Here is a 56,423-nt window from a genome sequence, read left to right as displayed (position 1 = left end):
GGCGGCGGGCGCGCTGGGCGCGGCCCTGGTGGGCTGGGTGGCCATCCGCCAGCGCGGCACCTACTTCGTGATGCTGACGCTCGCGTTCGCGCAGATGTTCTATTTCCTGGCCTATTCCCTGCCCAGCCTCACGGGCGGGGACAACGGCCTGATGGACATTCCGCGCCCCTCGCTGGCCGTGGGCGGGTTCACGCTGTGGCCACTGCAGTCGCCCTGGCAGTACTACGGCTTCGTGGCGGTGGTGTTCCTGCTGGCCTTCTGGCTGCTGCAGAAGGTGTCGGCGTCGATCTTCGGGCGCACCTTGCTGGCCGTGCGCGACAACGAGGAGCGCGCGGGCGCCATCGGCTACAACCTGCGGCTGCTCAAGCTGCAGGCGTTCGTGATCTCGGGCGCGGTAACGGGCCTGGCCGGCGCGCTGCACGCCATGATGACCGGCATCGCCCCGCTGGCGAGTGCCGAGTACCACACGAGCGAGATGATCCTGGTGATGACGGTGATCGGCGGCACCGGCAACCTGCTGGCCTCGCTGCTGGGATCGGCCTTCTACCTCATCGTGGGCGACTGGCTCTCCACCTTGTGGCCGCGCTGGCTGCTGCTGCTGGGCGTGGTGCTGATGGCGGTGAGCCTGGGCATGCAGCGCGGGCTTTGGGGCCTGCTGGAATCCGCATGGGGGCGCCTGCGCGGCCTCCAGGGCGGCGCGAACGCCACCGCCGCCGGCACGGGAGACAAAGCATGACCGCCGCACCCATCCTGCTGGAAGCCATCGGCGTGGAAAAGCGCTACGACAAGTTCGCCGCGCTCTCGGGCGTGGACCTGAAGGTGCGCGCGAACACCGTGCATTCGGTGATCGGCCCCAACGGCGCGGGCAAGACCACGCTGTTCCACATGCTCACCGGCACTAAGGGCGTGAGCGGTGGGCGCATCGTGTTCGACGGCCACGACGTGACGCGCGAGCCCGACCACCGGCGCGTGCAGCGCGGCATGGCCCGCTCGTTCCAGGTCACCAGCCTGTTCCTCACCCTGCCCGTGCGCGAGAACCTGCGCCTGGCCGCGCAGGGCACCGCGCCCGCGCAGGCCCTCAACTGCTGGAGCGCGCCCGTGGGCCCTCGCTCCCGCGCCGACGTGGTGGCCAGCGTGCTGGCACGCCTCGGCCTGGAGCGCCATGCGGACACGCCGGTCGGCAACCTCTCGCACGGGCAGCAGCGGCGGCTGGAGGTGGGCATGGCACTGGCGGCGGGGCCGAAAGCCATCTTCCTGGACGAGCCCACCTCGGGCATGGGCATCGACGACCTGGACGACATGAAGCGGCTGATCCAGGGCCTCAAGGACGAGCACACCGTGGTGCTCATCGAGCACAACATGAACATCGTGATGGACATCTCCGACACCGTCACCGTGATGCAGCAGGGCCGCGTGCTGGCCGAGGGGCACCCGCACGCCATCCGCAGCGACGAGCGGGTGCGCAGCGCCTATCTGGGCAACATGATCACCGGGGGCAAGGCATGACGATCCTGCAGATCGAAGGGCTGCACGCCCACTACGGCAAGAGCCATGTGCTGCAGGGCGTGGACCTGCACGTGAACGATGGCGAACTGGTCACGCTGCTCGGGCGCAACGGCGCGGGCAAGACCACCACGCTCAAGGCCATCTGCGGCGTGGTGCCGCCCAGCCAGGGGCGCGTGCGCTTCATGGGCGACGACGTGCAGGGCCTGCCCGCGCACCGCATCGCCCAGCGCGGCGTGTGCCTGGTGCCGGAGCACCGGGGCATCTTCCGGCTGCTGACGGTGGAGGAGAACCTGCTGCTGGGCCTGCGCAAGCAGTCGCCCTGGCAACTGGCCGATATCTACCGCATCTTTCCGCGCCTCAAGGAGCGGCGCCGCAACGGCGGCGGGCAGCTGTCGGGCGGCGAGCAGCAGATGCTGGCCATCGGCCGCGCGCTGATGAACGCGCCGCGCCTGCTCATGCTCGACGAGCCCGTCGAGGGCCTGGCCCCCGTGATCGTCGAGGAGATCGTGGCCCAGCTCCAAGCCATCAAGGCCGCTGGCGTGGCCATCCTGCTGGTGGAGCAGAACCTGGAGGTCTGCACCCAACTGGCCGACCGCCACTACATCATCGAGCAGGGCGCCATCGTGCACGAGGCCGGCAACGCCGCGTTCTTGGCCGACGAGGCCACCAAGGACCGCTACCTGGGCGTGGGCCTGGCCTGAGCCTGCCCGTTCGAAACCGGCTTTCTGCTTCTGCTTTCTCTTTCAGGATCACCACCGTGGACATGAAGACCCTTTCTCCTGCCCTGCAGCCCCGTGTGAACGGCGCGCGCCTGTGGCAATCGCTGATGGACCTGGCGCGCATCGGCGCCACCCCCAAGGGCGGCGTGTGCCGGCTGGCGCTCACGGCGCTGGACGGCGAAGGCCGTGACCTCTTCGTGCGCTGGGCGCGCGAGGCCGGCTGCAGCGTTCGCATCGACGCCATCGGCAATCTCTTCGCGCACCGCGCGGGCCGCAACGATGCCCTGCCCCCGGTGATGACCGGCAGCCACATCGACACGCAGCCCACGGGGGGCAAGTTCGATGGCAACTACGGCGTGCTGGCCGGCCTGGAGGTGGTGCGCAGCCTCAACGATGCGGGCATCGACACCGAGGCACCCATCGAGGTGGCGGTGTGGACCAATGAGGAAGGCTCGCGCTTCGTGCCCGTGATGATGGGCTCGGGCGTGTTCGCCGGGGCCTTCACGCTCGAGCATGCGCTAGCCCAGCGCGATGCGCAGGGCACCAGCGTGGCCGAGGCGCTGGCCGCCATCGGGTACGCCGGCACGCCGGCTCCCACGCCCGCGGTGGGTGCGTATTTCGAGGCGCACATCGAGCAGGGGCCGGTGCTTGAGGCCAACGACTGCGTGATCGGCGTGGTGCAGGGTGCGCTGGGCCAGCGCTGGTACGACGTGACCGTGCAGGGCATGGAGGCCCACGCCGGTCCCACGCCGATGGAGCTGCGCCGCGACGCGCTGCTGGCGGCGAGCCGCCTGGTGGCCGAGGTCAATCGCATCGCCCTCGACCACGCCCCGCATGCGCGCGGCACGGTGGGCGTGCTGGACGTCTTCCCCAGCTCGCGCAACGTCATCCCCGGCAGCGTGCGCATGACCGTGGACCTGCGCGCCGCCGACGACGCGGTGCTGCTGCAGATGGACGCGGCCCTGCGCGCTGCCTGCGAGCGCATCAGCGCGGCCCACCGCACGCCGGTGGCCGTGGAGCAGGTCGTGTACTTTCCGCCGCAGCCCTTCGCTCCGGCGCTGGTCGAGGGCGTGCGCGCCGACGCCCAGGCCCTGGGCTACACCGCCATGGACGTGGTGAGCGGCGCCGGGCACGACGCCGTGTACCTGGCGCGCCTGGCGCCCACCGCCATGGTTTTCGTGCCGTGCGCGGACGGCATCAGCCACAACGAGATCGAAGACGCCCGGCCCGAGCACCTGGAGGCCGGCTGCAACGTGCTGCTGCAGGCCATGCTGCGCAGCGCGGGGGTGGCGGAATGAAGATCCTGATCGCGCGGCTCAACCACGAGACCAACACCTTCTCGCCCGTGCCCACGCCGCTGGAGGCCTTTTCGCCCGCCTATGGCGCGCAGGCGCTGCAGGAGAACGAGGGCATGCGCACGGCCATGGCGGCGTTCATCGATCTGGCCAAGGGGCTGGGCGCCACGCTGGTCACGCCCGTGTCGGCCATGGCCAACCCCAGCGGGCCGGTGCATGCCGCAGCCTACGACGAACTGACCCGCCGCATCGTGGACGCCGCCCCGGGCTGCGATGCCATCCTGCTGGACCTGCACGGCGCCATGGTGGCCGAGAACAGCCCCGACGGCGAAGGCGACCTGCTGGAGCGCGTGCGGGCCGCCGCACCGGGCGTGCCCGTCGGCGTGGCGCTGGACCTGCACGGCAACATCACACCCAAGATGGTCGCCAATGCCGACGTGATGGTGGGCTTCAAGACCTACCCGCACATCGACATGTACGAAACCGGCGAACACGCCGGGCGCCTGCTGCTGGCCATGCTGCACGGCCAGGCGCACTACACCGTGCGCTGGCACCCGCTGCCCATGATGGGCCACACGCTGCGCAGCACCACGCTGCAGGGTGCCATGCTGCGCGCGGTGGACGCGGCCCGCGCGGCCGAGGCGGGCGGCATTCCGGCGGTGACGGTGTTCGCCGGCTTTTCGCTCGCCGATATCGAGGCGCCGTGCATGAGCGTGGTGGTCACGGCCCCGGCCGACGATCCCGAGCCGGCCCAGGCGGCCGCCGACCGCATCGCTGCTGCCATCTGGAGCGAGCGCGCCGAGTTCGTCTACGACAGCGAGCCGCTAGATCAGTCCCTGCAGCGCGCGCAGGCCCTGGCCGTGGGCGCGGACCGCCCCGTGCTGCTGCTGGACCACAGCGACAACTGCATGTCCGGCGGCACCTGCGATGCCATGGATGTGCTGCAGGCGGCGCTCGCCAACGGGCTGGAAGACATCGCCGTGGGCCCACTGTGCGATCCCGAGGCGGTCGCCGCTCTGGTGGCGGCCGGCGTCGGCGCGCGCGTCGCCGTGCCGCTGGGCAACAAGGTGCCGCTCACGCAGCTCGGCGTGGCCAAGACGCCCGTGGCGGTCGAGGGCACGGTGGTGGCCGTCAGCGACGGCGAATACACGGTGACCGGCCCCATCTACACCGGCCAGCGCTGCGCCATGGGACGCACGGTGCTGTTCGATACCGGCGCGGCGCGCATCGTGGTGACCGAGCGCACGCACGAGCCGTGGGACCTGGGCGTGTTCTCCTGCGTTGGCCTGGACCCCACGGCCCACCGCTTCGTGCTGCTCAAGTCGCGCATGTACTGCCGCCCGGTGTTCGTGCCGCTGTCGCACGCGCTGGTCGAGTGCGACAGCCCCACGGGGGTGACGAGCTCCAACTACGCGCTGTTCCCGTTCAGGAACGTGCGCCGGCCGGTGTTCCCGCTCGATCCGGCCTGAGCGGCGCGCTGCGTTTGGGGACGGGCGGCGGGGCGGCGCAGGTCACGGGTGTTTCACCCGGATTAAGCACAATTGCGTACCAGGGTCTGGATGGCAGGCTGACTACAATCGCACACCCTAAGAACCTACAACCGCCCCGAAGCGCCCTGGCGGCGCGGCCTGGCACTCTTCCCAGAGCTGGAGACCTTGATGTCCGAGACCCCACCGGTGAACCCGACGCCCGACAAACGTGCTTTGCTGCGGCGTGCCGCCCTCGAGTACCACGAGTTTCCCAAGCCCGGCAAGATCGCGATCGCCGCCACCAAGCAGATGGTCAACCAGCACGACCTGGCCCTGGCCTACTCGCCCGGCGTCGCCGCCCCCTGCGAGGAGATCGTCAAGGACCCCAACGCCGCCTTCAGGTACACGAGCCGCGGCAATCTGGTGGGTGTGGTCACCAACGGCACGGCGGTTCTCGGACTGGGCGACATCGGCGCGCTGGCTTCCAAGCCCGTCATGGAAGGCAAGGGCGTCCTGTTCAAGAAGTTCGCCGGCGTGGACGTGTTCGACATCGAGATCAACGAGAAGGACCCGGTCAAGCTCGTCGAGGTCATCGCCGCGCTGGAGCCGACCTTCGGCGCCATCAACCTGGAAGACATCAAGGCGCCCGAGTGCTTCTACGTGGAGCGCGAGTTGCGCAAGCGGCTGAACATCCCTGTCTTCCACGACGACCAGCACGGCACCGCCATCACGGTGGCCGCCGCCATGCTCAACGCCCTGAAGGTGGTGAACAAGGACATCGGTTCCGTGCGCCTCGTCACCTCGGGCGCGGGTGCCGCAGCACTCGCCTGCCTGAACCTGCTGCTGAAGGTGGGCCTGAAGCGCGAGAACGTTTTCGTCACCGACCTGGCCGGCGTGGTCTACGAGGGCCGCACCGAGCTGATGGACGAGGACAAGATCCTGTTCGCCCAGAAGACCGAAGCCCGCAGCCTGTCCGAAGTCATTGAGGGCGCCGACGTGTTCCTGGGCCTCTCCGCTGGCGGCGTGCTCAAGCCTGCCATGGTGGCCAAGATGGCCGCGCGCCCGGTCATCTTCGCGCTGGCCAACCCCAACCCCGAGATCACGCCCGAAGACGCCCACGCCGTGCGCGGCGACGTCGTGATGGCGACCGGCCGCACGGACTACCCGAACCAGGTCAACAACGTCCTGTGCTTCCCTTACATCTTCCGCGGCGCGCTGGACTGCGGCGCGACGACGATCACGCTGGAGATGGAAATCGCCGCCGTGCACGCCATCGCCGAGCTGGCCCAGGCCGAGCAGAGCGAGGTGGTGGCCGCCGCGTACGTGGGCGAGCCGCTGGCCTTCGGCCCCGAATACCTGATCCCCAAGCCGTTCGACCCGCGGCTGATGATGAAGATCGCCCCGGCCGTGGCCCAGGCCGCCGCCGACAGCGGCGTGGCCCTGCGCCCGATCACCGACATGGACGCGTACCGCGACCATCTGCAGACCTTCGTGTATGCCTCCGGCACCACGATGAAGCCCATCTTCACCGCCGCCAAGACGGCTGCCAAGAAGCGCGTGGCCTATGCCGAGGGCGAGGAAGAACGCGTGCTGCGCGCCGCGCAGATCGTGGTGGACGAGAAGATCGCACGGCCCACGCTCATCGGGCGCCCGTCCATCATCGCGCAGCGCATCGAGAAGTTCGGCCTGCGCCTGAAGGAAGGCGTGGACTACGACGTGGTCAACGTCGAGAACGACCACCGCTACCGCGACTTCTGGCAGACATACCACCGCATGACCGAGCGCAAGGGCATCACCGTGCCCATCGCCAAGATCGAGATGCGCCGCCGCCTGGCGCTGATCGGCTCCATGCTGCTGCACAAGGGCGAGGTCGATGGCCTCATCGTCGGCACCTGGGGCCACACGGCGCTGCACCTGAACTACATCGACCAGGTGATCGGCAAGCGCGCCGGCGTGAACACCTACGCCTGCATGAACGGCCTGCTTCTGCCCGACCGGCAGGTGTTCCTGGTGGACACGCACGTCAACTACGACCCGACGGCCGAGCAACTGGCCGAGATCACCGTCATGGCGGCCGAAGAGATGATGCGCTTCGGCATCAAGCCCAAGGCCGCGCTGCTGTCGCACTCCAACTTCGGCAGCAGCAACCAGCCGAGCGCCGTCAAGATGCGCCAAACCCTCGACCTGCTGCGCATCCAGGCGCCGTGGCTCGAAGTGGATGGCGAGATGCACGGCGATGTCGCCCTGGATGCGGCCCAGCGCGCCATGGTCATGCCCCACAGCACGCTCGCCGGCAGTGCCAACCTGCTGGTCCTGCCCAACATCGATGCGGCCAACATTTCCTACAACCTGCTCAAGACGGCGGCCGGCGGCGGCATCGCCATCGGCCCCGTGCTGCTGGGCGCGGCGGAACCGGTGCACATCCTGACAGCCAGCGCCACCGTGCGCCGCATCGTCAACATGACGGCACTCACGGTGGCTGATGCAAATGCCTCCCGGTAGAGCGGTGATGACGTAGCAAGCGCTAACTTTTAGACGCGTTTGGCCTTGAAAGCGCCTGCCCATTTATTGGGCAGGCGCTTGCTTTTTGGGGGCGATTAAGTCAAACTAACGGCTCGAAATTTCGGGTAAACCCGTAGTTTCTGAAAGGTGTAGTTGATGCTGAAGGCTATCGCCATCCAGGCGTACAAGACAGGTCTTGCGTGCGTACTGGGTGCCGCGTTCGTTCTGGTCCCGACCACGGGACAGGCCCGAAAACCCCCGTCTTCCGACGGAGTGACCACCATCGCACTGGCCGAGTTGCCCCCGCAAGGGCGGGCAACCTACGGGCTTATCCGCGAAGGTGGACCATTTCCTTACGACAAGGATGGTTCGGTGTTCGGCAATCGCGAACGGTTGCTGCCTCCGGAAAAACGGGGCTATTACCGCGAATACACCGTCAGAACGCCGGGTGCGAAGAACCGTGGTGCCCGGCGCATCGTGTGCGGAGGAGCGCCCCGCGTTCCCGATGCCTGCTACTACACCGGCGACCACTACGCGAGCTTTCGAAAAATTGTTGAATGACGCTGGACGCCAAAAGCGCTCGCCGGCATTGCCGCGATCGGTTGCCCGCCTGTCGGCCCCCCGCCTTGGTGGCGGGCCGCTGGACCGAACTTCCGGATATTCCTCATTGGTGACTACATAAAGAAAGAGCAGCGGAGATGGAAATGCCACTTCGTAACGATCAGGAAAACCCATTGCGTGGCGTGCGCCCCAACATCGTGCAGTCTATTCGCGCTTTTCGCGTGCAAGACCTGCAAGAGTCGGCCAAGGCGCTCGGCCAACACTTCCTGTACGCCAACCTTGCACACGCACAAACCAAACAGGACGTGCTGGACCTGATCGCAGGCCAGTTCATGTTCCCGGCGCACTTCGGAAAGAATTTCGACGCGCTGTACGACTGCATGACGGACCCATTGCATAAATCGGGCCCGCAACCGGGCTTCATCGTGGTGCTGGAGCAGATCCCGACCACGGTGAAGTTCGACAAGGAAGCACGCGAGCAGTTGCTCGACATCTTCCGGGAAGCGGCGGACTACTGGAGCGATCGAAAGATACCGTTCCGGTGTTTCTATTCTTTTCTGTAGCCCGTTCTGCATCCACCAGCCAGGCAGAACGGGCGAACGAGGCTAACGAGACCGCCGCAGCGCAGCCCATTGAAATCGCAGTCGATCCTTCCGCGGAAAAAATGCCGACCGACAAGCTCGTCGACGTATCGCCCCTGGCGCTGCGCATGAGCAGCCCGTTCAACGCGGGTTATTGGCTTGCCGCCGCCTGATCCCAGGCGGTAGTGCGCAGCAGGCGAGGCCCTCAGGCCAATGCTTGCCGCGCTTGATTCTTTTCAGTGCAGGGGGCCGGGTGGCCCGGTCCCCGCATTGCACCGCCTGCGCTCAGGCAGGGTGCAGTGACTGAGCCAGGGCCACGTACTCGTGCACCGGCACTTCCTCGGCCCGGCGCTGGGTATCGAAGGTGCCCGGGAAGGCGCGCTCCTGCAGCCAGCGGCCCAGCGTGTGCCGCAGCAGCTTGCGGCGTTGGCTGAAGGCCACCTGCACCAGTTCCGACAGCAGCGCCGGCGATACGGCGGCCGGCGAGGCATGGGGCACCATGCGCACGACGGCGCTGTCCACGCGCGGCGGCGGATCGAAGCTCTCCGGCGGCACGAACAGCACATCCTCCATCGCATAGCGCCACTGCAGCATGACCGACAGCCGCCCGTAGTCGCCGGTCGAGGGGCTCGCCACCATGCGGTCGATCACTTCCTTTTGCAGCATGAAATGCTGGTCCTGAATGACGTCGACCTGCTCCAGCAGATGGAACAGGATGGGCGTGGAGATGTTGTACGGCAGGTTGCCGACCACGCGCACCTTGGACGCGTTCAGCGACTGGGCGACCTGAGCGAAGTCCACCTTCAGCACGTCGGATTCGATCACGTCCAGCTGGCCGTGCAGGCGCAGCCGCGCTGCCAGGTCGCGGTCCAGCTCGATCACGGTGAGGCGCCCCAGGCGCTCGACCAGCGGCTGCGTGAGGGCCGCCAGGCCGGGACCGATCTCCACCATGGGCTGGCCCGGCTCGGGGCCGATGGCGCGCACGATGGCATCGATGATGCCGTGGTCCGACAGGAAATGCTGGCCGAAGCGCTTGCGGGGGATGTGCTTCATGGCGCTGCGCGGCGAAGGCGCGTGGGCAGGCGGCGCGTCATTGCGGCGGATCGCGGTATTCCACATACGCGCGGGCCCGGGCTTCCTGTGCCCAGGTGGCGTAGGCCTCGTCCAGCTTCTTTTCGCGCACCACGTCGCGCACCATGTCGCGCTGTTCGCGCTGGGTGAGCTTGGCCTCGCGGCGCTCCAGCAACTGGATCAGGTGCACGCCGAACCGCGTGACGATGGGCTCGCTGATCTCGCCGGGCTTGAGCGCATTGAGCGCTTCCTCGAACTCGGGCACGTAGCGGCCCGGGCTGGCCCATCCGAGGTCGCCGCCCTGCTTGGAGCTGCCGTCCTGCGAGTTCTCGCGCGCGAGCGTGGCGAAGTCTGCCTGGCCCGCCAGGATGCGCCGGCGGTAGTCGGCCAGCCGTGCGGCCGCCGCGGTCTCGGTCAGCTGCGGATTGGCACGCAGCAAGATGTGCCGCGCATGGCTTTGCACCGCCACGGTGGGGGCTGCGGCATTGGTCTTTTCCACCACTTTCAGCACGTGGAACCCGGCCGGCGACCGCACGGGGCCGACGATGCCGCCCACGGGCGTCTGCTGGGTCGAGCGCACGAAGAGCTCGGGGTAGCGATCGGCGGGGCGCAGGCCCAGCAGGCCGCCGGAGGCGCCTTCGGCCGCATCGGAGAACTCGCGCGCCACCTGGCCGAAATCGTCGCCGGCGCGCACCTTGTCGGCCGCCTGCTGCGCGCGCAGCCGGCGCTGCTCCACGACCTCGGGGCTGGCGTTCTCGGGCACGAGCACCAGGATGTGGCCCAGGTTGAGTTCGACCTTGGCCGGATCGGAAGCGGACTGCTGCTCGCGCAGGTACTGGTCGACGTCCAGGTCGCTCACGCGCACCCGGGCTTCGACGTCGCGCTCGCGCAGGCGCTGCACCAGCAGCTGGTTGCGCAGTTCTTCGCGGAAGCGGTCCTTGCTGATGCCGTCGATCGCGAGGCGGCGGTGCATTTCCTCCAGGCTCACGTTGTTCTGGCGCGCCACCGACTGCTCGGCCTGGGAGACGGCGATGTCGTCCACCTTGATGCCGCTCTCGTTGGCCATCTGCACCTGGATCTTTTCATTGATCACGCGTTCGAGCACTTCGCGCGCCACCACGTCCCGGGGCGGGCGCTCGCCGCCCTGGGCGGCCAGCTGCTGCTCGACGCGGGCCACGCGGGTCTGCACCTCGTTGTTGGTGATGGGGGCGGTGTTGACCACGGCCACGATGTAGTCCGCCTGGCGGATGCCGCTGCGGTCTGCGCCGGTGCGGGCGTCGGGCACGGTGACGGGCGGCAGGGCGCGCGAGGACAGCCCGGTACCGCCGGTGCCGCTGGCAGCGTCCGAGGCGCGCAGTCCTTGCGCGGAGGCGCCCGCGGGTGCGAGGGAGGCCAGGGTGGCCAGGCACACCAGGCCCAGGGTGAAAGCGCGATGGTTCATGTGGTTGGCAGGTGTCGGGTTAGTCGTAATTGGTGAAGCGGCTGGGCGTGCTGGTCTGCTCGCGCAGGTACTGGTAGCGCGGAATGTTCTGCTTCAGGCTGGTGAGGGGGTTGGAGCCGAGCGAGAGACGGGAAAAGCCCACGAACTCGATCTGGAACAGCAGCCGGGTGTTGGCCGTGGTCACGCTGCTTTGCAGGCGCTCGAGCACCACGCGGCCGACCCAGCAGCAGCTGTCGTATTCGAAGCCCACCACGGTGTCCACCAGCTTGCGGTCCTGCATGCTGTAGTTCAGGCGGCCCACGGTGTACCAGCGGCCAGGGCCCTGCCCACGGCCCGGGCCGAGGTCCTGGCCCTTGTCGCCCCACAGGTCGTTGATGGGCCATTGCCAGCCCACGTCGATCTGCTCGCTGGTGCCGCGCTGCAGGCGGTAGGCGGCGCTGATGACGCGGTAGGCGCTGGGGTTGTAGCGCGCGCCCACGGTGGAGCGGATGGAGCGGCCCGTCTTGGGGTTGTATTGCACCGTGGAGTCGAAGCCCCACTGCTTCGTCCAGTTCAGGCCCGCGCCCAGCAGCACGTCCGACAGCCGTTCGCTGACGGTGGACTCGCCGGGCAGCACGACCTTCTGGTCGGAGAACCGCACCCGCTGGGCGATGCCGAAGCGGGCCGCCTCGGCGCCGTCGTCCGGGTCCAGCAGCCGCGTGGTCACGCCCAGGGTGAGCAGGTTGTTGTCGGCCAGGCGGTCGTTGCCGCCGTAGCCGTTCTCGGTGTAGATGGTGGCGAAGTTGAAGTCGTTCGCCGCCGTGTCGTACACCGGCAGCAGGCTCTGGTCGCGGTAGGGCGTGTAGGTGTAGAAGGCGCGCGGCTCCAGCGTCTGCAGGAAGTTGCGGCCGAAGTAGCGCGCATCGCGCTCGAACACCAGGCCGCTGTCCAGGCTGAACGTGGGCAGCGTGCGCTGCGCGTTGCGCTGGCCGTTGGCCAGCGGGCTGTCGAACTGGTATTGCGTGGCGTGCAACTGCACGCGCGGTGTGATGAAGCCGGCGGGCGCGAGGAATGGCCGGCTGATCTGCGCCATGGCGTAGCTGCGCTGGGCGTTGGGCTGGCCGGTGAGGGCGCGGTCCGCATGGAAGCTGGTGTAGTCGGCCTCCACGCTGGCATCCAGGCCGTAAGGCAGCATGGTGGGGTTGTAGCCCCAGCGCAGCTGCGGCATGCGGTCGTAGGGCGGCACGATGGGCGCGCTCACGTCCTGCAGCGTCTGCCACTTGAGGGTGCGCAGGCTGAGCGACATGTCGTCCTTGCCCCAGGACAGCGTGGCGTCGCCGGGCAGCAGGCGCTGGGTGAGCTGGGTCATGCCGGTCACGTTGCGCGTGAAGTCGCGCCAGTAGTTGTCGTCGCTGACCCGGCTCACGTCCATGTTGAAGTTCAAGCCGCCCAGCGGCGTGTCGAACGTGCCGCTGTGCTTGAGGCCGTAGCCCCAGCGGTCGCGGTCGCGCAGCTTGTCGTTCGGCATGTAATCGCCGCGCAGTTCGCCCCGGTAGGTGGGCTCCAGGTAGCGGAATTCGCCGCCCAGGTTCACGCCGCGCTTGGACATGACGGTGGGCGTGATGGTGGCGTCGCGGTTGGGCGCGATGTTCCAGTAGTAGGGCTGCGCGTACTCGACGCCGCTCACGTTGTCGATGGCCACGGTGGGCGGCAGCAGCCCCGACTTGCGGCGGTCGGACAGCGGGAACGTGATGTGCGGGATGGGCAGGATGGGCAGGCCCTTGAACTCCAGCACCGCGCCGTCGGCCGTGCCCACCTGCTCTTCGTTGTCGATGCGGATCGACCGCGCGCGCAGCACCCAGTCGGGCTGCCAGGTGGCTTCGTCGTTCTTCTGGCAGGTGGTGTAGGTGGCGTTGTGCACCACCGAGCGGTCGCGGTCGATGAAGTCCACGCGGCTGGCCTCGCCGTGGGCGCCGTTCATCAGGAAGCGGTAGTTGGCGGCATCGAAATAGCCCGAGAAGGCGTCGACCCGCAGTTCCAGCTCCGAGCCTTCGTACACGTTGCCCGCGCGGTTGATGCGCACCTGGCCGCGCGCCTTGGCGAGGTCGTCGGGCACCGCGTATTCCAGCCGGTCGGCGTGGATGATGGTGTCGCCGCGGCGCAGTTCGGCATTGCCTTCGACGACGGCGTTGATGTCCGGCTGGCCGGTCACGCTGTCGCCTTTCACGAAGATCGGCAGCTGCGGGCGCACGGCTTCGGGGATCTTTTCCTGCAGCAGGGGGCTGGCGCGCAGGGCGGGCGCCGCTTCGGGCACGGCCGGCGCGCCGGGCTCCGCCTCCGACTGGGCGAGCGCTGCCAGGGGCGCGCCGCACAGCATCCAGGCGATCAGGCGGGCCACCGCGCGGCGCTCGAACGCGGGCGCCGAGGGACGGCGGGCCGCAGCGCCGCGGCGGGCGGGCAGGAAGGGGGGCGTCGGTCGGAACGGATCGGGCAAGGAAGGGATGTCCATGGAATCAGCCGGTCGGCGGCGCGGAGCAGGCACCGCAGGCCACCCGGTCCGGGCAGGCCGGGTTTGTAAAATCGGATTATCCATGAGCCACCCTCCTTCCCCCATCGTGGCCGATCCGGCCCCGGCCGGCGCTGCGGCTGCCGCTCCCGCCTTTCCCGCCGTCGCCTGGCCCGACGCCGCCCGCCGCACCGCGTTCGAGGCCTGGCTGGCGCCGCTGGCCGCCACGCACGGCCTGCGCCCCGCGAGCGTGCGCCCCGCCTCGGCGGACGCGAGCTTTCGCCGCTACCTGCGCATCGACGCCGCCGACGGCACCAGCCGCATCGTGATGGACGCCCCGCCGGACAAGGAGGACTGCCGCCCCTTCGCCCACGTGCAGCGCCTGATGGCCGACGCGGGCCTGCACGTGCCCGAGGTGCTGGCCTGGGACGAGGCCCACGGCTTCATGCTGCTGTCCGACCTGGGCGCGCAGACGGTCATCGAGCGGCTCGACCCCGCGGCGCCCGAGGCAGCGCACGCCTGGTACCTGCAGGCCAGCGACGTGCTGCTGCAATGGCAGCAGGCCTCGCGCCCCGGCGTGCTGCCGCCCTACGACGAGGCCCTGCTGCGGCGCGAACTGGCCCTTTTTCCCGACTGGTACCTGGCGCGCCACCGCGGTTTGGCGCTCACAGAGGCGCAGCAGGGCGTGCTCGCCAAGACCTTCGACGTGCTGGTCGCCAACAATCTGGAAGCCCCCAGCGTGTTCGTGCACCGCGACTTCATGATGCGTAACCTCATGGCGCCCCCCGCGGGCGGTCCGCTGGGCGTGCTGGATTTTCAGGATGCGGTGCACGGCCCCATCACCTACGACATCGCCAGCCTGCTGCGCGATGCGTTCATCAGCTGGGAAGAGGATTTCGTCATCGACATTACCGTGCGTTACTGGGAAAAAGCGCGAAAGTCGGGATTGGTCGGTGCGGCGAGTGCCAGCGGCTGGGGCGCGGACTTCGGCGAGTTCTACCGCGCGGTCGAATGGATGGGCCTGCAGCGGCACCTGAAGGTGGCTGGCATCTTCGCGCGGATCACGCTGCGCGACGGCAAGCCCAAGTACCTGGCGGACACGCCGCGTTTCATCGGCTACATCCGCTCGACGGCCAGCCGCTACCGCGAGCTCAAGCCGCTGCTGCGGCTGGTGGACGAGATCGAAGGCACGCAGGAAGCCACCGGCTTCGCTTTCGGAAGAGTTTGAGTCAAAACCGCTACCGCCGCAATCAGTACTAGGGCGTGTAGCTATAAAAATAGTAGCAAATGCCCCGTTTCCATTGCCCCTTGCCCCTGGCGGGCGGCGCCGCGCTGGCGCTGCCGCCCTCGGCCGCGCGCCACGTGCAGGTGCTGCGCCTGCAGCCCGGCGACGCGATCACGCTGTTCGACGGGCGCGGGGGCGAATACGCCGCCACCATCACCCGCATGGGCCGCTCCGATGTGGACGTGGAGGTTGGCGCGCACGACCCCGTGGAGCGCGAGGTCGCACGCGCCGTGCACCTGGTGGTGGGCATGCCGGCCAACGAGCGCATGGACTGGCTCGTGGAGAAGGCCGCCGAACTGGGCGCGGCCAGCATCCAGCCGGTGGCCGCCGCGCGCAGCGTGCTGAAACTGTCGGGCGAGCGCGCGCAAAAGCGCCAGGCCCACTGGCAGGCGATCGCCGTGGCGGCCTGCGAGCAGTGCGGGCGCAACCGGGTGCCCGAGGTGCATGCCCCGCTGGCCCTGGCCGACTGGCTGCGCGCGCAGGCGGCCCAGGTCCATACGGCGGAGGGCGGCCTGGCGCGCCTCGTGCTGTCGCTGCGGGACGGCTCCCGCCCGCTGCGCGAGGCGGTCGGCAGTGCCAGCCGCTTGCAGGTGCTGCACGGCCCCGAAGGCGGGCTGACCGCGCAGGAGGAAGACCTGGCGCTGGCCCACGGTTTTGCGCCGGCCAGCCTGGGGGCGCGCGTGCTGCGGGCCGAGACCGCTTCGGTCGCCGCGCTGGCGCAGCTGGCCTTCGAATGACGACGGAACACTGAACAGGACGGCATGGAGAGCACTGTGTTGGCGGCCGAGGCGCCGTGGCCTGGAGGGGCGGAGAACGAGGGCGGGCTGTTCGACTTTTTCCGGGATGCCGATGCGGCGGGCGATTCGGCCCTGCTGTGGCGCATTGCGCGCGAGCAGGCCGTCACCCAGGCGCTGAGCGGGCTGTTCCACGGCCCGGCGGCGCTGGTGCAACTGCGGCTGTGGGCCTTCCTGCAGCTGGCGCGCCAGGGCGAGGCCACGCTGGCGCGCGAGCGCATCGACGAGATCTTCCACGCCCTGCGCCCGGAGGCGCTGGACACCGTGCTCAAGCGCTTTCGCGACGTGGGCCTGCTGGCCTGGGACGACAGCGCCCGCACCTACGCGCTGCCGCCGCTCGCGCAGCGCGTGGCCGGCCTGCTGGCGCCCCTGGCCAGCGACGGCGGCGGGGACGAGGATGGCGGCGAGCTGGCCGCGCTGCTCGGCCAGGTGGTGGGCGCCAACCAGCTCGGCGCGCTCGATGCGGGCCAGGTGCAGCTGCTGCAGGCGCAGCTCACCCGGCTGCACGGCGAATTCGCCGACGCCATCGCCAGCGGGTCGGAGTTCCGCCTGCGCGCCGCGCGCCAGCGCTACGACCGCGCGGCGGTGCTGATCGACCGCGCCTCCGAGGCCATCACCGCCATCATCGGCCACGCGCACGGCCACATCGCGCTGGAGCGCGCCGCGCGCGGGCTGGGGCAGGCCCAGTCGCGGCTGCTGGCCATGGCCAGCCAGTTCAACCGCGCGCTGCAGCAGGTGGACCGCCAGCGCGTGACCCTGGGCACCACCGGTATCACCAGCACCGACGTCAAGCGCTGGCTGCAGACCGTGCGCTCGCCCCATGCGCTGCTGGACGGCGCCCTGGGCGTGCCCGCGGGCCTGTCGGCCCTGGCCCCGCACGAGCTGCTGGACGTGACCGAGGCCGAGTTCGAACGCGACCGCCCCGTCGCCGGACCGGCCGAGGAACTGCCCGGCGCGCAGCCGGCGCCCGCCGGCAACCTCACCGCCGTGGCGCTGCCGAGCGAGCTGGGCGACCTGTCGGCCCTGCTGCAGGCCTGGTCGATCGAAGGGGATGGCGAGGCAGCGCCGCACGGCGTGGCCGCGGCGCTGCTGGGCGCCACGCCCGCCGATGCCCGTTACGCCCAGGTGGCCTACAAGGCCCAGCTGCTGCCCCTGCTGGGCGACCCCCAGGCCGGCGTGCTGCCGGGCGCCACGGGCGCGCTGGCGCGCCTGCCCTGGCGCGTGCAGTGGGAGGCCGCCACCGAGGCCATCGACCATCCCCAGGTGGAGCTGCTGAGCCAGGGCCGCATGGTGCCCGCCACCGCCGTGCCGGCCGACGCATCGGCCAAGGCTGCCACCGCGCCCGATCCTTTGCCGAACCCCGGCCCCGAGACCCTTTGAAGACCCCCATGGACGATGCCGCCCTGCTGATTGCCGAACTCCTCACGCGCCGCTGGCTGCCGCGCAGCCACCCGCGCGTCAAGCGCGCGCTGGTCGATGCCGAACTCTTCGCCCTGGTCGAGCAGCGCCTGGCCCAGGTGGGCCTGCGCTTCATGGACAGCATCTACGCCGACCACGTGAGCGTGGCCCTGCTGCCGCCCGCGCAGACCGCCGTGCTGGGCGAGGCCGGCGTCAACGCCAACAACAACCTCGACCTGCCGCGCGACGCGCAGGCGCTGCTGGTGGTGCTGTGGGCGCTGATCGTTTTACCCAAACGCGAGCGCCAGACCAGCCGCGTGGAGCAGGCCGACGAGGGCCAGAACGACATGTTCCCCGGCGCCAAGCCGCTGCCGTCCGCGCGGCTGGTGAGCCCCGTGCTGTCGTACAAGACCCTGCTGGAGGACTACGGCAACCAGTTGGGCAAGAAGATGCGGCTCGATGCCAACCTCAAGCTGCTGGAACGCCACGGCTTCATCCTGCGCCGCCAGGACGAGATCGCCGAAGGCCCGCTGCTGGACGTGCTGCTCGATTACGACGTGATGGCCCCGCGCATCCTCGACGGCGCCCTGGCCGACGTGCTGGCGCGCGAGCGCAGCGAGGCCGCTGCCGCCACGCCGGGTGCTGCCGCGCCCGCCACGGACCCCACCCCGGCGCCCGCCGCCTGACCGACGACGAACCCCGCGCCCCCATGTTCCACCTGCAAACCCTCGAACTCGTCCACTGGGACTACTGCCAGCGCGTGGCCCTGCCGCTCGATGCGTCCATCATCACCATCGCCGGGCCCAACGGCTCGGGCAAGACCACGCTGCTCGATGCCATGCGCACCCTGCTGGGCCTGCGCTGCTCGGCCCCGCGCGACTACCGCACCTACGCGCGCCACGCCGGCGCGCAGACCGCCTGGCTGCGCGCCGTGGTGGACAACCGGCCCCAGGGCCGCCAGACCTCCAGCCGCCCGTTCGCGCGGCGCCTGCTGTACGGCGACCAGGTCACGCTGGCCTGCCGCATCGACCGCAACGGCGGCGACTGGCAGCGCCGCTACTGCCTGCTCGACGGCGACGTGGGCATCGAACAACTGCGCGACACGCCCGAGAAAGACCTCGGGTTCATGGGCGTGGAGGCCTGGGGCCGCGTGCTGGGCGCGGCGGGCCTGTCGCCCGCCATCGCCCGCGTGCTCTCGCTGGAGCAGGGCCAGACCGACCGCCTGTGCGAATTCAGCCCGCGCGAGCTGCTGCGCCTGGTGTTCGATGTGTTCGGCGACCAGCAGGTGCTCGATGCCTACGACCAGGCGCGCGAGCACCAGCAGCAGCTCGTGCGCGAGATGGCCCAGGCCGAGCGCGAGCTCGACCACGGCCGCGCGCAACTGGCCGAGCTGCAAAACCGCGTGGCCAGCTATCAGAGCTGGCAGTTCAAGGTGGCCGAGCGCGAGCGCCTGGCCACCGAGGTGCTGCCCGTGCTGGCCTGGCACGGTGAGCGCGAGGCCCTGGCCAGGCAGGCGCGCGAACTGCGCCGCCAAAAGACCCAGCACCGCAGCGCCCTGGCCGACCAGGCCGTGCAGAACAAGCGCCTGCTCACGCTGATCGAGGAAAGCGCCCGCGCCCAGTCCGACGCCACCCGGCTGCTGGCCGAGCGCGACGAGGCCCGCACCGCGCTGGACGACGCCACGCGCCACGAATCGCCCCTGGAGCAACTCGCCAAGCGCGAACAGGAGCTGCTGGCGCTGGTGGACAAGGGCAGCAACGCCGACGAACTGCAGGCCCACCTGGCCCGGCTGCAGGCCGAAGAGGCCGAGGCGCAGGACGAGCGATCGGCCCTGCAGCAGCGGCGCAAGCTCGCGCAGCAGGCCCTCCAGGCCCTGGAAGGCCAGCACCTGCCGCCGCTGCCGCACGAGGTGCAGCAGTTCCGCAAGCGCCTGGTGGCCCAGGGCATCGGCCACCGGTTCGTGGCCGAGGTGGTCGAGGTGGCCGACGAGCAATGGCGCGCCGCCATCGAAGGCGTGCTGCGCGGCCACCGCTGGGTGGTGCTGCTGGACAAGGACAGCGACCTGGCCGAGGCCTACGAGATCGGCGAGCGCGAGCGCTACCGCCACTACCTCGTCGGCCCGGGCGAGAAGGCCCTGAAGGGCGATCCCGGCACGCTGCTGTCCCACGTGCGATTCACCGCGCCCGTGCCGCGCTGGCTGGTGCAGCAGATGCAGCAGCTGCGCTGCGTGGCCGATCCGCGCGAGGGCAAGCGCCTGGGCGGCACCTGGATCACGCCGCAGGCCTACATGCACGACGGGCGCGGCGCCCGTTCCATGTGGGTGGAACCGCGCGAGCACCAGTTCGGCGCCGCGGCCGTGCATGCCCGCCGCGCCGCCGCCGAGCGCGACGCGGCCCAGATCGATGCGCAGCTCGCGCCCGTGCTGGACCGCGTGCTGGCACTCAAGCGGCAGATCACCGACACCCGCCGCGCGCTCGAAGGCCACAGCGCCGCCGAAGAGCTGGCGCGCCGCAGCGACGAGTTCGCCCAGGCGCGCGAGGTGCTGCCCGCGGCCAGGCAGGCACGCATCGCCGCCGCCCAGCGCTGGCAGCGCCTGGACACCGAGGCCACCCGCGCCCACGACCGCCACCGCGCCTTCGCCGACGAGCACCAGCGGCTGGAGCAGCAACTGCAGCGCGCCCGCAGCGACAGCGACCGCGCCGCGCACGAATGGACCGCCCGCCGGCGCAACCACGTGGCCGCGGCCGGGCACAGCCAGCGCCAGCGCCACGGCTTTCCGCCGCGCTGGATCGCTCCGGCCACGCGCGAGGCCCTGGTGGACGAATACGTCAACGACACCCAGGCCCGCCTGCGGCTGCAGTCCGTGGAGCAGGAGCTGGAGCACAACACCTGGGAGCAGGACGCCACGGTGGAGGAGCGCCACCGCCGCATGGAGACCACCGTGCGCGAGCAGACCCTGAGCCTGTCGGACCACCAGGCCAAGAATGCCCAGGCCGGCACCGCCGTGCACAACGCGCGCGAGAGCTACATCGAGGTGCTGCGCAGCACCGTGCGGCGCTACCGCAAGAACATCCAGGAACTGGGCGCGCTGGCCGGCGTGGAGGTCGCGGCCGACCTGCCGCTGCTGGAGAACGACGACACCGTGCTCGCGCAGGCGGGCCTCAAGGTGCACTTCGCGTTCGACGGCAAGGGCAGCATCGGCATGAACGACGGCGAGGCCTCGGGCGGCCAGCAGGTCATCAAGTCGCTCATCCTGCTCGTGGGCCTGCTCAAGGACGAGGAAAGCGGCTCGGGCGGCTTCGTGTTCATCGACGAGCCCTTCGCCCACCTGGACGTGCGCAACATCCAGCTGGTCGGCCACTTTCTGCGCTCCACCCAGGCGCAATACGTGCTGACCACGCCCATCACCCACAACCTGGAAGTCTTCGAGCCCGCCGAGATCACCCTGGTGACCAGCAAGAAGCCCCAGGGCTCGCGCTGGGCCCCGCCCATCGCGGTGGCCAAGCGCCGCGGCGTGCCGGTGCTGGAGCCGGTGCCGGCATGAAAGGTGCCATTGCCATGACCCAAGACCCCGACGCTGCCCTGCAAATCCGGAGGCTTTTGCCTGCGCAGTGGAAGGACGCCCATCCGGTGATGGCGCAGCTGCGCGCGCTGGACGAGGCCGAGTTCCTGCGGCGTGTGCGCCAGCAGTCGTGCACCGGCTATGAACTCGTGGGCGCCTACCAGGGCGGCGCCTTGGTCGGGGTCATGGGAATGCGGCCCGTGCAGACCCTGGCGCGCGGTGCCTACCTGCATGTCGATGACCTCGTGGTGGATGCCGCGGTGCGGGGCAGCGGCGCCGGCCGGGCGCTGATGGCCTACGCCGAAGCCGATGCGCAGGCGCGCGCCATGGCCGTGGTGTTCCTGGACGCACGGCCCGAGGCCATCGCGTTCTACGAGCGCGGGGGCTACGCGCTCCACCCGGCACCGTCGATGAAGAAACGGCTCGCGGCCGTCCCCTGACAGCGACAGGGCGGGGGCGGCGTTGCAAGGCTGAGCAAGAAGGATGGGTGTAAACCCGCATCGCGTGCCTCGGCGCGGGCGCGCGGGCGACAGGACTCCTAGAATCCCGCAGGCACCATCGGTGCTGGCCCACCCGGCGGCGCCGTGGGCCGCCCGATGGCCGGCCTGGCCTGCGACCCACTCCGAGGAGACCCCTTGCCGCCACGGCTTGCGAGATGGCGCGACCGCGCCCTGTTCCCGACCCCGTCCCGCGTGCTCGATGGGCTGCTGGGCACGGAACGGCGCCTGCGCGTGCGCTCGGCCATGGCGGGGTTGGCGGGGCTGCTCATGCTGTGCTGCGTGTTGGCGATGCACATCGTGGCGCGGGCGGGCATCGCGGATGCGCAATGGGTCCGCTGGTGGATTCTGTTTTGCATCTCGGGCCTGATCGGGGTGTTCGCGCTGATCCGCAGCGGGGTGTCGCGGCGCTTTCGCGACCCTTCGCTCACGCTGTTCCAGATGCTCTATGCCGTGGCCTGCAACGCCGCGGCCTTCGTGATCGCGGGGCCGGCGCGGGGCATCACGCTGCCGATCCTGGCGGTGATCCTGATGTTCGGGATCTTCGGTCTGTCCACGCGGCAGATGGTGGGCGTGCTGTTCTATTCGCTCGCGGCGTTCGGGGCCGGGGGCGTGCTGCTGGAACTGCGCGAGGACCTGCACCAGGGCCCCGCGATGGCGGCCGCCTACGCGATCATGATCCTCGTGGTGCTGGTGGGCAGCACCTTCCTCACCACGCGGGTGCAGGCCACGCGCCAGCAGCTGCGCCAGCAAAAGCACGATCTGGCCGAGGCGCTGGAGCACATCCGCGAGCTGGCCACGCACGACGAACTGACCGGGCTGCTCAACCGCCGCCACATGATCGAGCTGATGCGGCTGGAGCAGCGCCGCACCGCGCGCAGCGGGCATTCGCTGGTGCTGGTGCAGCTGGACCTGGACCATTTCAAGGCCATCAACGACACCCACGGCCATGCGGCGGGCGACCGCGCGCTGCAGGCCTTCGCCCGCTCGGTGAAAGCCAGCGTGCGCGACTCCGACGTGCTCTCGCGCTGGGGCGGCGAGGAGTTCGTGCTGATGCTGTGCAACACCCAGCCGGCCGATGCCAGCGCGCTGCTGGAGCGGGTGCGCAGCACCGTCTCGGCGCTGCGGCTCACGCATCCGGGGTCGGCGCCGATCCACCTGACCGTCTCCATCGGCCTGGCGCAGCACGTGGTGGGCGAGTCGATCGAGCAGACGCTGGAGCGGGCGGACCGCGCGCTCTATGCGGCCAAGGCGCAGGGGCGCGACCGGGCGGTCTGGGCTGCCCCGTGCGAGGAAGGGGCGGGGGCGGCCGGGGCCGCAGGTACGATCCCCGGATGACCACGCGCTACGAGACCCTGCCCCTGCCCGAAACCTACCGCGAGGCCTTCGGCGTGGAGCCGCCGGACACGCGCGGCGAACGCTACGTGAAGCCCCGCAAGCCCGGCTTCTTCATCCGCGCCGTGGCGCCCCCGCTGGGCACGCCCGGGTCGGAGCCCACCGATGTCCCGCCGGGCGATGCTGAATCGATTGCCGGGGCAGACCCGGATGTAGGCCCCGATGCCGCTCCCGATGCGGAAGGGGTGCCCCGGCTGGCGCGCGAACTGGTGCACGCCCAGTGGGGGCTGGTGCCGCACTGGGTGAAATCGGCCTCCGACGGGCGGCTGCGCGCCCCCAAGCTGGTGAACGCGCGCTCCGAGACGGTTTCCACCGCCACGCCGTTCCGCGAGGCGTGGCTGAAAGGCCAGCGCTGCATCGTGCCCATGGCGGCGTTTTTCGAGGACGACTGGCGCAGCGGCAAGGCCGTGCCCACGCGCATCGCGCGCGTCGATGGCCTGCCGATGGGCGCGGCGGGGCTGTGGGCCCGCTGGACCGGCCCCGAGGGCGAGGAGCTGGTCAGCTACACCGTGCTCACCGTGAACGCCAACAGCCATGCGCTGATCCACCGCTACCAGCCGCCCGGCAGCGAAAAGCGCATGCCGGCCCTGCTCAACGAGGGCGCCTACGGCGCCTGGCTGTCGGCCCGGCCGGAGAAGGCGCGGGAGTTCATGCGCCAGTACCCGGCCAACTGGCTGCTGGCCAACCCGGTGGAAAGCAAGGCCGACAAGGGGCCTCCCGCTTTCCTGTGACCCGGACCGGCGCAATGCCTGCAGGTTGCTATTAAAAATATAGCAATATGCCCTAGTGGTTATTGTGCTGGAGCCCGATTTTGTTCCAGGCCGCTGGCGCGGGGGCAGCGGGCGTCCAGCCATTGCTGCAAGGCCGCGAACACCGGCGCGGCGTGCTCCGGGCTTTCCTTGAACAGCTCGTGGTACGCCAGGGCGAACTCCTGCGCGTGCACCACGCCCGGTGGGGCGGCGCGGGCGAAGGCCCGGCTGCCGGCGGGGTTGACCAGCCGGTCGGCGCCTGCCCACATCAGCAGCGTGGGCACGCTCCATTGCGCGGCGCGGGCCACGACGGCCGGGCCGGTGTAGGCGATGAAGCGCGCGAGCCCGGCGCCGATGCGGTCGTGGCAGCGCGGGTCGGCGCGGTAGGCCGCGACGACGGCGGGGTCGTGGGACAGGTGGGCGGGGTCGATCCCGGTGGCCAGGCGCAGGTTCGGCAGCAGGCGGGGCAGGGTGGCCACCAGGAACTTCTGCGTCCAGCTCAGGTCCGGGTCCAGCGCGGGGGAGGACAGCACCAGCGCGTCCACGGGGCGCAGCGCCTGCGCCACGAAGTCCGCCGCCACCAGCCCGCCCAGGCTGTGGCCCAGCAGCACCAGCGGCTGGCCGGGCGGCATCCGGGCCCGCGTCGCATCGACGATGTCGGCCAGGTCCACCATCAGCCGGTTCGGCGGCGTGAGGGCGCCGCGCAGCCCGCCGGATTCGCCATGGCCGTACTGGTCGTAGCCGCGCACGGCAAAACCCCAGGCGTTCAGCCGCCGGGCGAGCCGGTTGTACCGGCCCACGTGTTCGCCCAGGCCGTGCACCAGCAGCACGGTGGCGCGCGCGTCGGCGTGGGGCAGCGGCCAGTCCTGCAGGGCGAGGTTTTCGCCATCGGCGGCGGTGAAGGGGCTGAGGGTGGAGGGGGCGTCGGGATCGACCATGCGATGGGGCGGGGGCTTGTCGGAAAAGGCGCGCCATGGTGGCGCGCGCGGGAAAGGGGGTGGGCGCGGCCGGTGTCAGCCCGTGCGCCCCGCGCCGGGGCGCGGGCGGGTTCTGGCGATGGCCGCGGCCACGGTGGCGGTGGGCAGCGGCTTCAGGCGGCCGCGGCCGTGCTGTCCTGCGCGCCGGCGGGCGGCAGGCTGGCGATGACCTGCGCCACGGCGGCGGTGAGCTTCTTGGCGTAGGGCACTTGCAGGAACTCGTTGGGGCCGTGCGCGTTGCTCTTGGGGCCCAGCACGCCGCAGACCATCATCTGCGCCTTCGGAAAGCCCTGGCTCAGCATGTTCATGAGCGGGATGGTGCCGCCCTGGCCGATGTAGCCGCACGGCGCGCCGAAGTGGGCCTGGCTGGCGGCGTTGAGCGCGCCCTCGAACCACGGTGCGGTGTCGGGCGCGTTCCAGCCGCTGGCCGCGCCGCCGCCCTCGAAGGTGACCTTGGCCTGGTAGGGCGCGTTGTCCTCCAGCAGCGCCTTCATCTCCTGCACGCACTGCGCGGCGTCCACCAGCGGGGGCAGGCGCAGGCTGAGCTTGAAGGCGGTGTAGGGGCGCAGCACGTTGCCCGCGTCCTTCAGGGCCGGAAAGCCCTCGGCGCCGGTCACGCTGAGCGTGGGCTCCCAGGTGCGCTTGAGCAGGGCCTGCACCGGGTCGGTGGTGGTGGGCAGCGCGAAGGTGGTGGAGCCGCCGCAGTCGTAGTGCGCCCAGGGAAAGCGCTTGTACACCTCTTCGCCCAGGATGCCGGCGGTGGCGCGGGCCTGCGCCAGGCGGTCGGTGGGCACTTCACAGTGGAAGCTGGCGGGCAGCAGGCGGCCGGTGGCACTGTCCTCGAGCCGGTCCAGCACCTGACGCATGATGCGGAACGACGAGGGCACGAGGCCTGACGAATCGCCCGAGTGGATGCCCTCGGTGAGGATCTCCACCTTGAGCGTGCCGCTGGCCATGCCGCGCAGGCTGGTGGTGAGCCACAGCTGGTCGTAGTTGCCGGCGCCGCTATCGAGGCAGATCACCAGGGCCACGCTTCCCAAGCGGGTGCGCAGCAGGTCGATGTAGGGCAGCAGGTCGCCCGAGCCGCTTTCCTCGCAGGTCTCGATCAGGCCGACGATGCGCGGGTGCGGCACGTTCTGGCGCTTGAGCTCCTGCACGGCGGCGATGCTGGCATACACCGCGTAGCCGTCGTCGGCGCCGCCGCGGCCGTAGAGCTTGCCGTCCTCGTACTTGGGAGTCCAGGGCCCCAGGTCCTTGCGCCAGCCCTCGAACTCGGGCTGCTTGTCCAGGTGGCCGTACATCAGCACGGTCTGGCCCGACTGGGGCTGCGTGGCGGCCACCTCGAAGAACAGCACCGGCGTGCGGCCGGGCAGGCGCACGATCTCGAGCGTGAGGCCCGCCACCTTCTGCGCTTCGACCCAGTTCGCGGCATTGCGCAGCACGCGGTCCAGGTATCCAAGCTGCTCCCAGTCGGGGGCGAAGCCGGGCGACTTGGCGGGGATCTCGATGTATTCGGTGAGCTGGCGCAGGATGTCGCCGTCCCATTGGCGGCTGACGTGGGCCAGGGCTTCGGCGGGTTGCAGGAGGTCGGGGGCGGTGCGGGCGTTCATGGCGGTTCCTCGGGGGGCGTTCCAGGAAAAGAGCCTGCCACCGGCCGCGGCATCCGGCGGGCGCGCCGGTGCGTTGCAGTTCACCGCTCCGGTGGAGGAAGGGTTTCCGGATTGTCGTGCAGTGCGGAGGCGGGCACCACCCCGCGCAGATCGCCCGCGACGGCAACGCGGTTGCGGCCGCTGCGCTTGGCCTCGTACATGGCGCGGTCGGCGGCGGCGATCAGCATGTCCCAGCTGTCGCCCTCCTCGATGCGCCCGCCGAACACGCCGATGCTCAGGGTGACCGGCACGGTGTGCCCGCCCAGGTCGAAGCGCGTCTGCTCGATCGCCCGGCACAGCTGGATCGCCAGCTGCCGCGCGCCGTGCAGCGGCGTGTCGGGCAGCACCACGAGAAACTCCTCGCCCCCATAGCGCCCGATCATGTCCTGCGCCCGCAGGCGCTCGCCCATGGCATCGACCACGCGGCACAGCACCTGGTCGCCCACGAGGTGGCCCAGCCCGTCGTTGATGCGCTTGAAGTGGTCGATGTCCACCATCATGAGCGAGAGCGGCTCGCGCGTGCGGATGGCCCGGGCGATGTCGCGGTCCAGCGCGGCGATGGCCGCGCGGCGGTTGGCCACGCCCGTGAGCGGGTCGCGCGCGGCCATGCGGCGGTTGGTGTCGTCGGCGCGGTCGCGCGCCATGAAGATGAAGCCGAACGACGAGGCCTGCACGGCGATGAAGGTGGACAGGAACGTGGCGTGCTGCAGCCAGCCGCCCTGCAGCAGCCCGTTCAGCGGCATGGCGCCTGTCGCCGCGGCCACGGCGCGCACCACCAGCACCGACATCTGCAGCACGATGCCCAGCGCCACCAGGCCGGCGCCGCGCCCGGGCGATGGAAAGCGCCACAGCGTCCACAGCACCAGGGCCAGCTGCGCGGGAAAGACCACGCCCGCCAGCACCAGGCGCATTTCGTAGTCCTGCAGGAACGCCAGGAAGAGCGCCAGCGTGAGCACGACCGGCCCGATCAGCCGCCCCCAGGGCAGCGGGCGGCGGTGGAACTGGCACACGGCCGCCAGCAGGCAGGCGAACACGCTGGACAGCAGGCCGTTGGCGACCACGATGGAGAGCATGTCCGGCACGCGGCCGCGCAGGGCCAGCAGCACGTAGGCCAGCGACTGCAGCACCAGGGCGGCGGCCCACAGGCCCAGGCCGTCGCGGCGGCGCTCGTGGCCTACCAGCACCAGGCAGGCGGCCATGACGACGGAACCGATGACGGTCATCGCCAGCAGCGTGGGCAGATCGATGGCAAAAGTGGGCATGTCGGGTGCGGTGGGGCGTGCCGGCCAGGGCAGCTCGGGGGCCGCAGCATATACCACCGCACCGGCCGGCCGGTTGGCGCGGGTGGGGTGGATGGGCGCGGCGGCGCAGCGCGAGCGGCGCCGCCGTTGGTGCGCCGCTTGGCGCGGGGGTGTGTTCCGCTCAGCCCGCGGTGAGGGCGGGGCGCGCGGGCCGGGCGAGCGGCGTGGCCTGCGCCGTGGTCAGGCGGAACACCTGCACGGCATCCGCCAGCTGCGACGCCTGGTCGCGCAGGCTTTGTGCCGCCGCGGCCGATTCCTCCACCAGCGCGGCGTTCTGCTGCGTCATCTGGTCGAGCTGGTTGACGGCCGTGTTGACCGTGACGATGCCGTCCGACTGCTCGGACGCGGCGGCGGTGATCTCCCCGATGATGTCGCCCACCCGCTGCACCGAGCCCACGATCTCGCCCATGGTGCGCCCGGCGTCCTCCACCAGCCGCGTGCCGGCCTCCACCCGGGCCACCGAGTTGCCGATGAGCGCCTTGATCTCGCGCGCCGCCTCGGCGCTGCGCCCGGCCAGCGAGCGCACCTCGCTCGCCACGACGGCGAAGCCCCGGCCCTGCTCGCCCGCACGGGCCGCCTCCACGGCCGCGTTCAGCGCGAGGATGTTGGTCTGGAAGGCGATGCCGTCGATCACGCCGATGATGTCCGCGATCTTGCGCGAGCTGGCATCGATGTCGGCCATGGTGGACACCACCTCGCCCACCACGCGCCCGCCGCGCTGGGCCACCTCGGCGGCCGATCCGGCCAGCTGGTTGGCCTGCCGCGCCGCATCGGCCGACTGGCGCACCGTGCCCGTGAGTTGCTCCATGCTCTGCGCCGTCTGGGCGATGCTGCTGGCGGCGTTCTCGGTGCGCGCCGACAGGTCCTGGTTGCCGGTGGCGATCTCGGCGCTGGCGGTGGTGATGCTGTCCACCGCCGTGCGCACCTGCTGCAGCACCTGCAGGTAGCGCTGGCGCATGCCTTCCACCTCGCGCACCAGGGCGCCCATCTCGTCGGCGCGGCGCGTCTCGAACGCCTGGGTGAGGTCGCCCTGCGCTACCAGCGTCACGGCGCCGGTCAGCTCGCGCAGCGGCTCGCTCACGCCGCGGCGCACCATCGCGAAGATGCCCGCGCCCACCACCGCCAGGGCGACGGCCATCACCAGCCACACCGCCCCCATCGCGCGCCGCTGGCTGGCCAGCGCCTCGTGGTCGGACACCTCGGCCACCACCTGCCAGCCCGAGCCGGTCCGCAGGCTCATGGCCCACGGGTCCGCGCCCTGGGCGGGCAGCAGCGCGGCGGCCTGCGGCACGAAGCCGTCGGCGCTGGTGTTCAGGGCGGCGAGGAAATCGGCCGCGCCCGGATAGGCCTCCAGCACCTTCTTGCCGCGCGCCGTGGGGTGCGCGACGAACACCGCATCCTGCGGGCCCTTGCGCGGATCGATCACGTACATGCCGCCGTGCTCGTAGAACTGCATGCTGGCCACCTGCTTTTGCATCTGCTCCTGGAAGGCCGACAGGTCGTTGCCCACGAACAGGATGGCGATCACCTTGCCCGCCGCATCCTTCACCGGCGCGTAGTGCGCCATGTAGGGCTTGCCGAACAGCATGGTGCGGCCCGTGTAGGGCTGGCCCGCGAGCATGGGCGGGTAGGCGGGGCTGGCGCGGTCGAGCAGCGTGCCCTGGGCGCGCTCGCCCTTTTCGTTCTTCACCGAGGTGGTGATGCGGATGAAGTCCTCACCCTTCCTCGCGAACACCGTGGCCACGCCGCCCGTGTCCTGGCTGAACTTGTCCACCGTGCCGTAGTCGGCGTTCACCGCGATGCCGAAGCTCGTCAGCTGCCCGCTGGCTTCGTCCAGCTGCATGCTGGGGTCGAAGCCGCGCTGGAACGCCTGGGCCGAGCGGCGCACCAGCTCGCGGTTGGCCTCGTCCACCGCGTTGAGCGACTGGCCCACGGCATCGACCGCATCGCGCACGCCTTCGGTGATCTGGGTGCGTGCGGCTTTCGTCGTGATGACCGAGATCGCGATGCTCACCGCGATCAGGGCGAGGGCGACGAGCGCCAGCGCCAGCAGGGTGACGCGGCGGGCAACCGATCGGGTGCGGACAGATGGGGTCATGGCGGTTTTTTTCGGTTCGGTCGCAGGGGTGGGAGCAGGGGTGGGAGCAGGGGCGGATACGCTGCGGAAGACGCCGGCCCCATCGTAAGCAACCGTAACTTTGGCAGGATGAAGGCATTCCTTTAAGGGAAAACCCTATGTATTGAAGGATTTAGCCTGCTTGGCAGTAGCGCTTTCGTCCGCGAAAAATGCCTTTAGCGCATGTTCTTCTAGGGCATATTGCTATGCAAATAATAGCGATCGGGTTTTCGTGCGTTTTGTAGCACTTGTGACACTTCTGCGGTGTCGGCGACCCGGTGCAGGGAAGCCTCGGGCACATGGGACACCGCCCGACGCAGCCCCGTGCCTCGGCAAGTCGCCCGCCGGGCCGCAGCCCCGCGCCCGTCAGGCGTGCTCGAAGTGGAACACCGCCGTGCCCGCCAGGGCGTTCGGCAGAAAACGCACCTCGCGGCCGTCCTGCAGGCCGAAGGCGTCGATCACGCGCAGGGCGTTCTTGTGCGCAAGCACCTCGAAATCCTTGAACGTGCCCACGCGGATGTTGGGCGTGTCGTACCACTGGTAGGGCAGCCGGCGCGTGACGGGCATGCGCCCGCGCAGCACCGACAGCCGGTTGGGCCAGTGCGCGAAATTGGGAAACGCCACCACGCCCGCGCGGCCCACGCGGGCCGTCTCGCGCAGCATCACCTCGGTGTTGCGCAGGTGCTGCAGCGTGTCGATCTGCAGCACCAGGTCGAACGAGTTGTCGCCGAACATCGCCAGCCCTTCCTCCAGGTTGAGCTGCACCACGTTGACCCCGCGGCGCACGCAGGCGAGCACGTTGGCGTCGTCGATCTCGATGCCGTAGCCCGTGCAGCCGCGCTCGCGTTGCAGGTACGACAGCATCGCGCCGTCGCCGCAGCCCAGGTCCAGCACCCGCGCGCCGTGCGGCACCAGCCGGGAAATCGCATGCATGGTGGCTTTCTCGGTCATGCGAACTCCTTGGCGATGCTGTCGAAGTACGAGCCGACGACGCCCATGTAGCGGGCGTCGTCGAGCAGGAAGGCGTCGTGGCCGTGCGGCGCGTCGATCTCGGCGTAGCTCACGTCGCGGCGGTTGTCGAGCAGCGCCTTCACGATCTCGCGGCTGCGCGCGGGCGAAAAGCGCCAGTCGGTGGTGAAGCTCACCAGCAGGAACCGGGCCGTCGCGCGCGCCAGCGCCAGCGTGAGGTTGCCGCCGTGGGCGAGCGCGGGGTCGAAGTAATCGAGCGCGCGGGTGATCAGCAGGTAGGTGTTGGCGTCGAAATACTCGCTGAACTTGTCGCCCTGGTAGCGCAGGTAGCTCTCGATCTGGAACTCGATGTCCTGCGTGCTGTAGCGGTAGCCCGGCCCCGCGCCGGGCGTGCCTGGGGCGGCCGGTGCACCGCCGGCGGTGCCTGCCGGCAGCGTCTCCTCCATCACCGTCTGGCGCAGCTGGCGGCCGAATTTCTCGTTCATCACGTCGTCCGACAGGTACGTGATGTGGCCGATCATCCGCGCGATGCGCAGGCCGCGCTGCGGGATCGCCCCGTGCCGGTAGAAGTGCCCGCCATGGAAGTCCGGGTCGGTCACGATGGCCCGGCGCGCCACCTCGTTGAAGGCGATGTTCTCCGCCGTGAGATTGGGGGCGCTGGCCACCACCACCGCATGGCGCACGCGCTCGGGGTACTGCAGCGTCCACGACAGCGCCTGCATGCCGCCCAGGCTGCCGCCCAGCACCGCCGCGAGCTGCTGCACGCCGATGCGGTCCAGCAGGCGGGCCTGCGCGTTCACCCAGTCCTCCACCGTCACCACGGGGAAGTCGGCGCCGTACACCTCGCCGGTGTCCGGGTGCGTGTCCATCGGGCCGGTCGATCCGAAGCACGAGCCCAGGTTGTTGATGCCGATCACGAAGAAGCGGTTCGTGTCCACCGGCTTGCCGGGGCCGATCATGTTGTTCCACCAGCCCTCGCTCTTGGGCTGGCCTTCGTACACGCCCGCCACGTGGTGCGAGGCGTTCAGCGCATGGCACACCAGCACCGCGTTGGAGCGGTCGGCGTTGAGCGTGCCGTAGGTCTCGAAGGCGAGGGTGTAGTCGCGGATGGCACCGCCGCCCTGCAGCGGCAGCGCGTCGGCGAAATGCAGGGACTGGGGCGTGGCAATGAAGGACATGAAAAAACCCGGCGTCGCTAAAAACGAGGCCGGGTCGGTGTGTCTGTCACTTGGCGGACGGGTCTTTAGCGGTATTTATAAAGCGCCCGCAAGCTATGCAAATCGGCGCGAGAGGCACTATACCAAAGCCCGGGCCCGCCGGCCATGGGCCCGTGCGCGTTCAGGCCGCGGGTGCGAAAAGCGCGATCAGCCCCAGCGCGAGGAAGATCACCGCCGACACCATGTGCACCGCGCGGATCGGCACCCGCCGCGTAATGCGCTCGCGCAGCCACACCACGGGCGCGTTGGCCAGCATCATGCCCAGCGTCGTGCCGGCCACCACCCACCAGTAGGCGCTGTAGCGCGCGGCCAGCATCACCGTGGCGACCTGGGTCTTGTCGCCCATCTCGGCCAGGAAGAACGCGATCAGCGTGGTGCCGAACACGCCAAAGCGCGGCGCGCCGCCCGATGCGTCGTCGTCCAGCCGGTCGGGGATGAGCATCCACACCGCCATCGCGATGAACGACAGCCCGAGACCCCAGCGCAACACCTGCGGCCCCACGACGGTCGTCACCCAGGCGCCCACGGCGCCGGCCAGCGCGTGGTTGGCCAGCGTGGCGACCAGGATGCCAAGCACGATCGGCCAGGGCTTGCGAAAACGCGCCGCGAGAACGAGGGAAAGGAGTTGGGTCTTGTCGCCCATCTCCGCGAGGGCGACGATGGCGGTCGAAACGAAAAAGGCTTCCATGGGGGCAGGGGATTGTCCGGCCGGACAGGTCGCAGAACATTGACTGCACCCCGACGCCGGCCTTTGGGATCGGTGTGCAGTCAATGGTCTCGCCCAGTTCCGATGGAACCGCATGCACCACAGGCCGCGCAGGCCCGAGTTTGTTGATGCATGCCCCCGTGCGGTCTGTGCGCCGGGCGGGCTACTCCCCAAAGACGGGCCGATTGTAACGATGCGCTTCCAGCCTTCGGGTAAATACCCAACGAAAACGTTGCAGACGCGCCAATTTTCGCGCTTGGACCCCGAATAGATGGTTAATAATGGGCCTTGCCTTTCTGCCAAGCAGGAACGCAAGTAGCGGTGATTGGTCGGTTTCGCGTCTTTGAAGTCGTCACAGGTTTGTTGATTGCGTCGGGCTCCATCGCGTTTTCTTGTTTTTTTAGGAGTCCTTCATGGGCAACAAACTCTACGTGGGCAACCTGCCCTATTCTTTCCGCGACGACGACCTGCAACAAACGTTCAGCCAGTACGGCGCCGTGCAAAGCGCCAAGGTCATGATGGAACGTGACACCGGCCGCTCCAAGGGTTTCGGCTTCGTCGAAATGGGCAGCGATGCCGAAGCGCAAGCCGCCATCCAAGGCGCGCATGGTCAAAACTTCGGCGGCCGTGACCTCGTGGTCAACGAAGCCCGTCCGATGGAACCCCGTCCCCCCCGCAGCGGTGGCGGCGGCTTCGGTGGCGGCAACGGCGGTGGCGGCGGCTACGGCGGTGGTGGCGGCCGCAGCGGTGGTTTCGGCGGCGGTGGTGGCGGTGGTGGCTACGGCGGTGGCCGCAGCAGCTACTAAGCTCACGCTGACAGCATTTCAAAAAAGGGTCCTTCGGGGCCCTTTTTTCATGGCTGAGCCAGCGCGTTTGGCCCGTGTCCGGCACCTTGCTTTTTTGCGGAATTTATGGCCCATAATGCATTGGCGAGATATTTTTCGCGTCGACGTTTGCGGGGATCCGTCAGTTTCGCGCATGGGACATCTTTGTGATTCACTGGCTGCGTTTTCGGGACTCCATCGCTTTATCAATGTGTTTTTGAGGAGTCCCGTAATGGGCAACAAACTGTACGTCGGCAATTTGCCGTACTCGGTGCGTGACAGTGACCTGGAGCAGGCCTTCGGCCAATTCGGAGCCGTGACGAGCGCCAAAGTCATGATGGAGCGCGACACGGGCCGCTCGAAGGGCTTTGGCTTCGTCGAGATGGGCAGCGACCCTGAAGCGCAAGCCGCCATCCAGGGCATGAACGGCCAGCCTCTGGGCGGCCGCAGCATCGTGGTGAACGAGGCGCGCCCCATGGAACCCCGTCCCCCCCGCAGCGGCGGTTTTGGTGGCGGCGGTGGTGGTGGCGGATACGGCGGCGGTGGCGGCGGATACGGCGGCGGCGGTGGTCGCAGCGGTGGCGGTGGCTACGGTGGCGGCCGCAGTGATGGCGGCGGCGGTGGCTACGGTGGTGGTGGCCGCGGCGAAGGCGGTGGTGGTGGTTATGGCGGCGGCGGTGGTCGCGGCGATGGCGGTTTCCGCAGCCCCTACGGCTCCGGTTCGCGCAATGGCGGCGGCGGTGGCCGCAGCGGTGGTGGCGGTGGCGGCTATGGTGGTGGCGGCAACGGCGGCTACTGATCCTCTCCCGCAGCGAGGGCCCTTCCCATCCGTGAAGGCTTCTCGCGCAAGAACAAAAGGCCCCTTGTCAGGGGCCTTTTTTGTGGGCGCCGCCGGCTGGAATCCCGAAGCGGGCCCCGTGCCCGGTCAATGCGGGGCGCCGCTTTTTTGCCGGTGCTTTCTCGGGCGGCCCGACAGCAGGCGGTCGAAAAGCCCGTTCGGCAGCACACGCAGCAGCTTGGCCACCACGCCCATCTGCCAGGGAATGACGCGGTAGCTCGCGCCCGCGCGGATCGCGGCGAACGCGCGGTCGGCAAAGTCCCCGGGCTGCATCAAAAAGGGCATGGCGTAGCGGTTCTGCCGGGTGAGCGGGGTGTCGATGTACCCAGGGCACAGCGTGACCACCCGCACCCCCGACGAACGCAATTCGCCCCGCAGGCTTTCGCAGTAGCTGATGACCGCCGCCTTGCTGCCGCAGTACGCGCCGTGGCCGGGCAGGCCCCTGATGCCGGCGACGCTGCCGATGCCCACGAGCGCCCCGCTGCCGCGTTGGGCCATCGCATCCACGAACGGCTGGAACGTGGCCGCCATGCCGATGTTGTTGGTGGCGAAGGTGCGGGCCATCACGTCGATGTCCTCGCGCACGGCGGTGTCCATGCCCACGCTGATGCCCGCGTTGGCGATGACGACATCGGGCACCCCTTGCCGGGCCATGCAGTCCTGGCCCGCCGCCACGATGCTGTCGGGCTGGGCCACATCGGCGCTATAAATTTGATAGCTATCTGCCGGGATGTTGCTTGTGCTGGCCCACGATTGCATCTCTGCCGTGCGGCGGGCCACCAGCGCGAGCCGGTAGCCGGCCTGGTGAAAGCGCAGGGCGAGCGCCTGGCCGATGCCGCTGGATGCGCCGGTGATGAACACCAGGGGGCTGGAAGGCATAGGGGCTCCTGAGGGATGGTTGGGCATCGTGCGCCGTCCAGTGCCGGTCACTTGCCGGCCGGCGGCATCAGCATGCCCTTCACGCGGCCCTGCAACTGCATGATCTGGCTGAGGTTGTTGTAGTCCATGGTGTCCGCGGTGAACTGGTCCTTGCCCCGCGTCAGCGTGACCGGCTGGTTCGACTGCACCCGCTCGTCGTTCAGCCACGCGTGCAGGAACTCGCCCCGGAACTGCAGGCGCGGCAGCGGCTCGCGCCCGGGCCGCACCAGGGGCTCGCGGGTGACGATGGCGTTGCCGAACAGCTGCACCTCGGAGCCGTCCGCATTGGTGAGCGCGCGGTCGGCCGTGGCGATGGTCAGGCGGCCATCGGGCGCGACCGAGCGCATGTGGGCCTTGTCGATCTCCAGCGTGTCGGTGTCCAGGTAGTGGCGCGCGAAGTCGCCGCGGACATCGCTTTGCAGCCGGCCGGTGGCATCGAAGCTCTTGACCGAGAAGGTCTTCATGAAATAGTCCGGCTCGTGCGTCGGCGGGCGTTCCTGCACGGGCTTGGCCGGTGTGGGCGCGTTGCGCACCAGCCACCACGTGCCCAGCGCCATGAGCCCCATGAGGGCCACGGGAAGGTAGATGGACAGCCGGTCCCAGCCCCGGCGCAGCGTGGCGATCATGCGGTGTAGGCCTCCAGCAGTTGGGCATAGCGGCCGCTGGCCACCAGCAGCAGGTCGCAGAACTCGCGCGCCGCGCCGGCCCCGCCCGCTGCGGCGGTGACGTGGTGGGCCACGGCGCGGGCCTCGATGTGGGCATGGCAGGGCGCGCAGGCGAGGGCGCAGCGGCGCATCAGGGGCAGGTCGGGCCAGTCGTCGCCGATCACGGCGGCCTGTGCCCAGTCGAGTCCCAGTTCGGCCAGGATGGATTCGGCGGCCGGGCGCTTGTCTTCGGTGCCGAAGCGGGCATGCACCACGCCCAGGTTCTTCAGGCGCAGGCGCAGCGCGGGGGCATCGCGCCCCGTCACCACGGCGGGGGTGATTCCGGCCTTTTGCAGCAGCTTGATGCCGTGGCCGTCGAGCGTGTGAAAGCGCTTGAGCGTCTCGCCGGCTTCGCTGAAGTACAGGCCGCCGTCGGTGAGCACGCCGTCCACGTCGAAAAACGCCACGCGCACGCCCTGCGCGCGCAGCAGCAGTTGCGCATCGAACTGCAGGGCGGGCCGCAGGGGCGGCAGCGGCTGGCTGGCGGGCGTTGCCGCACCGGCCGTGGCGCGGGCGAGGGGCTGGTCCATCATATGACCTTCGCGCGCATCAGGTCGCCGATGTGCACCACGCCGACGAGAAGGCCGTCCGGATGGGCCACCAGCACGCTGGTGATGGCGTGGCGCTCCATCATTTCGGCGGCGTCCACGGCCAGCGCGTCGGGGGCGATGGTGCGCGGGCCGGGGTGCATGACCTCGCCCGCGGTGGCGTCGCGCAGTTCCGCGCCGGCTTCGATGCGCCGGCGCAGGTCGCCGTCGGTGAAGATGCCGAGCACGCGGCCCGCACCGTCCACCACGGCCGAGGCGCCCAGGCGCTTGGCGCTCATCTCGCGCATGAGTTCGCTGAACGATGCGCCGGGCGCCACGCGCGCGATCTCCTCGCCCGAGCGCATGACGTCGCTCACGTGCGTGAGCAGCTTGCGGCCCAGGGCCCCACCGGGGTGGGAGCGCGCGAAGTCTTCGGGCCGGAACCCGCGGGCGTCCAGCAGGGCGACGGCCAGGGCGTCGCCCATGGCCAGCTGCGCGGTGGTGCTGGCGGTGGGTGCCAGGTTGAGCGGGCAGGCCTCGCGGTCCACGCTGCAGTCCAGCACCAGATCGGCATGGCGCGCCAGGGTGGACTGAAGCCCCCCGGTCATGGCCACGAGCGGCACGCCCAGGCGCTTGAGCACGGGCAGCAGCACGGTGAGCTCGGCGCTTTCGCCGCTGTTGGAAATGCCCAGGACCAGATCGCCCGGGGTGACCATGCCCAGGTCGCCATGGCTGGCTTCCGCAGGGTGCACGAAAAAGGCGGGCGTGCCGGTGGAGGCCAGGGTGGCGGCGATCTTGCGGCCGATGTGGCCGCTCTTGCCCATGCCCATCACCACGACGCGCCCCGTGGTGGCGAGCACGCGCTCGACGGCGCTGGCGAAGCTCGCGTCCACGCGGGCCGACAGGCCGGCCAGGGCGGCGGCCTCGATATCGAAGGTTTCGCGGGCCAGGCGCAGCGCCTGGTCGGCATGGAAGGGCGCAGGCGCGGCGGGGGCGGAAAGCATGCGCGGATTCTATCGGCCGGACCATGGGCCTGCGCCGCGCCTGGGCTAGCATCCGTGCATGTCCTCACTTGCCTTGACGTTGCTCTACCTGCTGGCTGCCGTGCTGGGGGTGGTGGCGTGCCGCAGCCTCAAGCTGCCGCCGATGCTGGGCTACCTGGCGGCCGGCATCCTGATCGGGCCCCATGCGCTGGCGCTGGCCCAGAACTCCGAAGGCGTGCGCCACCTGGGCGAGTTCGGCGTGGTGTTCCTCATGTTCGCCATCGGCCTGGAGTTCAGCCTGTCCAAGCTGCGCGCCATGCGGCAGTTCGTGTTCGGCCTGGGCCTGATGCAGGTGGCGCTGACCATGGCGGCCACCATGGCGGGCGTGCTGCTGCTGTCGCGCTACGTGGGCGGCATCTGGGACATGGGCTGGCAGACGGCGCTGGCCCTGGCCGGCACGCTGGTGATGAGCAGCACCGCCATCGTGGTCAAGCTGATGGCCGAGCGGGCGGAACTGGAGAGCGAGCACGGCCGCCGCGTCCTGGGCATCCTGCTGTTCCAGGACCTGGCCGTGGTGCCGCTGCTGGTGCTGATCCCGGCGCTTGGCTCCCGGCCGGACCAGCTGTTCGTCGCGCTGGGCCTGGCGCTGCTCAAGGCCACGGTGCTGGTGGGCGTGTTGCTGGCGGGTGGCCAGCGGGTGATGCGCTGGTGGCTCACGCTGGTGGCGCGCCGCAAGAGCGACGAGCTGTTCATGCTGAACCTGCTGCTCATCACGCTGGGGCTGGCCTGGCTGACCGAGACGGCGGGGCTGTCGCTGGCGCTCGGTGCCTTCATCGCCGGCGTGCTGGTGTCCGAAACCGAATACCGCCACCAGGTGGGCACGGACATCCGGCCCTTCCACGACGTGCTGCTGGGCCTGTTCTTCATCACCGTGGGGATGATGCTGGACTGGCACATCCTGCTGGAGCGCTGGGCGCTGGTGCTGCTGCTCCTGGTGGTGCCCCTGCTGGTCAAGGCCGGCGTGATCCTGGTGCTGGCGCGCGCCATGGGCGCCACCACGGGCGTATCGCTGCGCACGGGGCTGTATCTGGCGCAGGCGGGGGAGTTCGGTTTCGTGCTGCTGTCGCTCACGCAGGAGCACGGGCTGGTGCAGCCCGCACTGATGAACCCCATCCTGGCCGCGATGGTGCTGTCGATGCTGGCGACGCCGTTCCTCATCCTGTACAGCAACCGCATCGTGATGAAGCTGGTCGCCAGCGACTGGCTGCAGCAGTCGCTGCAGATGACCACCATCGCACGCAAGTCGATCAACACCAGCAAGCACGTGCTGATCTGCGGCTATGGGCGCTGCGGCCAGAACCTGGCGCGGATGCTGGAGCGCGAAGGCATTCCCTACATGGCGCTGGACCTGGACCCCGACCGGGTGCGCCAGGCCGCGGCGGCCGGGGATTCCGTGGTGTACGGCGATGCCACGCGGCTGCAGGCCCTGATGGCGGCCGGGCTGGTGCGCGCCAGTGCCGTGGCGGTGACGTACCTGGACATTCCCGCCACGCTCAAGGTGCTGGCCAACACGCGCGAGCACGCGCCGCAGGTGCCGGTGGTGGTGCGCACGCAGGACGACCAATACCTCGACAAATTGCAGGCCGCCGGCGCGACCGAGGTGGTGCCCGAGGCCATCGAAGGTTCGCTGATGCTGGCCAGCCATGCGCTGGCGCTGGTCGGTGTGCCCATGCGGCGCGTGCTGCGCCTGGTGCAGGACCAGCGCGATGCCCGCTACAACCTGCTGCGCGGCTACTTCCACGGGGCGGACGACGACACCGTGTCCGAGCGCGACCAGGAGCGGCTGGCGTCCATCACGCTGCCCCCCGGGGTGCGGCCGCTGGGCCAGGCGCTGGGGCCGCTGGCCCTGCATGCGATGGGCGTTCGGGTGGTGAACCTGCGCCACAAGGACGGCCGCATGTCGCAGCCGGACGATGCCACGGTGCTGGCGGAAGGCGACACGCTGGTGCTCTCGGGCCACCCCACGGCGCTGGCGCTGGCGGAAGACGCCTTGCTGCGGGTGTGAGCGCCCGGCAGCCGCAAGCGGCTGCCCCGCCGATACACTGCATTCCTTCCCTTCTTTCCCTCCCCCGGCGTGGCGGCACCTGTGCTGCCGTGAGCGGGCGGCCTTTTCCTTCCAGCCTTCTCCACCGCGCCATGCAAGCCCTCAGCGTCAACGAATACCTTCGCCAGCACATCCGCACGGTGCCCGACTGGCCCGCGCCGGGCGTGCAGTTCCGGGACATCACCCCGCTGCTGCAGGACCCGAAGGTGTTCCGCGTGCTCATCGATGCCTTCGTGCACCGCTACATGGACCGGGCCCTGCGGCCCGATGTGGTGGCCGGGCTGGATGCGCGCGGCTTCATTCTGGGCGCGGTCGTGGCCTATGAGCTGAACGTGGGCTTCGTGCCGATCCGCAAGAAAGGCAAGCTGCCCTTCACCACGGTCGAGGAAACCTACGAACTGGAATACGGCAGCGCCACGGTGGAGTTGCATGCCGACGCCGTGAAGCCGGGTGATCGCGTGCTGCTCATCGACGACCTGATCGCCACGGGCGGCACGATGATGGCGGGCAAGAATCTGCTGGAGCGGCTGGGCGCGACGGTGACCGAGGGAGCGGCCATCGTGGACCTGCCCGAACTGGGTGGCTCGCAGCGCCTGCGGGACGCGGGCCTGCCGCTGTACACGCTGGTGGACTTCGCCGGCCACTGAGCCCGGGTACGGAAAGCCACTGGCCGGGCCCGCCACGGCCCCCGGGTGGGCAGGCGCGATAAAATTAGCAATCATTCTCATCCGGCGGATTCGTTCCGGCGTTCGGCTGGAGACCGCCGCGGCGTGGGGCGTTGGCGCTGCTGCAGATGGAATGGCTTTTCTCGTTCGCTTCTTTCCTGGGTTCCGTCCGCTATGTCCCGCCTTGTCCCGTTCGACCCGCGCCGCTCCGGCCTGCGGGCTGTCTCTCTTTCCGCCCCCGGCCAGGCTCTGGCGCACGCCGGACCTGGCGAAGGGGCGGGCCTGTGAACCGCGACGGCGCCACATCCCAGCCGCTGGCCCGGAGCGCTGGTGCGTTGGCCCCTGACGGGGCTTGCCAGCCGCAGGGCGGGGCATCGGAGGCCCGGCGTGCACCATGGCGCCGGCTGGCGCTGCCCTCGCTGCGGCAGGCGTGGTTCCAGGTGCACTGGTTCCTGGGCATCACGGCGGGGACCGTGCTCGTGGTCATCGGCCTGTCCGGGGCGCTGCTGTCCTTCCATGAGGAAATCCTGGACGCCCTCAACCCCGGCGTGCGCCAGGTCACGCCGCACGCCGGACCCATGCTCACCCCGCAGCAGATCATGGATGCCGTGGCGCGCGTGCCCGGCCACCCGCGCATCAGCACCCTCACGGTGCAATCGCAACCCGGCGCGGCGGCGCGGGTGATCTTCCAGGCGCGTCCCGGCGAGCGCCGGGGCGACACCGTCTACGTGCACCCCTACACCGGCGCGCTGCAGCCGGCGCTGAAGGGGCAGGACGCCTTTGAATGGATCGAGGCGCTGCACCGCTGGCTGCTGCTGCCGCGCGACTCCGGCCGCGTGGCCACGGGCGTGCTCGCGCTGTGCCTGCTTGCGCTGTCGCTCTCGGGCCTGTACCTGCGCTGGCCGCGCCACCCGCTGCGCTGGCGCACCTGGCTCACGTTCGATCCGGCGCTCAAGGGCCGCTCGTTCCTGTGGGCGCTGCACTCGGTGGTCGGCACGTGGGCGCTGGTGGTGTACCTCGTGCTCACGGCCACCGGGCTTTACTGGGCGTTCGATGCGGTGCGCGACACGGTGGATGGCTGGGCCGGCATTCCGCGCCCGGCGCGCACGGCAGCCCCTGCCCCGCGCGCGGGCGGCAAGGCCGGGCCCGATGCCGCCGATGCCGCGCCGCTGGACCTCACGCGCGCCTGGCGCACGTTCGAGCAGCGGGCAGGGCCGTGGACCCAGGCCAGCCTGCGCCTGCCGGCGCGGCCCACGCAGGCCGTGCAGTTCACCTGGCTGGCCGCGGACGCGACGCATGACCGCCAGCGCAACCGGATGTCCATCGAGCCCTTGACCGGCGAGGTGCCGGTGGACGACCGCCATGCCCAGCGCAGCGCCGCGGCACGCGCGCTCGCCACCATCTATCCCTTGCACATGGGCACCTACTTCGGCCTGCCCGGCCGGGTGGCGGTGATGGTGGCCAGCCTGGCCATGCCGCTCTTCGCGGTCACCGGCTGGATGCTCTATCTGGGGCGCCGTCGCCAGCGCCGTGCCACGGAGGCCGCGCGCGCCGCCCACGGGCAGACCGCACCACTGGCGGCAGGCGGCGCGGCGCAGGGCGCCGACACGCTGCTGGTCGCCTACGCCAGTCAGGCCGGCCAGGCCGAGCGCGTGGCGCTGCAGAGCGCGGCCGCATTGCAGCGCGCCGGCTTGATTGTGGCCGTGCAATCGCTGCAGGGGCTGACGCCCGCGATGCTGGCCGGGCACCGCCGCGTGCTGCTGGTGGCCAGCAGCTTCGGCGAGGGCGAGCCGCCCGACAACGCCCGCCGCTTCGCCCGGTTGCTGGCGCAACAGCCGCCAGAGTCGCTGCAGGGCGTGCGCTACGGCCTGCTTGCGCTGGGCGATCGCAACTACACGCGCTTTTGCGGCTTCGGCCACTCCCTGGACGAAGGCCTGCGCCGGGTGGGCGCCGAGCCGCTGTTCCCGCTCATCGAAGTGGACGACGCAGATCCTGCGGCCTTGGCCCGCTGGAGCGAGGCCCTGGCCGCACTGGACGGCGTGGCGCATCTGGCCCTGGAGGGGGCGTTGGCGGAAGGCGGTACGGCGCCCGTCTACGCGCCGTGGCGCCTGGAGCGGCGCGATTGCCTCAATCCGGGCAGCCTGGGCCACCCCTTGTTCGAGGCGTCGCTCACCTCAGGCACCCCGGTCGAATGGCATCCGGGCGCCTTGGTGGAGGTGCTGCCGCGCCACGCGCCCGAGGCCGTCGCGGCCTGGCTGCAAGCCGCGGGTGCCGATGGCGCTGCACCGGTGCAGCATGGGGGCGTCAGGACCACGCTGGCCGAGGCCCTGGCGGTGAGTGTGCTGCCCCCGCCGCCGTCGGGCGCGGCAGAGGTCCATGCCCAGGCCTGTGCCGATGCGCTGGTGGCCCTGGCGCCGCGCACCTATTCCGTTGCCTCCCTGCCTGGCGACGGCGCGCTGCAGTTGCTGGTCCGCCAGGAGCGGCATGCCCAGGGGCTGGGGCTGGCGTCGGGCTGGCTCACCGCCCATGCCCCGCTGGGTGCCGAAGTGGCTTTGCGCCTGGTGGCCAATCCTCGCTTCGATGCCGCCCCGGGCGACGCACCTTGCCTCTTCATCGGCAATGGATCGGGCCTGGCGGGCTTGCGCTCCCACCTTCGGGCCCGGGTGCGGGCGGGCCACCGGCGCAACTGGCTGCTGTTCGGCGAGCGCCAGCGGGCCCACGACAACCTGTGCGCCGAAGAAATCGGTGGCTGGCAGAACCAGGGCTTTCTCGAACGACTGGACCGGGTTTTCTCCCGCGACGGGGAGGCCCATCGCCATGTGCAGGATCGGCTGCGCGATGCGGCGGGCCCCTTGCGTGAATGGATCGCGAAGGGCGCGGTGGTCTATGTGTGCGGCAGCGCCGAAGGCATGGCGGCCGGCGTGGACGCGGCGATGGTGGAGGTGCTCGGTGCCGATGCCGTCGATGCGCTGATCACCGAGGGCCGCTACCGGCGCGACGTGTACTGATCCGTTGCAGGCCGACACGCGGCGGCGGCTGGGGTGATGAGGCCCTTGCCGCCGCTGGTGCGGCTCAGCGCAGGTCGCCGTACTGCGTGTTGCTCAGGTCCGGCGAGCGCGCGTCGCTGCCCGGCATTTCCGTGTCTTCGAAGCCGGTGGGCGTCGAAGGCAGCAGCGGTCCCGAGCGCGTGGACACCCCCGTGCGCGGGGCCGGTGCGGGGGGCTTGGCCGCGGCGGCGTTGTCCAGGGCCCGCTTGAAGGCCGCCACTTCGTCGGCCTCGATCGGGTCGAACGCCTTGGCAGGGGCGCGGGCCGGCGGCGCTGGGGGCACCAGGGGGGCGCTGCGCGGCGCGAGCAGCGGATCGATGGGCGGGGCGGCCACGGGTGCGGGGGCCGGCGCGTGGACCGGAGGGCGCGCCACCGGGGCCGGCACGTGCGGCACGGAAGGGCCAGCCACGCCGTGGGGCGCGAGGCCCTTGCTGGGCATGCCGACGGCCACATGGTCGTTGATGCGCCAGTACACGGCGGTCACCAGAATGTCGAAGCGGGTCTTGGCGGTCTGGGCGATGAGCGCCTCGATCTCGCTCAGGCGGACGGTTTCGCCGCCGTATTCGCGGGCCAGGTCCATCATCACCAGGAACTGGCGTCCGCGCTGGTCCAGGGACAGCACCTTGAATTTGTAGCCCGCGGACAGCACGCCCGCGCGGACCATGGCATCGCGCACCACGGTGTAGAGCAGCTCGCGCCGCTCCATGCGCTCGTTCTTGCGGTTGGCCGCGTGTTCAGCCGCAGGCTCGGCCATCGGTTTGCCAGGGCCACGTCCGGGCACCAGGGGCACCGTGGCGTCTGCATTCAGCAGACCGGAGGGCTCCACCGCCGGGCGCTGCCGGGGCGCAGGGGGTTTGCGGTTGAACCAACTGAAAAGTGACATGCCGTGCCTTTTTCGGATAGCGCCAAAAGTTCGAAAACGAGTGTAACGCGCGCTCCGGGAGCCAATGGCTTTCCCGCGTCCGCCGGCGCCGGCACGGGCCTGATGGGGGGCTCAGGTGTCAGGTCGCAGCAACACGCCGGCGGCGGTTGCCGAGCCGCTTGGACAGCACCGAACCCATGGCCATGGCCAGGCTGAGGGCCACGGCCGGCTGGCGGTTGGAGAGCTCGGAAAACCGCAGCGCCGTCAGGTTCCAGAGCTTGGACGGTGCGCCTGCCTGCACGGTGGCGGTGCGGGGCTTGTGCGAGAAGAAGGCGCTTTCGCCCACCACGGAGCCGGGGCCGACGATCGCCAGGCGCAGGCGGTCTTTTTCGTCTTCGTAATGCACGCTGAGGCTGCCGCTTTCCACGAAGTACAGCGTGCGGTCGCTGGCGCCTTGCGTGAACAGGGTGTGGCCGGTGGCGAGCGACATGGGCAGCAGGTAGCCCGACAGCAGGTCCCATTGCTCCGTGGTCAGCGGGTTCATCATGCTGTCTTCCGCCGGCGCCTGGGCGATGGCCTGCACGAGACCCGTGAGGTCCATTTTTGGGGTGTGGGATGACAGCACAGCATTCATAGTGGCGCGGAAGTTAAGCCCGATGCGTTCGGCGCACAAGCACTCTTTACCACTCCTTACAAAACGCAACCGTTCCGCGGGTGCGTCATTTTCCGATGCAGAAGCTGGAGAAGATCACGCCCAGCAGGTCGTCGGAGGTGAATTCCCCCGTGATGGCATTGAGGGCCTGCTGCGCCAGCCGAAGTTCCTCGGCCAGCAGATCGAGCGCCGGGCCCGGCGAATGCAGTTGCGCCGCGGCCTCCATCAGGTGGCCGTCCACCGCCTGGAGCGCCTGCACATGCCGCGCGCGCGCGATGTAGACGCCCTCGGGGGCCGACTGCCATCCGGCCACGTCCAGCAGCAGGCGGCGCAGTGCATCCAGCCCGTCGCCCGTGCGGGCCGAGAGGTGGACCGCCGGCCGGTCCGGGATGGCGGCAGCGCTGTGGCCCGGTGCCTGATCGGTCTTGTTCCACACGTCGATGACCGGCACATGGCCGGGCAGCGTCCGGGCGATGGTGCCGGCGATGTCGGCGTCGGCCGCCCGGTAGTCGGCCGCATCGGCGCGTGTGAGGTCGTGCAGGAAGAGCACGGCGTCGGCCGCGGCGATCTCGTCCCAGGCGCGCGCGATGCCGATCTTCTCCACCTCGTCGTCGCTCTCGCGCAGGCCCGCCGTGTCGATCACGTGCAGCGGCACGCCCTCGATCTGGATGGTCTGCTGCACCTTGTCGCGCGTGGTGCCGGCGATGGGCGTGACGATGGCCAGCTCGGCGCCGGCCAGGGCATTCAGCAGCGAACTCTTGCCGGCGTTGGGCTGCCCGGCGATCACTACCTTGATGCCCTCGCGCAGCAGCGCGCCCTGACGCGTGCGCTGCATGACGGCGGCCAGCGTCTGCTGCAAATTCGACAGCTGCCCGCTGGCGTCTGCCTTGCGCAGGAAGTCGATTTCTTCTTCGGGAAAGTCGAGCGTGGCCTCCACCAGCATGCGCAGGTGGATGAGGGCATCGCGAAGGCGGTGGATCTCGTGCGAGAACGCGCCCGCCAGCGAACGGCTGGCGCTGCGCGCTGCGGCTTCGGTGCTCGCATCGATCAGGTCGGCAATGGCTTCGGCCTGCGCCAGGTCGATCTTGTCGTTGAGGAAGGCCCGTTCGGTGAACTCGCCCGGCTGCGCCAGGCGCAGGCCGGGCAGGCGGGCCCGGTCGCCGGCCGCGTCGGCCTGGGCGGCGGCTTCCAGGCAGCGCGCCAGCAGCAGCTGCAGCACCACGGGGCCGCCGTGCGCCTGCAGCTCCAGCACGTCCTCGCCCGTGTAGCTGTGTGGCGCGGGAAAGTACAGCGCCAGCCCTTGGTCGATGGACTGGCCGGCCGCATCGCGAAAGGGCAGGTACGTGGCTTCGCGCGGTCGCAGGGCGCGCCCGCACAGCGCCTCGGTGAGCGGTCCCAGGCCCCGGCCCGAGACCCGCACGATGCCCACGGCGCCGCGCCCCGGTGCGGTGGCGATGGCGGCGATGGGGTCGGAGTGGCGGGGCAGCATGCGATGGGGAAGGGGGTGGGAACGGGGCATGATAGCTGCGCTGTTCGCATGCTGCGGCCCCCTCACGGGGCGCGGCACCACGCCCGCAAAAAGACAAAGCCCGCCAGGGGCGGGCTTTGCGTTCGGTCCGATCGGAGGGCTTACTTGATCGTGGTCCAGTTGGGCATCGGGCGGTCGTCCGCGCGGTGCAGCGTCTCCACGCCCTTGCGCATCGCCCAGGGGCGGATCTGGTGGTGCAGGGGCAGGTAGTAGTACTCGTCCTTGACCAGTTTGAGGGCATCGGCGATCAGCGCGTCGCGCTTGGGCGCGTCCATCTCCACCTTGATCTGGCTGATCATTTCGTCGAGCTTGGCATCGCTGAAACGACCGCCGTTGTAGGTGCCCGCAGCCGTCTTGCCGGCCTTGGTGGCCATCAACGAATCCAGCGAATAGAGCGAGTCGAACGTCGCCACGCCCCAGCCGAACAGATAGGCGCTCACGTCGTTGTTCATCACGCGGCTGACGAACTGGGCCATGGGGGCGGCCTGCAGCGTGGTCTTCACGCCGATGCGCGTCCACATGGCGGTGACGGCCTGGCAGATCGCTTCGTCGTTCACGTAGCGGTCATTGGGGCAGTCGAGCTTGAGCGAGAAGCCCTGGGGGTAGCCTGCGTCGGCCAGCAGCTTCTTGGCGGCTTCGACGTCGTACTTGGCGGCACGCTCGTCCAGGCTCTTGCTCCAGCCGTGGACCATGGGCGCGACCATGGTGCCGGCAGGCACCGACAGGTTGCGCATGGTGCGGCTGTGGATGCCGGCCGAATCGATGGCCTGGTAGAGCGCCTGGCGCACGCGCTTGTCCTTGAGCGGGTTCTTGCCCGGCGTGCCGGCACCCGGCAGTTCGTCGCGGAACTGGTCCAGGCCCAGGTAGATGGTGCGGTTCTCGGCGCCTTCGATCAGCGTGATGTCGGGGCTGGACTTCATGCGCGCCAGATCCTGCGTGGGCGGATCGACGACGAAATCGACTTGGCCGGAAATCAGCGCGGCCGAGCGCGTGGCCGCCGACTTGATGGGGGTGAACACGACTTCGTCGATGTTGCCCTTGGGCTTGTCCCACCAGTCCGGGTTCTTTTTGAGCGTCACCTTCACGTCGGGCTGCCAGCCCACCATGATGAAGGGGCCGGTGCCGTTGGCGTTGCGCGAGGCGAAGTTCTCTTCCTTGCCGGCATAGTCCTGCGCCTTGGTCGAGTTGTTCTTCTCGGCCCAGGCCTTGTTCATGATGCGGGCTTCGGTCAGCTCGCGCAGCAGCACGGGGTTGGGGCCCTTCAAGATCAGGTCCACGGTGAAGTCGTCGACCTTCTTCACTTCCTTGATGCTCTGCACGGCGGACTGCATGTTCGAGGGTGGCGTCATGGCGCGGGTGAGCGAGAACACCACATCGTCGGCCGTGAACGGCGCACCGTCGTGGAATTTGACGCCCTTGCGCAGTTCGAAGCGCACCTGCGTGGGGGAGATCTGGGTCCACTTCGTGCCGAGTGCGGGCTGGATCTGGTACTTCTCGTCATAGCGCACCAGGCTCTCGTACACCTGCTGCAGGAAGGCATGCGTCGTCTGGTGGTTCTGGGCGTGGGGGTCCACGGTCAGGATGTCGTTGGCGCCGGCCCACCGCATCGTTGCGGCATGGGCCGATCCTGCTGCCAGCAGGACCGCGATGCCCAGTGCGCTCCATTTGAAAGTCGTACGCTGCTGTTTCATTGGCCAGGTCTCCTCGTCGGTTAACGAAAGTGGATGAAAGATGCCGCAGGGGGCAAGCAAGCATCGTACCCAATGAAAAACGGCCGCTGTACAGCGGCCGTGGAATGTGTCGCAAACGCAGCACGCATCCGCGCTGCGTTGCGGGTCAGCGGAACTTCGGCAGGTTGAACTGCGGTGGCACGCCCATGCGCGTGTTGATGATCCACTGCTGCGCGATCGACAGGATGTTGTTCGTCAGCCAGTACAGCACCAGACCCGCCGGGAAGAAGAAGAACATCACGCTGAAGATCAGCGGCATGAACCACATCATCTTGGCCTGCAGCGGATCGGGCGGTGCGGGGTTCAGCGCGGTCTGTAGCAGCGAGCTGGCGGTCATCAGCAGCGGCAGGATGAAGAACGGGTCGGGCGAGGACAGGTCCTTGATCCAGCCGATCCACGGCGCGTTGCGCATTTCCACGCTGGACAGCAGCACCCAGTAGAGCGCGATGAACACGGGGATCTGGATCATGATGGGGAAGCAGCCGCCCATCGGGTTGACCTTCTCCTCGCGGTAGATGCGCATCATCTCCTGCTGCATCTGCTGCGGCTTGTCCTTCAGGCGCTCGCGCATCTCCATGATCTTGGGGTTGATGGCCTTCATCTTGGCCATGCTGGCGTACGCCTTCGCATTGAGCCAGTAGAACGCGATCTTCAGCAGGAACACCAGCGCCACGATGGACCAGCCCCAGTTGTTCAGCACCTTGTGCAGCTGGTCGAGCAGCCAGTACAGGGGCTTGGCCAGGATGGTGAGCCAGCCGTAGTCCTTCACCAGTTCCAGGCCGGGGGTGAGCGATTCCAGCATCGTCTCGACCTGCGGGCCGGCGAACAGGCGCGCGTCCACCGTCTTGGACTGCCCCGGTGCGATCTCGCCGACCGGGGTGATCATGCCGACCGAGTACAGGTTGGTGTCCACCTTGCGCACGAACAGGTCGCGCTGCACGTCGTTGCCCAGCAGCCAGGCGCTGGCGAAGTAATGCTGCACCATGGCCACGTAGCCGTTGGTGGAGGACTTGTCGATTTCGGCCTTGCCGTTCTCGATGTCCTTGAATTCGACCTTGTGGTACTTCTTGGCTTCGGTATAGACCGCTGGGCCGGTGAAGGTCGAATAGAACGACGACTCGCCCGGCGGCTTGTTGCCGTCGCGCACCAGCTGCAGGTACAGCTGGGGCGACACGGGCGCGGTGCCGGTGTTCACGATCTCGTGCTTCACGGCCACGTCGTAGGCGCCGCGCTTCACGCTCCAGGTCTTGGCCAGCTTCACGCCGCCCAGGTCGGCGGATTCGAAGCGCACGCTGATCTCGTTCTGGCCGTCCTGCAGGTCGCGGTTGCCGGCCACCACCGACATCGCCGTCTTGTGCGTGGGGTAAGCGCCGCCGATCAGGCCGGTCTGCGCCACGTACACGCGCTGCGCGCTTTCGTCCAGCAGCATGAACGGCTTGGACTTGTCGGCCATGTCGGGGTACTTGAGCAGTTCGCCATGCGTGAGCGAGCCGCCTTCGCTGTCGAAGGTCAGGCGCAGCACGTCGCTGGTCAAGGTGACGCGCTGGCGCTGTGCCGCCGCTGCCGGCTGCGGCACGCCGCCCGGCACCTGCTGCGCATTCGCGGGCGCCGCCGCGGCCGTGGGGGCCGGCACGGTGGAAGCGCCGGCGGTGCCCGAGGCAGCTGGCGCCGAAGACGCGGGCGCCACGGCGGCAGGCGTTGCACCGGGGAAGAAGGTGGCCTTGTGGCCGTTGTGCACTTGCCACTTGTCCCATAGCAGAACCATGGAAAAGCCAAATATCACCCACAGGATGGTGCGGCGAATGTCGTTCATGAAGACTTCTTCGGTGAGGAGGGGGTGGAGGAGGTGGAAGGAGACAGGCGCGAGAACAGCCGCAGTGCGCGGGGCAGTTCATCAGGCACCGGATCATGCCCTCCATCGCACCAGGGCTGGCACCGTGCCAGACGGTGCAGCGTCAGATAAGTTCCGGCCGCGGCGCCATGGCGTTCAAGTGCCTGCAGCGAATAGGCCGAACACGTGGGCTCGAAACGGCAGGCCGATCCGAGCCAGGGGCTCAGCACCAGCCGGTAGCCACGCACCAGCGCCATCAGCAGCGCGCGCATCATGACACAGGCGCCGGGGCGGGCTGGGGGGTCGCCGCCGTCGGTGCCCCAGTGGCGGTGGCAGCGCCGCTGCTGCGCCGCACGGCGTAGCCGAACAGCTGCAGCAGTTCGGCGCGAACCGCCTGCTTGAGGACATCGGACGTGGCACTGGTGAACTGCTTGCGGTCGAACGTCGCCCGCAGGCGCACCACGTGCGCGGCCTGCGGCAACTGGGACTCGAACGAGGCGGCCACGGCATGGATCTGCCGCTTGATGGTGTTGCGGGTGACCGCGCGGCGGGCCCAGCGCTTGGGCACCATGGCGCCCATCCAGACGCCGGGCGGCTCGGCCATGCCAAACAGGGCCTGCGGCCCTTGCGCATGAGGCAAGGGGCCGGGCCCTGTGGGAGGTGCGGGAGGCGATGCGGCCGCTGCGCCGGTGGGAGCGAGCCCCAGTCGGTGCAGTGCGAAGTGTGCGGTGCGGGAGACCGTTCCCCCGGCCATCGAGGCCTGGAACTGCGGACGGGTTTTCAGCCGTTGCATGGGAGGGTTCCCGCCCGGAACCGGGCCGAGTGCCGTGGCGGCCTTAGACGGCCAGGCGCTTGCGGCCCTTGGCGCGGCGTGCGTTGATGACGGCACGGCCGCCGCGCGTCTTCATGCGCACGAGGAAACCGTGGGTGCGCGCACGGCGCGTCTTGGAAGGCTGGTAAGTACGTTTCATGGTCAATGTCCTTGAGGGTTAGGTTCCGGGCGCAACTCGCAAGATGCGGGTTCCAGGCCCTCCGGATGCGGCACTTCGATCAAGATCAAAGCGCTTGGCCCGGGCGTTATTGCCCTGAACGCATTCAGGGAAACCGGCGATTATTGCAGGCTTGTGCCGGCGTGGCAATGGCGAGGCGGCAGCGCAGGGGGTTTGCGGCGCGGGTGGCGCGCGCCGTGGGCGCCCTGGCCGAGGTTGTGGATAACCCTTTGAAAAGGTACAATCCGCGGCCCTGAATCGTTCCTCCTATCCACAACAAGAACCGCCATCAATGACCGAGGAACCTTCCCGCAGCCCCGACAACGACCCAGGCGCCGATGCCGGACAAGGACTGTGGCAAGCCTGCGTCGAGCAGCTTGCGCAAGACCTGCCGGAGCAGCAGTTCAACACCTGGATCAAGCCGCTCACCGCCCAGGTCGCTCCCGACTTCTCCAAGGTCACCCTGTTGGTGGCCAACCGCTTCAAGCTCGACTGGATCCGTGCGCAATACGCCGGCCGCATCGCAGCCCTGCTGGAAGGCCTCTACGGCCAGCCGGTGTCGCTTGAGTTAGCGCTCGCTCAGCGTGAGACCGTTGCCCGTACTTACGTGCGATCCACGCCGACGGGCCAGGTGGTGTCGTCCGAGCCCACGCCCGCCGCGGCGCCCAGCGACGAGCCGGTTGCTGGTGCCTTCCGCTCGCGTTTGAACGCCGCGCTCACGTTCGAGACGCTGGTGGAGGGCACGGCCAACCGCATGGCGCGCTCGGCGGCCATGCACGTGGCGGGCTCGCCCGGCCACCTGTACAACCCGCTTTTCATCTATGGCGGCGTCGGCCTGGGCAAGACCCATCTGGTGCATGCGGTGGGCAACAAGCTGCTGGCCGACAAGCCCGACGCCAAAGTTCTCTACATCCATGCCGAGCAGTTCGTGTCGGATGTGGTTAAGGCGTACCAGCGGCGCACGTTCGACGAGTTCAAGGAGCATTACCACTCCCTCGATCTGCTGCTGATCGATGACGTGCAGTTCTTCGCGAATAAAGACCGCACGCAGGAAGAGTTTTTCAACGCGTTCGAGGCGCTGCTGGCCAAGAAGAGCCACATCGTGATGACCTCGGACACCTACCCGAAGGGCCTGGCCAACATCCACGAGCGGCTCGTCTCGCGCTTCGACTCCGGCCTCACGGTGACCATCGAGCCGCCCGAGCTGGAAATGCGCGTGGCCATCCTGATCAACAAGGCCCGCGCCGAAAGCGCTGACATGCCCGAAGAAGTGGCCTTCTTCGTCGCCAAGAACGTGCGCAGCAACGTGCGCGAACTGGAAGGCGCGCTGCGCAAGATCCTGGCGTACTCGCGCTTCAACCAGAAGGAAGTCTCCATCCAGCTCGCCCGCGAGGCGCTGCGCGACCTGCTGTCGATCCAGAACCGGCAGATCTCGGTGGAAAACATCCAGAAGACGGTGGCCGACTACTACAAGATCAAGGTCGCCGACATGTACAGCAAGAAGCGCCCCGCCAGCATCGCCCGGCCGCGCCAGATCGCCATGTACCTGGCCAAGGAACTCACGCAAAAGAGCCTGCCCGAGATCGGCGAACTGTTCGGCGGGCGCGACCACACCACGGTGCTGCACGCGGTGCGCAAGATCGCCGGCGAGCGCCAGCAGCTCACCGAACTGAACCAGCAGCTGCACGTGCTGGAGCAGACGCTCAAGGGTTGATGCCGAAGTGGCCCCGCACCCCCACGGAGCGCGCCCGGTTCACGGGCAAAATGGCGTGCTGGACGGCATGAGGGGGCATGGCCCATGCCGCCGTCCTGGCACGTTTCCCAAAACCACCAAAGGTTGACGACATGATTGTCCTGAAGGCAACACAAGACAAGGTTCTCGCGGTTCTGCAATCGGTGTCCGGCATCGTCGAGCGCCGGCACACCCTGCCCATCCTGGCGAACGTGCTGATCCGCAAGACGGGCAACGCGCTGCAGCTGACCACGAGCGACCTGGAGATCCAGATCCGCACCACCGCTGAGCTGGGCGGCGACACGGGCGACTTCACCACCACGGTGGGCGCGCGCAAGCTGATCGACATCCTGAAGACCATGCCTGGCGACCAGACCGTGAGCCTGGAGTCGAGCCAGTCCAAGCTGATCCTCAAGGGCGGCAAGAGCCGCTTCACGCTGCAGTCGCTGCCGGCCGAGGACTTTCCCCTGGTGCAGGAATCGGCCGCCTTCGGCCCCGCCTTCAGCGTGCCGCAGAAGGTGCTCAAGGACCTGCTGGGCCAGGTGTCGTTCGCCATGGCGGTGCAGGACATCCGCTACTACCTGAACGGCATTCTGTTCGTGGCCGAAGGCCAGCAGCTGAGCCTGGTCGCCACCGACGGCCACCGCCTGGCCTTCGCCAGCGCCACGCTGGACGTCGAAGTGCCCAAGCAGGAAGTCATCCTGCCGCGCAAGACCGTGCTGGAACTGCAGCGCCTGCTGTCGGATGCGGGCGGCGAGAACCAGCCGCACATCGAGATGCAGTTCGCCAACAACCAGGCGAAGTTCACGTTCGGCGGCATGGAGTTCGTCACGAAGCTGGTCGAGGGCAAGTTCCCCGACTACAACCGCGTGATCCCCAAGAACCACAAGAACAGCGTGACCCTGGGCCGCGCCCCGCTACTGGCCAGCCTGCAGCGCACCGCCATCATGACCAGCGACAAGTTCAAGGGCGTGCGCCTGAACCTGGAGCCCGGCACCCTGCGCGTGGCATCCAACAACGCCGAGCAGGAAGAGGCGGTGGACGAACTCGACATCGACTACGGCGGCGACACCATCGAGATCGGCTTCAACGTCACCTACCTCATCGACGCCCTGGCCAACATGGGCCAGGACATGGTGAAGGTGGAGCTGTCGGACGGCAACAGCTCGGCGCTGCTGACCATCCCCGAGAACGAAACCTTCAAGTACGTCGTGATGCCCATGCGCATCTGACGCACCCGTCTTCCAGCGCCGGGGGTGAGTGCTATGCTTTTTGTAGCTACATGCCCTAGAAGAATATGCGCTGGAGGCCGATTTGACCCTTATTGAAAATTCAGGAAACCCCCCGGTTTCCACGGACCCCAAGGCCATCCATGACCGCTGAGAACACCCTGCCCGAGCCTTCCTCCGACGGCGCGGGCGAAGCGCAGCCCTTCACCAAGATCGACACCCAGCAGGCGGGCGCCAGCGAAGGCTACGGCGAAGGCGCGATCCAGATCCTGGAAGGCCTGGAGGCCGTGCGCAAGCGCCCCGGCATGTACATCGGCGACACGTCCGATGGCACGGGCCTGCACCACCTCGTCTTCGAAGTGGTGGACAACTCCATCGACGAGGCGCTCGCAGGGCATTGCGACGACATCGTCGTCACCATCCACTCGGACAACTCCATCAGCGTGACCGACAACGGCCGCGGCATTCCCACCGGCGTGAAGATGGACGACAAGCACGAGCCCAAGCGCTCGGCCTCCGAGATCGCGCTGACCGAACTGCACGCCGGCGGCAAGTTCAACCAGAACAGCTACAAGGTCTCGGGCGGCCTGCACGGCGTGGGCGTCTCCTGCGTGAACGCGCTCAGCAAGATGCTGCGCCTGACGGTGCGCCGCGAGGGCAAGGTGCACGTGCTCGAGTTCAGCCAGGGCTTCGTGCAGAACCGCATCATCGAGACCGTGAACGGCGTCGAGATCTCGCCCATGAAGGTCATCGGCGACACCGACAAGCGCGGCACCGAGGTGCACTTCCTGCCCGACACCGAGATCTTCAAAGAGAACAACGACTTCCACTACGAGATCCTGGCCAAGCGCCTGCGCGAGCTCTCGTTCCTGAACAACGGCGTGCGCATCCGCTTGAAGGACGAGCGCACCGGCAAGGAAGACGACTTCTCCGGCGCCGGCGGCGTGAAGGGCTTCGTCGGCTTCATCAACGCCAACAAGAAGGTGCTGCACCCCACCGCGTTCTACGCCACGGGCGCGCGCCCGGCCGAAACCTACGGCGGCATTCCCGGCACCGAGATCGGCGTCGAGGTGGCCATGCAGTGGAACGACGGCTACAGCGAGCAGGTGCTGTGCTTCACCAACAACATCCCGCAGCGCGACGGCGGCACCCACCTGACCGGCCTGCGCGCCGCCATGACCCGCGTCATCGGCAAGTACATCGATGCGCACGAACTGGCCAAGAAGGCCAAGGTCGAGGTGAGCGGCGACGACATGCGCGAAGGCCTGTGCTGCGTGCTGAGCGTGAAGGTGCCCGAGCCCAAGTTCAGCAGCCAGACCAAGGACAAGCTGGTGTCCAGCGAAGTGCGCGCGCCGGTGGAGGACATCGTCGCCAAGACGCTGACCGACTACCTGGAAGAGCGCCCCAACGACGCCAAGATCCTGTGCGGCAAGATCATCGAGGCCGCCCGTGCCCGCGAAGCCGCCCGCAAGGCGCGCGAAATGACGCGCCGCAAGGGTGTGCTGGACGGCATGGGCCTGCCCGGCAAGCTGGCCGACTGCCAGGAAAAAGACCCCGCGCTGTGCGAGATCTACATCGTCGAGGGCGACTCCGCCGGTGGCTCCGCCAAGCAGGGCCGCGACCGCAAGTTCCAGGCCATTTTGCCGCTGCGCGGCAAGATCCTGAACGTGGAAAAGGCGCGTTACGAAAAGCTGCTGACCAGCAATGAAATCGTCACGCTCATCACCGCCCTGGGCACCGGCATCGGCAAGGCTGCGGTCGAATCCGGCAAGAGCGGCGTGGACGACTTCGACGCCGCCAAGCTGCGCTACCACCGCATCATCATCATGACCGACGCCGACGTGGACGGCGCCCACATCCGCACCCTGCTGCTGACCTTCTTCTACCGCCAGATGCCCGAGCTGGTCGAGCGCGGCCACATCTATATCGCGCAGCCGCCGCTGTACAAGGTCAAGGCCGGCAAGGAAGAGCTGTACCTGAAGGACGCCCCCGCGCTCGACACCTTCCTGCTGCGCATCGCGCTCAAGGACGCCAGCGTGACCACCGGCGGCGCCAGCCCGCAGACCCTGACCGGCGACACCCTCACCGCCCTGGCGCAAAAGCACCAACTGGCCGAAGCCGTCATCCACCGCCTGTCCGCCTTCATGGACAAGGAGGCCCTGCGCGCCATCGCCGACGGCGTGAGCCTGAACCTGGACACCGTGGCCGACGCCGAAGCCAGCGCCGTGCACCTGCAGGCCAAGCTGCGCGAGCTGACCACCAACGGCATCCCCGCAGAAGTGGCCGGCGAATTCGACGTGCGCACCGACAAGCCCATCCTGCGCATCAGCCGCCGCCACCACGGCAACGTCAAGAGCAGCCTGATCACCCAGGACTTCGTGCACGGCGCCGACTACGCCGCCCTGGCCGAAGCCGCCAGCACCTTCCGCGGCCTGGTCGGCGAGGGCGCCAAGGCCCTGCGCGGCGAAGGCGAGAAGCAGAAGGAAGAAAAAGTGGCCGACTTCCGCCAGGCCATGGCCTGGCTCATCTCCGAGGCCGAACGCACCACCAGCCGCCAGCGCTACAAGGGCCTGGGCGAAATGAACCCCGAGCAGCTCTGGGAAACCACCATGGACCCCGAAGTGCGCCGCCTGCTGCGCGTACAGATCGACGATGCGATCGAGGCGGACCGGGTGTTCACCATGCTGATGGGCGACGAGGTGGAGCCGCGGCGGGATTTCATCGAGACGAATGCGTTGCGGGCGGGGAATATCGACGTTTGACGTTGTCGGTTGACACGGAAAGTGAGAGGCTCGCCAAGTTCCTGCGATGACACTGTCACGTTTATTGCAAGGCCGCTTGTAGGCACCAAAAGGAAAAGCCGGCACTAGCCGGCTTTTATTTAATGGCTGACCCGTCCTGAATGAGGTTGACACCTTTCTGTTCATCAGAAAGGAAAGTCAAGTGGATCAATGGGTTAAGAGAACGCAGAAGGACTACACACTGGCCTTTAAGCTGGCGGTGGTGGATCAGGTA

47 protein-coding genes and 1 riboswitch (1 of these 48 running past the window's edge) are annotated in these 56,423 nt (G+C 69.2%); of the genes, 25 read left to right on the top strand and 22 right to left on the bottom strand.

Annotation, left to right across the window (positions count from 1 at the left end; all coding sequences use genetic code 11):
- The 9 genes from AVKW3434_RS19385 to AVKW3434_RS19345 all read left to right on the top strand — a co-directional run.
- A protein-coding gene (locus AVKW3434_RS19385; RefSeq protein ID WP_284407119.1) for a branched-chain amino acid ABC transporter permease crosses the window boundary here: on the top strand, positions 1-736 show its 3' portion. The gene continues 260 nt to the left of window position 1, outside the view; 736 of the gene's 996 nt are visible here — the last part of the coding sequence; the start codon falls outside the window, past its left edge; its stop codon occupies positions 734-736.
- Entirely contained in the window at positions 733-1,506 is a 774-nt protein-coding gene (locus AVKW3434_RS19380; RefSeq protein ID WP_284407118.1) for an ABC transporter ATP-binding protein, read from the top strand. The genes AVKW3434_RS19385 and AVKW3434_RS19380 overlap by 4 nt, the downstream gene beginning before the upstream one ends.
- On the top strand, positions 1,503-2,207 hold the full coding sequence (locus AVKW3434_RS19375; protein ID WP_272550174.1) for an ABC transporter ATP-binding protein: 705 nt from the start codon (positions 1,503-1,505) through the stop codon (positions 2,205-2,207). The genes AVKW3434_RS19380 and AVKW3434_RS19375 overlap by 4 nt, the downstream gene beginning before the upstream one ends.
- A 62-nt stretch (positions 2,208-2,269) precedes the next feature.
- Positions 2,270-3,523: a Zn-dependent hydrolase gene (locus AVKW3434_RS19370; protein WP_284407163.1), complete on the top strand. Its 1,254-nt coding sequence runs from the start codon at positions 2,270-2,272 to the stop codon at positions 3,521-3,523.
- Positions 3,520-4,989 carry a M81 family metallopeptidase gene (locus AVKW3434_RS19365; RefSeq protein ID WP_284407117.1) on the top strand — a complete coding sequence of 490 codons (1,470 nt, stop codon included), beginning with the start codon at positions 3,520-3,522 and terminating at the stop codon, positions 4,987-4,989. The genes AVKW3434_RS19370 and AVKW3434_RS19365 overlap by 4 nt, the downstream gene beginning before the upstream one ends.
- A gap of 189 nt (positions 4,990-5,178) precedes the next feature.
- On the top strand, positions 5,179-7,491 hold the full coding sequence (locus tag AVKW3434_RS19360; RefSeq protein ID WP_284407116.1) for an NADP-dependent malic enzyme: 2,313 nt from the start codon (positions 5,179-5,181) through the stop codon (positions 7,489-7,491).
- Between the two features lie 156 nt (positions 7,492-7,647).
- Positions 7,648-8,052 (top strand): guanyl-specific ribonuclease, encoded by a 405-nt coding sequence (locus AVKW3434_RS19355; protein WP_272566361.1) that lies wholly within the window; start codon positions 7,648-7,650, stop codon positions 8,050-8,052.
- 137 nt (positions 8,053-8,189) lie between these two features.
- On the top strand, positions 8,190-8,615 hold the full coding sequence (locus AVKW3434_RS19350; RefSeq protein WP_092742419.1) for a barstar family protein: 426 nt from the start codon (positions 8,190-8,192) through the stop codon (positions 8,613-8,615).
- Complete coding sequence (locus AVKW3434_RS19345; protein WP_217640151.1) at positions 8,594-8,806, top strand: hypothetical protein; 213 nt, start codon at positions 8,594-8,596, stop codon at positions 8,804-8,806. Before AVKW3434_RS19350 ends, AVKW3434_RS19345 begins: the two co-directional genes overlap by 22 nt.
- Before the next feature lie 112 nt (positions 8,807-8,918).
- Here AVKW3434_RS19345 and rsmA read toward each other — a convergent pair whose 3' ends face one another.
- Genes rsmA through AVKW3434_RS19330 form a run of 3 tightly spaced genes read right to left on the bottom strand, consistent with a single transcriptional unit; the run spans position 8,919 to position 13,633 of the window.
- A complete protein-coding gene (gene rsmA, locus AVKW3434_RS19340) occupies positions 8,919-9,686 on the bottom strand; it encodes a 16S rRNA (adenine(1518)-N(6)/adenine(1519)-N(6))-dimethyltransferase RsmA (RefSeq protein ID WP_284407115.1) in 768 nt (255 codons plus the stop codon).
- 37 nt (positions 9,687-9,723) lie between these two features.
- Positions 9,724-11,145 carry a peptidylprolyl isomerase gene (locus tag AVKW3434_RS19335; protein ID WP_284407114.1) on the bottom strand — a complete coding sequence of 474 codons (1,422 nt, stop codon included), beginning with the start codon at positions 11,143-11,145 and terminating at the stop codon, positions 9,724-9,726.
- Positions 11,146-11,164: 19 nt separating this feature from the next.
- Positions 11,165-13,633: an LPS-assembly protein LptD gene (locus AVKW3434_RS19330; protein WP_284407113.1), complete on the bottom strand. Its 2,469-nt coding sequence runs from the start codon at positions 13,631-13,633 to the stop codon at positions 11,165-11,167.
- An 82-nt stretch (positions 13,634-13,715) separates the two neighbouring features.
- Between AVKW3434_RS19330 and AVKW3434_RS19325 the strand changes: the two genes are divergently transcribed.
- The 8 genes from AVKW3434_RS19325 to AVKW3434_RS19290 all read left to right on the top strand — a co-directional run bounded on the left by AVKW3434_RS19325 (position 13,716) and on the right by AVKW3434_RS19290 (position 23,292).
- Positions 13,716-14,858 carry an aminoglycoside phosphotransferase family protein gene (locus tag AVKW3434_RS19325; protein WP_284407112.1) on the top strand — a complete coding sequence of 381 codons (1,143 nt, stop codon included), beginning with the start codon at positions 13,716-13,718 and terminating at the stop codon, positions 14,856-14,858.
- A gap of 59 nt (positions 14,859-14,917) precedes the next feature.
- Positions 14,918-15,652 carry a 16S rRNA (uracil(1498)-N(3))-methyltransferase gene (locus AVKW3434_RS19320; RefSeq protein WP_284407111.1) on the top strand — a complete coding sequence of 245 codons (735 nt, stop codon included), beginning with the start codon at positions 14,918-14,920 and terminating at the stop codon, positions 15,650-15,652.
- A gap of 24 nt (positions 15,653-15,676) precedes the next feature.
- Entirely contained in the window at positions 15,677-17,089 is a 1,413-nt protein-coding gene (locus tag AVKW3434_RS19315; RefSeq protein ID WP_284407110.1) for a hypothetical protein, read from the top strand.
- A gap of 8 nt (positions 17,090-17,097) precedes the next feature.
- A complete protein-coding gene (locus AVKW3434_RS19310) occupies positions 17,098-17,793 on the top strand; it encodes a hypothetical protein (protein ID WP_284407109.1) in 696 nt (231 codons plus the stop codon).
- 23 nt (positions 17,794-17,816) lie between these two features.
- Positions 17,817-20,651 carry an ATP-binding protein gene (locus AVKW3434_RS19305; protein WP_284407108.1) on the top strand — a complete coding sequence of 945 codons (2,835 nt, stop codon included), beginning with the start codon at positions 17,817-17,819 and terminating at the stop codon, positions 20,649-20,651.
- Positions 20,652-20,665: 14 nt separating this feature from the next.
- Positions 20,666-21,109 (top strand): GNAT family N-acetyltransferase, encoded by a 444-nt coding sequence (locus AVKW3434_RS19300; RefSeq protein ID WP_284407107.1) that lies wholly within the window; start codon positions 20,666-20,668, stop codon positions 21,107-21,109.
- Between the two features lie 195 nt (positions 21,110-21,304).
- Entirely contained in the window at positions 21,305-22,504 is a 1,200-nt protein-coding gene (locus tag AVKW3434_RS19295) for a GGDEF domain-containing protein (RefSeq protein ID WP_349816842.1), read from the top strand.
- Entirely contained in the window at positions 22,501-23,292 is a 792-nt protein-coding gene (locus AVKW3434_RS19290) for an SOS response-associated peptidase (RefSeq protein WP_284407106.1), read from the top strand. The genes AVKW3434_RS19295 and AVKW3434_RS19290 overlap by 4 nt, the downstream gene beginning before the upstream one ends.
- Positions 23,293-23,351: 59 nt before the next feature.
- Here the strand turns inward: AVKW3434_RS19290 and AVKW3434_RS19285 are convergent, their stop codons facing one another.
- The 7 genes from AVKW3434_RS19285 to AVKW3434_RS19255 form a co-directional block, all read right to left on the bottom strand.
- Positions 23,352-24,248: an alpha/beta hydrolase gene (locus AVKW3434_RS19285; RefSeq protein WP_284407105.1), complete on the bottom strand. Its 897-nt coding sequence runs from the start codon at positions 24,246-24,248 to the stop codon at positions 23,352-23,354.
- Between the two features lie 152 nt (positions 24,249-24,400).
- Positions 24,401-25,897 carry a M20 family metallopeptidase gene (locus AVKW3434_RS19280; RefSeq protein ID WP_284407104.1) on the bottom strand — a complete coding sequence of 499 codons (1,497 nt, stop codon included), beginning with the start codon at positions 25,895-25,897 and terminating at the stop codon, positions 24,401-24,403.
- Positions 25,898-25,977: 80 nt separating this feature from the next.
- Positions 25,978-27,198, bottom strand: coding sequence for a GGDEF domain-containing protein (locus tag AVKW3434_RS19275; RefSeq protein ID WP_284397597.1), 1,221 nt, complete (start codon positions 27,196-27,198; stop codon positions 25,978-25,980).
- Between the two features lie 160 nt (positions 27,199-27,358).
- Complete coding sequence (locus AVKW3434_RS19270) at positions 27,359-29,335, bottom strand: methyl-accepting chemotaxis protein (protein ID WP_284407103.1); 1,977 nt, start codon at positions 29,333-29,335, stop codon at positions 27,359-27,361.
- Between the two features lie 384 nt (positions 29,336-29,719).
- Entirely contained in the window at positions 29,720-30,304 is a 585-nt protein-coding gene (gene metW, locus AVKW3434_RS19265) for a methionine biosynthesis protein MetW (RefSeq protein ID WP_284397602.1), read from the bottom strand.
- A complete protein-coding gene (gene metX, locus AVKW3434_RS19260) occupies positions 30,301-31,500 on the bottom strand; it encodes a homoserine O-acetyltransferase MetX (RefSeq protein WP_284407102.1) in 1,200 nt (399 codons plus the stop codon). Before metX ends, metW begins: the two co-directional genes overlap by 4 nt.
- Positions 31,501-31,660: 160 nt before the next feature.
- Complete coding sequence (locus tag AVKW3434_RS19255; protein ID WP_284407101.1) at positions 31,661-32,227, bottom strand: TMEM165/GDT1 family protein; 567 nt, start codon at positions 32,225-32,227, stop codon at positions 31,661-31,663.
- Positions 32,228-32,253: 26 nt separating this feature from the next.
- Positions 32,254-32,429: riboswitch (yybP-ykoY riboswitch) on the bottom strand.
- 229 nt (positions 32,430-32,658) lie between these two features.
- Between AVKW3434_RS19255 and rbp (AVKW3434_RS19250) the strand changes: the two genes are divergently transcribed.
- Entirely contained in the window at positions 32,659-33,051 is a 393-nt protein-coding gene (gene rbp / locus AVKW3434_RS19250; RefSeq protein ID WP_092742454.1) for an RNA-binding regulator, read from the top strand.
- Positions 33,052-33,301: 250 nt separating this feature from the next.
- A complete protein-coding gene (gene rbp / locus AVKW3434_RS19245; protein WP_284407100.1) occupies positions 33,302-33,868 on the top strand; it encodes an RNA-binding regulator in 567 nt (188 codons plus the stop codon).
- 126 nt (positions 33,869-33,994) lie between these two features.
- On the opposite strand, the gene AVKW3434_RS19240 is transcribed toward rbp (AVKW3434_RS19245), so the two are convergent.
- From AVKW3434_RS19240 to AVKW3434_RS19225, 4 genes are read right to left on the bottom strand one after another with little or no spacing between them, the layout of a single operon-like run.
- Positions 33,995-34,786: an SDR family oxidoreductase gene (locus tag AVKW3434_RS19240; RefSeq protein ID WP_284407099.1), complete on the bottom strand. Its 792-nt coding sequence runs from the start codon at positions 34,784-34,786 to the stop codon at positions 33,995-33,997.
- Between the two features lie 47 nt (positions 34,787-34,833).
- Complete coding sequence (gene lptC, locus AVKW3434_RS19235) at positions 34,834-35,451, bottom strand: LPS export ABC transporter periplasmic protein LptC (RefSeq protein WP_272566386.1); 618 nt, start codon at positions 35,449-35,451, stop codon at positions 34,834-34,836.
- The gene (locus AVKW3434_RS19230) at positions 35,448-36,059 is read right to left on the bottom strand and encodes a KdsC family phosphatase (protein WP_284407098.1); all 612 of its coding nucleotides are present in this window, start codon (positions 36,057-36,059) and stop codon (positions 35,448-35,450) included. The genes lptC and AVKW3434_RS19230 overlap by 4 nt, the downstream gene beginning before the upstream one ends.
- On the bottom strand, positions 36,059-37,060 hold the full coding sequence (locus AVKW3434_RS19225; protein ID WP_284407097.1) for a KpsF/GutQ family sugar-phosphate isomerase: 1,002 nt from the start codon (positions 37,058-37,060) through the stop codon (positions 36,059-36,061). The genes AVKW3434_RS19230 and AVKW3434_RS19225 overlap by 1 nt, the downstream gene beginning before the upstream one ends.
- A 58-nt stretch (positions 37,061-37,118) precedes the next feature.
- Between AVKW3434_RS19225 and AVKW3434_RS19220 the strand changes: the two genes are divergently transcribed.
- The 3 genes from AVKW3434_RS19220 to AVKW3434_RS19210 all read left to right on the top strand — a co-directional run bounded on the left by AVKW3434_RS19220 (position 37,119) and on the right by AVKW3434_RS19210 (position 42,816).
- Positions 37,119-39,104, top strand: coding sequence for a monovalent cation:proton antiporter family protein (locus AVKW3434_RS19220; RefSeq protein ID WP_284407096.1), 1,986 nt, complete (start codon positions 37,119-37,121; stop codon positions 39,102-39,104).
- A gap of 131 nt (positions 39,105-39,235) precedes the next feature.
- Positions 39,236-39,790: an adenine phosphoribosyltransferase gene (locus AVKW3434_RS19215; RefSeq protein ID WP_092742468.1), complete on the top strand. Its 555-nt coding sequence runs from the start codon at positions 39,236-39,238 to the stop codon at positions 39,788-39,790.
- A 428-nt stretch (positions 39,791-40,218) separates the two neighbouring features.
- Positions 40,219-42,816 (top strand): PepSY domain-containing protein, encoded by a 2,598-nt coding sequence (locus AVKW3434_RS19210; protein ID WP_284407161.1) that lies wholly within the window; start codon positions 40,219-40,221, stop codon positions 42,814-42,816.
- Positions 42,817-42,880: 64 nt separating this feature from the next.
- Here the strand turns inward: AVKW3434_RS19210 and AVKW3434_RS19205 are convergent, their stop codons facing one another.
- The 8 genes from AVKW3434_RS19205 to rpmH form a co-directional block, all read right to left on the bottom strand.
- Complete coding sequence (locus tag AVKW3434_RS19205) at positions 42,881-43,738, bottom strand: hypothetical protein (RefSeq protein WP_272566393.1); 858 nt, start codon at positions 43,736-43,738, stop codon at positions 42,881-42,883.
- 118 nt (positions 43,739-43,856) lie between these two features.
- Positions 43,857-44,351: a Crp/Fnr family transcriptional regulator gene (locus AVKW3434_RS19200; protein ID WP_272566394.1), complete on the bottom strand. Its 495-nt coding sequence runs from the start codon at positions 44,349-44,351 to the stop codon at positions 43,857-43,859.
- 85 nt (positions 44,352-44,436) lie between these two features.
- Positions 44,437-45,858 carry a tRNA uridine-5-carboxymethylaminomethyl(34) synthesis GTPase MnmE gene (mnmE, locus tag AVKW3434_RS19195; RefSeq protein ID WP_284407095.1) on the bottom strand — a complete coding sequence of 474 codons (1,422 nt, stop codon included), beginning with the start codon at positions 45,856-45,858 and terminating at the stop codon, positions 44,437-44,439.
- Positions 45,859-45,998: 140 nt separating this feature from the next.
- Positions 45,999-47,588 (bottom strand): ABC transporter substrate-binding protein, encoded by a 1,590-nt coding sequence (locus tag AVKW3434_RS19190; RefSeq protein ID WP_272566396.1) that lies wholly within the window; start codon positions 47,586-47,588, stop codon positions 45,999-46,001.
- 145 nt (positions 47,589-47,733) lie between these two features.
- Positions 47,734-49,440, bottom strand: coding sequence for a membrane protein insertase YidC (gene yidC / locus AVKW3434_RS19185; RefSeq protein ID WP_284407094.1), 1,707 nt, complete (start codon positions 49,438-49,440; stop codon positions 47,734-47,736).
- Positions 49,437-49,733 (bottom strand): membrane protein insertion efficiency factor YidD, encoded by a 297-nt coding sequence (yidD, locus tag AVKW3434_RS19180; protein WP_284407093.1) that lies wholly within the window; start codon positions 49,731-49,733, stop codon positions 49,437-49,439. Before yidD ends, yidC begins: the two co-directional genes overlap by 4 nt.
- A complete protein-coding gene (locus AVKW3434_RS19175; RefSeq protein ID WP_284407092.1) occupies positions 49,730-50,251 on the bottom strand; it encodes a ribonuclease P protein component in 522 nt (173 codons plus the stop codon). The genes yidD and AVKW3434_RS19175 overlap by 4 nt, the downstream gene beginning before the upstream one ends.
- 43 nt (positions 50,252-50,294) lie before the next feature.
- A complete protein-coding gene (gene rpmH, locus AVKW3434_RS19170) occupies positions 50,295-50,429 on the bottom strand; it encodes a 50S ribosomal protein L34 (RefSeq protein WP_005798102.1) in 135 nt (44 codons plus the stop codon).
- Between the two features lie 310 nt (positions 50,430-50,739).
- On the opposite strand from rpmH, the gene dnaA reads away from it, so the two are divergent.
- From dnaA to gyrB, 3 genes are all read left to right on the top strand, one after another.
- Positions 50,740-52,161 (top strand): chromosomal replication initiator protein DnaA, encoded by a 1,422-nt coding sequence (gene dnaA / locus AVKW3434_RS19165; protein ID WP_272566399.1) that lies wholly within the window; start codon positions 50,740-50,742, stop codon positions 52,159-52,161.
- A 131-nt stretch (positions 52,162-52,292) separates the two neighbouring features.
- Positions 52,293-53,411 (top strand): DNA polymerase III subunit beta, encoded by a 1,119-nt coding sequence (dnaN, locus tag AVKW3434_RS19160; protein WP_284397642.1) that lies wholly within the window; start codon positions 52,293-52,295, stop codon positions 53,409-53,411.
- A 140-nt stretch (positions 53,412-53,551) separates the two neighbouring features.
- Positions 53,552-56,170 (top strand): DNA topoisomerase (ATP-hydrolyzing) subunit B, encoded by a 2,619-nt coding sequence (gyrB, locus tag AVKW3434_RS19155; RefSeq protein WP_284407091.1) that lies wholly within the window; start codon positions 53,552-53,554, stop codon positions 56,168-56,170.
- Positions 56,171-56,423 lie beyond the last annotated feature (253 nt).

Origin of the sequence: Acidovorax sp. SUPP3434 (genome assembly GCF_030159015.1) — a bacterium.
GTDB lineage: Bacteria > Pseudomonadota > Gammaproteobacteria > Burkholderiales > Burkholderiaceae_C > Paracidovorax.
The sequence above is the reverse complement of the archived record's forward strand: the minus strand, read 5'-3'. Positions and strand labels throughout refer to the sequence as shown.

What these genes read in the sequence shown, in the direction of transcription:
- AVKW3434_RS19380 (WP_284407118.1), top strand. Translation starts at nt 733, where the DNA reads ATGACCGCCGCACCCATCCTGCTGGAAGCCATCGGCGTGGAAAAGCGC.
- AVKW3434_RS19375 (WP_272550174.1), top strand. Translation starts at nt 1,503, where the DNA reads ATGACGATCCTGCAGATCGAAGGGCTGCACGCCCACTACGGCAAGAGC.
- AVKW3434_RS19370 (WP_284407163.1), top strand. Translation starts at nt 2,270, where the DNA reads ATGAAGACCCTTTCTCCTGCCCTGCAGCCCCGTGTGAACGGCGCGCGC.
- AVKW3434_RS19365 (WP_284407117.1), top strand. Translation starts at nt 3,520, where the DNA reads ATGAAGATCCTGATCGCGCGGCTCAACCACGAGACCAACACCTTCTCG.
- AVKW3434_RS19360 (WP_284407116.1), top strand. Translation starts at nt 5,179, where the DNA reads ATGTCCGAGACCCCACCGGTGAACCCGACGCCCGACAAACGTGCTTTG.
- AVKW3434_RS19355 (WP_272566361.1), top strand. Translation starts at nt 7,648, where the DNA reads ATGCTGAAGGCTATCGCCATCCAGGCGTACAAGACAGGTCTTGCGTGC.
- AVKW3434_RS19350 (WP_092742419.1), top strand. Translation starts at nt 8,190, where the DNA reads ATGGAAATGCCACTTCGTAACGATCAGGAAAACCCATTGCGTGGCGTG.
- rsmA (WP_284407115.1), bottom strand. Translation starts at nt 9,686, where the DNA reads ATGAAGCACATCCCCCGCAAGCGCTTCGGCCAGCATTTCCTGTCGGAC.
- AVKW3434_RS19335 (WP_284407114.1), bottom strand. Translation starts at nt 11,145, where the DNA reads ATGAACCATCGCGCTTTCACCCTGGGCCTGGTGTGCCTGGCCACCCTG.
- AVKW3434_RS19330 (WP_284407113.1), bottom strand. Translation starts at nt 13,633, where the DNA reads ATGGACATCCCTTCCTTGCCCGATCCGTTCCGACCGACGCCCCCCTTC.
- AVKW3434_RS19325 (WP_284407112.1), top strand. Translation starts at nt 13,716, where the DNA reads ATGAGCCACCCTCCTTCCCCCATCGTGGCCGATCCGGCCCCGGCCGGC.
- AVKW3434_RS19320 (WP_284407111.1), top strand. Translation starts at nt 14,918, where the DNA reads ATGCCCCGTTTCCATTGCCCCTTGCCCCTGGCGGGCGGCGCCGCGCTG.
- AVKW3434_RS19315 (WP_284407110.1), top strand. Translation starts at nt 15,677, where the DNA reads ATGGAGAGCACTGTGTTGGCGGCCGAGGCGCCGTGGCCTGGAGGGGCG.
- AVKW3434_RS19310 (WP_284407109.1), top strand. Translation starts at nt 17,098, where the DNA reads ATGGACGATGCCGCCCTGCTGATTGCCGAACTCCTCACGCGCCGCTGG.
- AVKW3434_RS19305 (WP_284407108.1), top strand. Translation starts at nt 17,817, where the DNA reads ATGTTCCACCTGCAAACCCTCGAACTCGTCCACTGGGACTACTGCCAG.
- AVKW3434_RS19300 (WP_284407107.1), top strand. Translation starts at nt 20,666, where the DNA reads ATGACCCAAGACCCCGACGCTGCCCTGCAAATCCGGAGGCTTTTGCCT.
- AVKW3434_RS19290 (WP_284407106.1), top strand. Translation starts at nt 22,501, where the DNA reads ATGACCACGCGCTACGAGACCCTGCCCCTGCCCGAAACCTACCGCGAG.
- AVKW3434_RS19285 (WP_284407105.1), bottom strand. Translation starts at nt 24,248, where the DNA reads ATGGTCGATCCCGACGCCCCCTCCACCCTCAGCCCCTTCACCGCCGCC.
- AVKW3434_RS19280 (WP_284407104.1), bottom strand. Translation starts at nt 25,897, where the DNA reads ATGAACGCCCGCACCGCCCCCGACCTCCTGCAACCCGCCGAAGCCCTG.
- AVKW3434_RS19275 (WP_284397597.1), bottom strand. Translation starts at nt 27,198, where the DNA reads ATGCCCACTTTTGCCATCGATCTGCCCACGCTGCTGGCGATGACCGTC.
- AVKW3434_RS19270 (WP_284407103.1), bottom strand. Translation starts at nt 29,335, where the DNA reads ATGACCCCATCTGTCCGCACCCGATCGGTTGCCCGCCGCGTCACCCTG.
- metW (WP_284397602.1), bottom strand. Translation starts at nt 30,304, where the DNA reads ATGACCGAGAAAGCCACCATGCATGCGATTTCCCGGCTGGTGCCGCAC.
- metX (WP_284407102.1), bottom strand. Translation starts at nt 31,500, where the DNA reads ATGTCCTTCATTGCCACGCCCCAGTCCCTGCATTTCGCCGACGCGCTG.
- AVKW3434_RS19255 (WP_284407101.1), bottom strand. Translation starts at nt 32,227, where the DNA reads ATGGAAGCCTTTTTCGTTTCGACCGCCATCGTCGCCCTCGCGGAGATG.
- rbp (WP_092742454.1), top strand. Translation starts at nt 32,659, where the DNA reads ATGGGCAACAAACTCTACGTGGGCAACCTGCCCTATTCTTTCCGCGAC.
- rbp (WP_284407100.1), top strand. Translation starts at nt 33,302, where the DNA reads ATGGGCAACAAACTGTACGTCGGCAATTTGCCGTACTCGGTGCGTGAC.
- AVKW3434_RS19240 (WP_284407099.1), bottom strand. Translation starts at nt 34,786, where the DNA reads ATGCCTTCCAGCCCCCTGGTGTTCATCACCGGCGCATCCAGCGGCATC.
- lptC (WP_272566386.1), bottom strand. Translation starts at nt 35,451, where the DNA reads ATGATCGCCACGCTGCGCCGGGGCTGGGACCGGCTGTCCATCTACCTT.
- AVKW3434_RS19230 (WP_284407098.1), bottom strand. Translation starts at nt 36,059, where the DNA reads ATGGACCAGCCCCTCGCCCGCGCCACGGCCGGTGCGGCAACGCCCGCC.
- AVKW3434_RS19225 (WP_284407097.1), bottom strand. Translation starts at nt 37,060, where the DNA reads ATGCTTTCCGCCCCCGCCGCGCCTGCGCCCTTCCATGCCGACCAGGCG.
- AVKW3434_RS19220 (WP_284407096.1), top strand. Translation starts at nt 37,119, where the DNA reads ATGTCCTCACTTGCCTTGACGTTGCTCTACCTGCTGGCTGCCGTGCTG.
- AVKW3434_RS19215 (WP_092742468.1), top strand. Translation starts at nt 39,236, where the DNA reads ATGCAAGCCCTCAGCGTCAACGAATACCTTCGCCAGCACATCCGCACG.
- AVKW3434_RS19205 (WP_272566393.1), bottom strand. Translation starts at nt 43,738, where the DNA reads ATGTCACTTTTCAGTTGGTTCAACCGCAAACCCCCTGCGCCCCGGCAG.
- AVKW3434_RS19200 (WP_272566394.1), bottom strand. Translation starts at nt 44,351, where the DNA reads ATGAATGCTGTGCTGTCATCCCACACCCCAAAAATGGACCTCACGGGT.
- mnmE (WP_284407095.1), bottom strand. Translation starts at nt 45,858, where the DNA reads ATGCTGCCCCGCCACTCCGACCCCATCGCCGCCATCGCCACCGCACCG.
- AVKW3434_RS19190 (WP_272566396.1), bottom strand. Translation starts at nt 47,588, where the DNA reads ATGAAACAGCAGCGTACGACTTTCAAATGGAGCGCACTGGGCATCGCG.
- yidC (WP_284407094.1), bottom strand. Translation starts at nt 49,440, where the DNA reads ATGAACGACATTCGCCGCACCATCCTGTGGGTGATATTTGGCTTTTCC.
- yidD (WP_284407093.1), bottom strand. Translation starts at nt 49,733, where the DNA reads ATGATGCGCGCGCTGCTGATGGCGCTGGTGCGTGGCTACCGGCTGGTG.
- AVKW3434_RS19175 (WP_284407092.1), bottom strand. Translation starts at nt 50,251, where the DNA reads ATGCAACGGCTGAAAACCCGTCCGCAGTTCCAGGCCTCGATGGCCGGG.
- rpmH (WP_005798102.1), bottom strand. Translation starts at nt 50,429, where the DNA reads ATGAAACGTACTTACCAGCCTTCCAAGACGCGCCGTGCGCGCACCCAC.
- dnaA (WP_272566399.1), top strand. Translation starts at nt 50,740, where the DNA reads ATGACCGAGGAACCTTCCCGCAGCCCCGACAACGACCCAGGCGCCGAT.
- dnaN (WP_284397642.1), top strand. Translation starts at nt 52,293, where the DNA reads ATGATTGTCCTGAAGGCAACACAAGACAAGGTTCTCGCGGTTCTGCAA.
- gyrB (WP_284407091.1), top strand. Translation starts at nt 53,552, where the DNA reads ATGACCGCTGAGAACACCCTGCCCGAGCCTTCCTCCGACGGCGCGGGC.